Below are 56,554 nucleotides of genomic sequence, written 5' to 3' on the forward strand. Positions count from 1 at the left end.
CGCCCGCTCGGCCTGTTCCGCCGCGCCCTTGCCGTTGCCCGCCGCTGCCGTGACGGCCGCCGCCGCATGCAGTTCGGATTCCTTGGCCGCCTGCTGGGCCTCCGCGAGCGCCGCCTTGGCCTGGGTGGCCAAGCTCTCCGCCAGCAGAGCCGACGTCTCGGCGGCAGTCCCGTTGTCGGCGGTTTCCGCCGCGATGGCCGCCAGGCTTGCCGCCTTGGCCTGGGTGGCCAAGGATTCCGCGATAGTGGTCTTGGCCACCACGGCCGCCGCCGCCGCCTCGGTCAGGTTGGCCTCCTGGGCCGACACGGCGGTGGCCGATGCCTCCTGTGCCGCCTGGGCCGCCGCCTTGAGCACAGATTCCGCCTTCGCCGTGTCGGCGTCGGTCTTCTTGGCGTTGAAGGTGGCGTCGGCGTCGTCGGCCTGGGCTTGAGCGTCCGCCAGGGCCACCTGATATTCGGTGGGATCGACCGGTTCCGGATTGATGACGTCGGCCAAGTTGGATGCCGCGGTCGCCAGATCGGCCGCCGCCTCGGCCGCCGTCACCTGGGCCTGGGCGGAAGCGAGGGCGGCCTTGGCGGAATTGTAGGCCGCCAGCCGCGCCGCGACGGCGGCGCCATCCTGGCTCTGGAAGTCGAGATCATAGGCCACGTCGACGTCGGCCCAGGCGTCGGCCAGCCCGGTCTCGGCGGCCTGGACCTCGGCCAGGGCGGCCAGGGCCTTGGTCTCCGCGGCGTTGGCGTTGATCTTGTTGGCCGTGCCGATGATGGCCCAGGACTTGGCCTCCAGGGCGGCGGCGGCGACCTTGGCGGCCGCGGTCGCGATGGTGCTGGTCAGGTCGGTCAGGGTCTCCACCGCCACCTCGAAGGTGGCCTGAGCCTGGCCCTCGGCGGCGGCCCGGGCCAGGGCCAGCTCGCCATCCGCCTGGGCGGCGGCCACCTGGGCGTCGGAATCCGCCTGCACCGCCGTCAGGGCGGCCTGCAGGGCGGTGGAGGCCGCCGCTTCCAGGGTGACGATGGTGCCTTCGTCCGCCACCACCAGGGCATGGGCGGCGTCGTAGACATCCTCCGCCGTGGCGATCTTGCCTTCGATGGTGGTCTTGGCGCTGGCGTAGAGAGCCTGGATGCTTTCGGCCAGATCCACGGCGGCCTCGGCATTGGCCAGCAACTGGGCCTTCAGCAGGGTGGCAGTGGCCAGGGCAGCGGACTCGGGCGCGGCGTCGGACAGATCCTTGGCGTCGTCGTAGGCCGTCTGGGCCGCGTCGCGGGCGGTGGTCGCCGCCGTCACGTCGGCGGCGGCGTCGGTGACCGCGGCGGAGGCCTCTGTCAGAGAGCTGTTCAGGGCATCGAGTTTGGCCACGGCAACCGCTTCGGCGACCAGGTGGTCGATCAGGGTGGCGCGGGCCGCCTTGACCGCCTCGGCTGCGGCATCCGCCTGCGTGACCTTGACGGCGGCGGCGGCATCGGCGGCGACGGCCGCCGTGTGGGCTGCGGCAACCTTCGCCTGGATCGAGCCGTCGATGTAGGACTGGGCCGCCTCGAGATCGCCGACCGACCCGGTGATCGACAGGGTGGCTTGGCCGGCCTCGCTCTCGGCCTCCGCGTCGGCCTCGACTGCCTGCAGGAACAGGCTGGAAGCCGAGGCGTCCAGCAGCTTCGCCAACTCGGTGAGATCGACGGCCGCGTCGGCTTCCGCCCGCGCCGCCTCGGTCGCCGTGGCCGCGGTGATCGCCAGTTCGGCGAAGGCCAGCATGGCGGCGGGATCGGCCGCGCCAATTGTCGATTCCGCGTTGGTGGCAGTGGTTTCCGCTTGGGTCGCCGCCGTCAGCGCGCAGGACAAGGAGGTTCCGACGGTGTCCCCCAGGGTGCCGCCCTGGGCCGCCGTCGAAAGATCCGTCATCTGGGTCTTGACCGCCCCGGCGATGGTCCCCAGGTCGCCGAACTGGATCGGCGACGCCTCGCCCGGCTGAAGGGCGACGAGCGCCTCGTTCACCTTGTCGGCGAAATCGCCGGCGGCCTTGGCCTTGGCCGCCGCCAGCACGTCGCCGCCGGCCAGTTTCACAGCCTTGGCCTCGGTGATGGTGCTGGTAAGGACGGCGTCCGAGGCGGAGATCGCCGCCGTGACGATCTTGGCCATCTTGGCCGCCGCCTGGACGAGACTGTCCCCGGATGCTCCGGCCCCCAGTCCCAGCATGGCTTCCAGCTTGGCCAGCACCTCGGCCGGAATCGTTTTTCCGGATCCCGCCTCCGCGGCCAGGGCGAGCGCCGCCTTGGATAGCGAGGCGATGGTGGCCGACAGGGCACCCGCGGCCCCCAGGGCCTTGAGCGGCGCGGTGACCACCGAGGCCAGTTGCTGGGCCTCGGTGCTGTCCAATCCGACGCTGCCCGCCGTCGCCTTGATCAGGACCTGGGATCCCAGGCTGGTGACCTTGGCCGCCGCGGCATCTTCCGCGTCGCCCGCCACCTTGGCGGCGGCGGAAGCCGCTTCCACCACCGCCAGCAGCTTCGATACGTCGGCGCTGTAGTCGACCCGGTTTTCCGCGACGATCCGGTTGGCGATGGCGTTCTCGTCGACCGCCCGTTCGGCCAAAAGCCGGTCCACCCGCTCGACGGCCAATTCGACTTTCTGTTCGAACTGCTTGACCTGTTCCCGCGAAGCCTCGATCGCCGCCTTCAGGTCGGCGAGCGTCTTGGCCACGTCGGGGGCGTCGATCTGGCCCTGGGTGTCCTTGGGCGCCGGGGGCGTCGCGGGCTGCGGCGCCTGTGGGGTCTGTTGGGCGTCGGGCAGAAGCCGGTCGACCGCCTGGCCATAGCGGTTGTCGATCTCGTTCGGCGACAGAAGGACCGGCGGCGGCGGTGGCTGGGTGAAGCTGGAAACCGTCGTCGTCGCGCCCGCCTGGTTGAGGACCTGGACGCCGCCCGAGTTGGTGATGGTGATCTCGCCGACCAGGCCGCCCGCCTCGGTCAGCAGCGAGAAGCTGTTCTCCTGCCCTTCGCCCCGCACCTCGCCCGTCACCTTGGTGCCCCGGATGCCGACGGTGGCGACCGGGGTCTTGATGACCATGGCGTCGGGATTTTCCTTGGCGATGGCGCCGCTGACCACCGAGAACACGCCCTTGACCAGGGAAATGCCCAACTTGTTCTGGGCCGCGCCGGGGTCGTAGACCATGTCGTCCAGCACCATGCGGCCCTTCGGCCCCAGGGCGAAGGTGGTCTTGTCCGCGAACTCGATGCCGATGCCGCCGTCGCCGGCCGTCTCCACCACGTCGTCGGCGAAGACCGAATCGCCCCCCTTCAGAGGCGCCTTGACGCCGTCGGCGTGGGTCACGGTGACCGAGCCGTTCAGCTTGGTCACCTTGCCGATGGGCTGGGCAACGGGCATGGCGCCCGCCTGGGCGTACTGCCCGGGCGCCAGGGGCCCGGCCAAGCGCGCCGCCAGGGCGCCGTCGATGACCGTGCCGCCGCCGCTGGTCAGGTCGGGCGGATTCTCCTGGGAGAAATAGCCCTTGATCAGGACCTTGCCGCCGTCCTTGCCGACGATCACCAAGTCGGGACCGAGGCGATGATACTCGCCCTCGACAAGCAAACGCCCGTCGGCGACCGTCAGGACCGGGCCATCCGCCGCGAGAACCAAGCGAAACTCACCGCTCCCCTCCTCCCGGAGGAGAACACCCTTCTCGGGCAGTCTCAAAGACATCCGCCGCCCCTCCGAACCGGCCCCTCAACAGCGGTGATTTCCCGAGTGTTTTTTAGACCATAGCAGATAGAGCCTCGACCAGAAAGCGAAAGACTCCACTGGATATGATCCAGCGGTTCGATTGATCCGCCGACATGGATGGTTGCCTTTGGCGTACATCCGGCCGCGGACAGCCGGTCGAAAGCCCCCCCCTTCGGCCACGCACCGCATCCCAAAACACCGCCCCCCCCTGCCATTCATGTCCCTTCCCCTCCCCAGAAGAAGATCCATCCGTTCGGTGGGATATTGACGATCCCCCCCCCCTGTCCGCAGTGACCTCCGTCACACAGTCCGCGCACCCGACAATTCGGAAATCTAGCACGAGGAACCACATCTTGATACGATCATCCCGATGGCATCGAGATTTGGCGATTCCCCCGGGTTGCCAGCCGGCCTCGAATTGGCGATGATCCCGGCCATGATGGCGAATTCCGCGATCCCCGCTTGGCGCCCCGCCCTCGTCCTGGCGGTCCTGCCGGCCTGCTTCGCGGCGGCGGCGCTGATTCTGCGCGCACAGGGCGGTCCCTATTGGATCTGGCATATCGTCGACGCCTCTTATTTCTACCTGTTCGATGCCATCAACCTGGCCGATCTGTCCTGGCCCGGCCATCCCTACCATCCGGGCACGCCGGTGCAGGTGCTGGGGGCCCTGATTCTCAAGGCCCTGCATCCCGGCCAGGACTTGGCGGAGCGGGTGCTGGACGATCCGGAAGGACACCTGAACCTGATCGGCGATGCTCTCGTCGGGCTGGAGGCGCTGGCCCTGTTCGCGGCCGGCTTCGCGGCCTTTCGGGTCACCGGCAACCTGGCGCTCGCCCTGGTCATGGAGGCGGGGCCCTTCTTTTCCATGGTGATCCTGAAAAACGCCTACCACGCCAAGCCGGAAGCCATGCTTGTGGCGACGATGGCGCTCTTTTGCGCCGTCACCCTGGCGGCCTTGCGTCCGGACGCTCTGGAAGGGCGGGGGCGGACCCGGTTCGCCCTGGCCTGGGGCGCGCTGGCGGGCTTGGGCGTGGCGACCAAGCTGACCGCCGCGCCCGTCTTCCTGCTGCCGGTCTTCCTGCTGAAGGGCCGGGGCACGGCGGTCTACGTCCTGGCCGCCCTCTGCTTCTTCGCCCTGTTCATGCTGCCGGCGGCGGGCGCGCTCGGCAAGTTCGCCGCCCATGCCGCCCTGGTGATGAAGTCCAGCGGCGCCCACGGCGCCGGCGCCGCGACGGTGATCGACGTCGCCGCCTATCCCGGCGCCGTCCTCAAGATCCTCAAGCGGCCCGCCGCCAACCTGCCGGTCCTGCTGGCGCTCGCGGTCGTCGGCTGGGCGGCTTGGCGCAAACGGCGCGGCCTGACCTTTCCGTCCCCCGAGACCCGGGCCCTGACCGGTGTCGGACTGGCGGTCCTGGCCCAGGTGCTGGCGGTGGCAAAGCAGCCGACCGCCAACTATCTGATCCCTTCCTACATGCTGCTGCCGCTGGCGATCCTGCTGGCTTGGCGCATCGTCGCGGCCACGATGCCGGAACGGCCCCGCCTGGCAGCCCCGGCCAGGGCCGGGCTGGTGCTGCTGATCGCCCTGCAGGGCTTCGGCGTCGCCCGTCTGTCCGATGAACTGGACGGCCGGCGCCGGGACGCCCTGGGGCTGGACGAGACGGCGTTTTCCGCCTGCGCCCGCGTTTATTTCTTCCCCGCTTCCCATCCCGCCTTCGCGCTGCTGCTGGGGGATTGGTGGACGGGTTCGCGCCATGCCGGGGCGGTGGCCGCCCGCGTTCCGCCCGACGTCTTCTGGTTCGAACAGAACACCATGACCCTGCGCGATGCGCGGGGGCCCCGCGATCTGGGGGAAATCGCCGCCTCCTACCCTTGCCTGATGCTGCGAGGCGGCCATCGGGGCCCGATTTCCGCCTATCTGGCGGCCAAGCTTCCCGGCCGGGCTTTCGATACCGCCTGTTCGAGCGGCGAGGAAACGGTCCTCACCTCGGGGACGGATTGCCGGAAAAGCGCACCCTGAGCGGCCCGTCGCCAGCCGGCCATTCGCCCATGGCGATGGCCTTCGATCCTTCGAAAACCAGCCAGCCCCGTCGCCCGTAATGGGGCAAGGGACGGGCCAGCGCCGCCAGGGCTTGAGCGTCGTTCGCTTCCACCACCAGATGGCCGCGCCCCGCCCAGACCCGCGCCGTGCCCCGGCCGGCCACCTCGGGCGGCGGCGGGGGCAGGCCGGCTTCCGCAAGGAACCCTTCGATTTCGGCGGACGTGCCGATCAGCAGCGCCGGCCGGCCGGCTTCCGGCTTGCCGAAGCGGGGCGGGGTATCCATCAGGGCCTTGGCGAGCGCCGGCGCCGGGTCGGCCCCCGCCAGTACCGCCGCGACCCCGTTCAGGGTAATGTCACGCAGGATGGGCGGCAGTTCGGCGGCATCGAGGCGGCGAAACAGGTCGGCATCCGGATCGACCGCGAGTTCGCTCCCACCCGGCAGTTCGTAGTGCTGCTCCCGCCCGTCCAGTCGCACCGCTTCGCGCCGGCCGTCCACGACCACGGGCACCGACAAGGCATAGGGCGGATCGTCCTGGCGCAGGGTGAAGGCGACCTTGCCGCCTTCGGCCTTCGCGTCCGCCAGCGTCAGGCGGGGGGCGCCGGGCCGGGCCAGCCACTGGCCGAAAAAGGCCTTCAGGTCGCGACCGCTTTCCGCCTCGAAGACTTGGCGGAGGTCGTCCCAGTTCGCGGCCTTGAAGCGGAAATCCCGCCAGAAGCGCCGGATGGCGGCGTCGAAGGCGGCGCTTCCGATGTCGTCGCGCAGCATGTGGAAAAGGAAGGCCACCTTGTGGTAGCCGACCACCTGGGAGGCGTCGTGGGTCTTGGAGCGGAAGGCCAGCGCCGGGCGGTCGCGATCGGCGGGCAAGGCGGCGTAGTCGCGCAGCCACTGGCGGCGCATGGCCCGACCTTCCTCCGGGCTCCGGCGCAAGGCGTAGGTGTAGTCGGCCATGAAGGTGGTCAGGCCTTCCGACCAGTTGCCGCGTTCGTAATCGACATAGACCCCATTGCCCCACCAGTCGTGCAGGATCTCGTGGCCCAGCGAGGTCTGGCGGATGAAGGGCAGGCGCAGCACCCGCCCGCCGATGGCGGTCAGGCCGGGAAAGCCGAGGCCCACCGGCTGGGGCACGGCGGCCACCGAAAAGCCGGCGAAGGCGTGTTCGCCGATCCAGCCCCGGTAAAGATCCAGGTAGCCGGCCGCCAAGTCCAGGTAGTCATCGGCCAGGGGCGCGGTTTCGGCGTCGAACCAGGTGCGCAGGCGGATGCCGCCATGCATTCGTTCCCTGACCGACCAGGGGCCGGCCAGCAAGGGAATGGCGTCCTGGGGGGTCTCGCTTTCGTAGACGGCGCGGTAGCGGCCGCGTTCTTCCGTTTCCTCCACCAACCGGCCGGGCACCAGGGCCTTCCAGGGCAGGGGCGCCTCAAGGACGATCCGGTAGGTGAAGGGTTCTTCGGCCGCCAGCCAGGTGGGCAGGAAGAAGCCGTCGGGCCCCTGCATCGGCAATTGGCCACCGCCCACCGTGACCTTGCCGGCCGCCGGATCGAAGCGCACCTCGACCTCCTGGTGGGCAAAGGCCGTGGTCAGAGCCAGGGCGGCGAGAAGCAGCAGGGGCTTCATGGCTTGGGCGGGAAGCGGGCGACGATGTCCAGGCCTTCCCCGCCGCGCCGGATGCGCAGGGGTAGCCAGGTGCCCGGCGCCTGGCGGCGCACGGTGGCGATCAGGTCGTCGGTTCGGATCACGACTCGACCGGCGGCTTGCTGGATCAGGTCGCCTTCCCGCAGACCGGCCGCCTCGGCGACGCTGTCCTTCTGGACGCTGCCCACCCGAACCCCGCCTTCGACCGTTTCCACCAGGATGCCCAGGCGCGGACGCTCCTCCTCCTCCGTCTTGGGCGACGACGGCAGGCCGAACAGGGCGTCGGCGATGGGAACCCCGCCCTTGCCCATCAGGTCGGTGCAGTCGCGGTCGGCATCCCAGGGCAGCAGCACGGCGGCGCCGGGCAGTCCCAGGTCGGCCAACTGATGGGGAATGCCGTGGCCGTATTCCAGATGGCCCTGGCCGACGATGCCGACCACCAAGGGCTCGCCGCCACCCCGCCTGACCTTGGCGATAGCTTCCGCCATGGCCCGGTCCCAGACCTGCTGGGCCTCGACGAACCGCCCCAGGCCTTCGGCATCGGCTTCCCCGTGGCGCTGGAAGACCTCGCCCAAGCCTTCCCGGTAGGCGGTCGACGCCGGGGCGGCATCGCCCACTCCCTCACGACGTTCGGAGGGCACCCGGGCCCAGCCGATGCGGCGGGTTTCGCGCACCAGGGCGCTGTCCACGTTCATCGCCACCATGGGCAGGCGGTTCATGCGGGCGAAGTGGAACAGCGGCAGATAGAGGTTGGCGTCGAAGCGCCAGACCTCGTTCCACTCGACCCGTTCGAGGAAACGCCTTTCGTCCAGTTCGCCCCGCGTCCAGGCGTCCAGCGCCGGCTGCAGGCGGCGGGGAAACATCTCGAAAGCCAGCACAAGATTGGACCGCCGGGCATGAAGCGCCGCCAAGGTCTGGAACTGCCAGCGGTGGTGATCGGCGCTGGCATGGCTTTCGCCCAGCAGGACCACCGGCCGTTCCGCCATCCGGGCCAGCAAGGTCTCCGGGGCAAGAGGCTTTTCCTGGCCGGGAACCCGCCAGACGCCGGGCGGCACGCAGGCTTCCCCGGCCTGGGCCGGAGACGTCGAAAGAAGGGCCAAGGCCGCAAGGGCGAAGAAGGAGGGGCGGAGCATGGGCGCGGATTTCCTCTCGGGTCTTCCCCAGAGATGGGGCAGGCGCAACAGCCGGTCAAGCGTCGTCGGGGGGCTCCGGCTCGTCCGGCATGTAGAAGCGGAAGCCGTTCTTGCCGGCCCGTTTGACCGCATACATGGTCCGGTCGGCGTATTCGAGCAGGCTGTCGGCGTCCTCGCCGTCGCGGGGATAGACCGAAATGCCGATGCTGGCCCGCACCTTGGCCTCGCGGCCATCCAGAAGGAAGGGGTCGGTCAGGCTTTTCAGGATGTTGCGGGCGATGCGGGCGGCGTGTTCGTCGGCCTTGATGTCCATCAGGATGACGGTGAATTCGTCGCCGGCCAAGCGAGCCACGGTATCGGTGGAACGCACGCAGTCTTCCAGGCGCCGGGCCGTTTCCTGCAGGAGAAGATCGCCGGCGGCGTGGCCCAAGGTGTCGTTGACCGCCTTGAAGCCGTCCAGGTCGAGGAACATCAGGGCGAAAAGCTGGCGCTCGCGGTTGCCCTGCTTCACCGCCTGGTCGAGGCGGTCCATGAACAGGGACCGGTTGGGCAGGCCGGTCAGCACGTCGAAATTGGCCTGGCGCCAGATGCGTTCCTCGTCCTCCTTGCGGGTGGTGATGTCCTGGGAGACGCTGACCATGTGGGTCATGCGCCCTTCTTCGTCCTTGATGGCGGCCAGGGAGACCCAGGCGGCGATGAACTTGCCGTCCCGGTGGCGGTTCCACATCTCGCCCTGCCAGCGGCCCCGTTCCGCCAAGGTCTGGCGGATGCGGCGGTAGAATTCCTTGTCGTGGCGTCCCGACTTCAGGAAGCCCGGCTTGCTCCCCAGCACCTCGGCGGCAGTCCAGCCGGTGTAGCCGGCGAAGGCCGGGTTGGCGTATTCGATGACGTTGTCGGCGTTGAAGATCATGATGGCTTCGTTGGCCGTCTCCAGGACCAGGCTGGCCATGCGGAGCTGTTCTTCGGCCCGCTTGCGTTCGCTGATGTCGTAGACCCAGGCCAAGACCGCCGGCTCACCGCCGAAGCTGGTGAGCCGCAAGGTCAGCAGCGCCCAATAGGTGCCTCCGTCGGGCCGCTTGAGGCGCACCTCGGCATCCGAGACGATGCCTTCCGCCCACAGGCGGGTAACCAGTTCCTCGCGCTGTTCCGGCCGGGCGTAGAATTCCTTGACCGTCCTGCCCAACAGTTTGCTGGGATGCATGCCGTTCAATTCGGCGAAGCGGGCGTTGGCGAACAGGATGTTTCCGCTACGGGGCGCCGACACGGCGACGCCGATGGGACTGGCCTCCAGAATGGCTTGCAGGTGTTCCTCGCTCTTGCGTAGCGACTCCTCGGCCTGCTTGCGCCGGGTGATGTCGGCGAAGACCCGCACCACCCCACCGTCGGGCATGGGATGGGAGTGGAATTCCAGGATGGTGCCGTCGCTCCGCAGTCTTTCCCCGGTATAGGGTTCGGAACGGCGGATCAGGTCCACCTGCCGACGGACCAGGTCTTCCACCTCGCCCGGTCCCAGGTCGCCGCGTTCGGCGTTCAGGCGGGCCATGTCGACGAAGGCGATGTCGGAGCGCCCCATCCATCCCCGCGGGAAATCCAGCAGTTGGAACAGCCGCTCGTTGGCAGCCACCATGCGCAGGTTCTTGTCGAAGACGATGACGCCCAGGGGGATGTTGTCGAGGGTGGCGCGCAGCAGGGCCGACTGGCGGGCCATCTGGCGTTCCTGTTCGGCCAGGTCCTTCTGCTTGAGCGCGCTGACGTCGGTGACGAACAGGGCGGTGCCGCCGTCGCGGGTGCGGTGTTCGTCGATCTGCAGCCAGCGGCCGTCGGCCATTTCCTGTTCGCAGGAGGATGGCGGGTTGGCGTGGCGCCGCAGGCGATCCTGCAAGAAGGACTGGCGGTCGTCGGGGGTGCGGAAGACACCGGCCATGACGGCGGACTTCAAGATATCGGAAAACGGTGCGCCGGGGGCGGCCGTGTCGCAGGTCTCGGCGAAGCGGCGGTTGCAAACCACCAGACGATCATGGGCATCGAACAGGGCGAAGCCCTCGCCGCTGCTTTCGATGGCGTCCAGCAGGCGGTTGCGGGCTTCCTCCGCCTGGCGGGTGGCTTCGACCTCGGCGGTCACGTCGGTTCCGACGCCCACATAGCCGCGGAAGGAGCCGTCGGCCGCGAAGACCGGCTTGCCGGCCAGCCGTACATGGATGCGCCGTCCGGAACGGGCGGCCAGAGAATAAGTGAAATCGGTGAAGGGCAACCGCTTTTCCAGGTCTTCCAGGTGCTGGGACCACTTGGCGGGATCGGTGCTGACCTGTTCCTCGCCCGCCGCTTCGGTGCGGGTCTTGCCGATCACGGCGGCGGGTTCGATGCCGGTCAGGTCGCGGAAACGGTCGGACAGGTAGATGAACCGCAGGTCGGGGCCCATTTCCCAGACCCAGTCGGAGGCGATCTCGGTGACGTCCTTGAAACGGCGCCGGCTTTCGTTGAGATCGCGATCGCGACGGTGGAGAAGACGGTGCAGCGCCAGGGCCAAGCCGGCGGCCAACATCAAGGCGATCAGGGCGACGGGGGCTGCCCGCCCCTCGCCGCCCAGGAGGGCAAGCCCGATCCCGCCGACCAGCACCAGGAACATCAAGACCGCGGCCACGACGGGCCGCCGGATCAACCAGGGCATTTACGATATCCCCATGCCGGCTCCGTCCCCTGGCCGGTTGACGGGGATTATACATGAAAACGGCGTTCGGCCACGGCGAATCGTTGACAGGGAAAGCGGTGCCCGCTACCAGCGAGGATCGCGACCTTTCCTGGGGGCAGCCATGGCCGAGACGAGCGAGAAGACCGACCGCAGGAGCCAGCGCTTCATCCTCACCATCTCCTGCCCGGACACGGTAGGCATCGTGGCGGCGGTATCGGGGTTCCTGACCGACAACGACGCCTTCATCACCGAGTCTTCCCACTTCGGCGATCCGACATCGAAGCGCTTCTTCATGCGCACCGTCTTCGCCACCTCGGCGCTCACGCCGTCGGTGGAGGAATTGGCCAAGAAGTTTTCCCGCATCGCCGAGCGCTTCCAGATGGTCTGGGGCCTGCACGACGCCGACCGGCGCGAGCGGGTGATGATCCTGGTCTCCAAGTTCGACCACTGCCTGAACGATCTGCTGTACCGCTATCGCACGGGCGAGTTGAAGATCGATATCCCGGCCATCGTCGCCAACCATCCCGACCTGGAACATCTGGCGCGCTGGCACGAGGTGCCGTTCCACCACCTTCCGGTCACCCCGGAAACCAAGGACGACCAGGAAACCCGCATCTGGGAAATGATCCAGGACCTGGAGATCGATCTGGTGGTGCTGGCCCGCTACATGCAGATTCTCAGCCCGCGCATGTGCGAACGGCTGCGCGGCCGGGCGATCAACATCCATCATTCCTTCCTGCCGAGCTTCAAGGGCGCCAAGCCCTACCACCAGGCTCACGCCCGCGGCGTCAAGGTGATCGGCGCCACCGCCCATTACGTGACCACCGACCTGGACGAGGGCCCGATCATCGAACAGGGCGTGGAACGGGTGGACCATACCTTCACCCCCGAGACCCTGGTGGCGGTGGGCCGCGACATCGAGAACATGACGCTCTCGCGTGCCGTGCGCTACCACGTGGAACATCGGGTCCTGCTGAACGGCGCCAAGACGGTGGTGCTGAAGTAGCCATGGAGACCGGCTACCTGGCCCCCGAGGGCTTCCTTCCCGACCTGCTGGAGGAACTGGGCGGCGCCGGCGAGATCCATGACCGCCTGGTCCTGGTCCCCGGCCCGCCCCGGCCCGCCGCCTGGGCGCAGAACGTCTGGTACGAGGTCAAGCGCCTGCCCATCGCATCGGTGGGCGACGCGGCCCGCCAGTTGAAGGCCATCCAGCGCAACTGGGCCGCCTATTCCTGGATCTTGCATCGCCGCGCCCGCCTGATCCAGGACAAGCTGCCGCACGTGTCGGCCAAGCCGCTGGTCTTTCCCTGCGCGGCGCCCACGGCGCCTCTGGGCTCCTGGACCCTGCTGGACGAAGGCACCCTGCTGGCCGCCGCTCGCTGTTCCAGCCCCTTCGTCAACGGCGAGCCGGTCTTCGTCGAGGACCGGTCCGGCCCGCCCAACCGCGCCTACCTGAAGCTCTGGGAGGCCCTGACCCTGATGGGCGGCCGGCCGCCGGGGCCGGGCGATCTTTGCCTGGACCTGGGCAGCAGCCCCGGCGGCTGGACCTGGGTGCTGGCGAAGCTGGGGGCGCGGGTGGTCAGCCTGGACAAGGCGCCCCTCGATCCCGCCGTCGCCGCCCTGCCGGGGGTGGAATACCGCCGGGAAAGCGCCTTCGCCCTCGATCCCCTGGCCCTGGGGCCGGTGGACTGGCTCTGCTGCGACGTGGTCTGCTATCCGGAACGGCTGCTGGGGCTGGTGCGGCGCTGGCTGGCGGCGGGCACGGCGCGGCGTTTCGTCTGCACCCTCAAATTCCAGGGCGCCACCGACCACGCCGTCGCCCGCGAATTCGCCGCCCTGCCCAATTCCCGCCTCCTCCACCTCGCCCACAACAAGCACGAGTTGACCTGGATGATGGAAGAATAATCGTCACCACGGCATCCAGGGCGCCATGCGGCCCATGCGGCCCATGGTGGAATCGACGCCGTAGGCCATGATGCCCATCTTGCCGTTCATCATCTGCATTTCGGCGGCCATCGCGGGGACGGCGGACATCTTGGCGTTCATCTCGTGCATGTCCTTGGCCATGGCCGGCATGGCTTCCAGCGCGATCTGCATGTCGTGCAGGATCACCGCCACCATCTGGGCGGTGTCGCTCACGTCGCTCTTGGCTTCGGACAGACGTTGCTTGAGACCTTGCATCTTGGCCTGAAAGGCCTGCTTGGCCGTCCGTTCGTCCTGCTGCAGCTTGTCTTCCAGGCGCTGGACGAGGCCCTGCGCGGTGGCCGGGGCCCCCAGGCCGCCGCCCAGCAGGAAGCCGCCGACCAGGCCGGCGGCCAGCAGGGCCCAGGCGCGGCGGCGCCCGGCTTCCTGGGCCTTGGCGAGGGCCCGGACGGTCTCGGCCAAGTCGCGGATCTGCATTTCGGTGTCGGTCATGAATCGGTCCTTTCCCCCCGCAATAGTCGCGGATACGGCGTTTAATTCAGCCGACAGGATGGACGATGATCGTGGGCGCGCCAAGGGATTTTCCACGGACCCGCGCCATCACGGCTTGTGGTGGCGGGAAAAGAACTCCCAGATCGCGTCGTTGGCCGAGACGTCCATGGATGTCGCCCCCAGCAGGGCTTCGCGCCGCGCCCGGCCGGGCCAGGTATGGCCGCCGCCCTGGATCTCGTAGAGCACCACCTCGACCCCCGCCTTGCCGGCGGCATGTTCGTGGCGCACCACCCGGGTGCCGTCGTTCCGGTCGTGGTCGGCGAGCGCCACCGAGACCACGAAGGGTTCGGCGCCGTTGACCTTGACCCAGGTCGCGACGGTTTCCGCCACCGGGCGATGGGCATGGCCGAGTCCCGACCGCCCCCCCTTGCCGCCCTTGTAGGGCGCGTATTCGTCGGCGGTGCCGTGGAAATGCAGCACCGGCATGGGGACACGCACGGCGGCCGGGTCGATTTCCAGCCCGCCCGCCACGGCGGCCACGGCGGCGACGCGCTCGGGCAGTTCGGCCGCCACCCGGTAGGCCATCATGGCGCCGTTGGACATGCCGGTGACATAGACCCGCCGGGGATCGACCCGGACCTTGGCGATCAGTTCGTCGATCAGCGCCGCGGCGAAGGCGACGTCGTCCGCCTTCCTTTCCGCGGCATGGCCGCAGCAGGCCCCGGCGTTCCAGGTCAGCACCCGGTTGACCCGGCCGCTGCCTTCCGGATAGGCGACGACGAAGCCGGCGGCATCGGCCTTTTCCGACAGGCCGGAGAAATGTTCCATCACCGCGGCGCTGGTGCCGCCGCCGTGGAAGGCGACGACCAGCGGGCGGTTTTCCTTGGGCGCGCTGGCGGGCACGTGCAGCAGATAGGCCCGCGTCTCCTCGCCGACCTTGATCGTCGGCTCGCCCCGCTCGGCCGCCTGGGCGGCGCCGGACAGCAGCAGGATGAACATGACCAAGCGTTTCATGCCACCTCGATTTCCTTCAGGGCAGCCGCCAATTCCCGATCCAGCTCCGGAACGAAAACCGTTACCGTCTCGAAAACCCGATCTGCTCGGATACCCAGATAGTCATGGGCAAGAATATTCCTCATCGCCACGATCCGACGCCACGGAATCTTCGGATAACGGTCGCGCAGGTCCGCCGGAACCTTGCGGGCGGCCTCTCCGATGACATCAAGCGCCCGCGTCACGGCAAACTGCGTCTTGGAATCGTCCAGAAAATCTTGAAGTTTCATCCCCTCGACAAATTTTTCGGCCAGCCGCCCATATTCCAACATATCGCGCAGATAAGCCGAGAAGTCGCGGGTCATACGGTCACGACTTCGGACATCACATGGGCCGCGAGGCGGGGGCGCAACGCTTCCCGTTCCACCATCTCCACTTCGACGCCGAGGGCTTCGCTGAGTTCGATCTGCAGGCCCGCAAGGTCGATCAGGGTCATGCCGTCCCCAAGTTCGACCAGGAGATCGAGATCGCTATCTTCCGTTTGCTCTCCCCGGACGTAGGAGCCGAACACGCCCATGGCCCGAATGGGATAGCGTTCTCGCAAGCGGGGTTGCATCGCGCGCAGATCGGCAAGAATGGTTTCGAGAGTCCGCATGGTGCGATCCCTTTTGGGCCAATGCCCATCATACCTCCGGACAGGGCGGCTCAGAAGCGGTTTTCCGCAGGTCGATGGCCAATAAATAGGCAGGCGCCGTGCTTCCCTCCAATTCATAGGCATTCTATATTACCGCAAAGCATGACCCGAATCCGCAATCCGCGCGCCCTCATCGACCGCAAGGCCCTGGTCGCCAGACTCGAAGAGCTGGCGGGCTGGTCCGGCTGGTCGGCCAAGACCCGGCCACAGGTGCTGGACATCTTCAAGGAGGTGCTGGCGTCGGGCCGCGCCGAGGTCCGCCGCCGCTTCGAGGAAGACAAGGTCACCGGCCCCGAGGCCACCCGCGCCCAGGCCTACCTGATGGACCAGCTGATCCGCACCGTCTTGGATTTTTCCGTCCAACACGTCTATCCGGTGGCCAATCCCACCAAGGGCGAACAGTTGTCGGCCGCCGCCATCGGCGGCTACGGGCGGGGCGAGTTGGCCCCCTTTTCCGACATCGATCTGATGTTCATCCTGCCCTACAAGTCGACGCCCCATACCGAGCAGGTGGTGGAGTTCATTCTCTACATGCTCTGGGACCTTGGGCTGAAGGTGGGGCATTCGACGCGGTCGGTGGACGACGTCTTGCGCCTGGCCCGATCCGACCAGACGATCCGCACCAGTGTGCTGGAGGCCCGCTGGCTGTGGGGAGACGACGCCCTGTTCAAGGACTTCAAGAAGCGCTTCCAGGCGGAAATCGTCGCCACCACCGGCCGCGAGTTCGTGGAAAGCAAGCTGGGCGAGCGCGATTCGCGCCATTCCCGCATGGGCGACACCCGCTACGTCCTGGAACCCAACATCAAGGAAGGCAAGGGTGGCCTGCGCGATCTGCAGACCCTGTTCTGGATCGCCAAGTACCTCTACCAGGTGGAGGAAGTGGACCAGTTGGTCGCCAAGGGCGTGCTGACGCCGGAGGACGCCCGGCGCTTCGCCAAGGCGGAGACCTTCCTCTGGACCGTGCGCTGCCACCTGCATTACGTGGCCGGTCGGCCTGAGGAACGGCTCACCTTCAACGTCCAGGAGGAAATCGGCAGGCGCATGGGCTATCGCGACCGCGCCGGCTCGCGGGGCGTCGAACGCTTCATGAAGCACTACTTCCTGGTCGCCAAGGACGTGGGCGACTTGACCCGCATCCTCTGCGCCGTCCTGGAGGAGGACAACAAGAAGCGCCGCTTCAAGCTGCCGGGCCTGTCCTTTCTCAAGCGCAACCTGCCGGGGCTAAGGGTGGCCGGTGGACGGGTGTCCATCGACGACGAGGCGGCCCTGAAGAAGGACCCGCTGCTCATCCTGCGTCTGTTCCACGAAGCCCAGCGCCTGCAGATCGATATCCATCCCCACGCGCTGCGCATGGTGACCCAGAACCTCGGCTTGGTGGACGCCCGCCTGCGCGACGACGGGGAAGCCAACCGGCTGTTCCTGGAAATGCTCTGTGACCTGCCCGAGCCCGAGGAAGCCCTGAAGCGGCTGAACGAGGCCGACGTCTTCGGCCGCTTCATCCCCGACTTCGGCCGGGTCGTGGCCCAGATGCAGTACGACATGTACCACGTCTACACGGTGGACGAGCACACCATCCGCGCCATCGGGGTCCTGAGCCGTATCGCCTCGGGGGCCATGGAAGGCGATTGCGCCGTGGCCTGCGAAGCCATCAAGGAAATCGAATCCCTGCGCGCCCTTTCGGTCGCCGTTCTGCTGCACGACATCGCCAAGGGCCGGGGCGGCGACCATTCGGAACTGGGCGCCCAGGTGGCCCGCAAGCTGGGGCCCCGCCTGGGGTTGACCGACTGGGAGATCGAGACGGTGTCCTGGCTGGTGCTGCACCACCTGGTCATGAGCGCCACGGCCTTCAAGCGCGACATCAGCGACGCCAAGACCATCGCCGACTTCGTGGAGCGGGTGCAATCGCCGGAACGGCTGCGCATGCTGTTGGTCCTGACGGTCGCCGACATCATGGCGGTGGGGCCCAACGTCTGGAATTCCTGGAAGGGCAACCTGCTGAAGGACCTTTATTACGAATCCCTGGCGGCGATGACCGGCGGCCTGCCCACCGCCCACCGTTCGGCCCGGGTCGAACAGGCCAAGCTGGCGCTCAGGGCCCGATTGGAAAGCTGGGCCGAGGCCGACGTGGAGCGCCACCTGGCGCTCGGCAACCTGAACTACTGGCTGAGCTTCGACACCGCCACCCACGTCCAGCATGCCGGCCTGGTGCGCCGCGCCGCCGAGGAAGGCCGGGAACTGCTGATCGAAAGCCGCGCCGACGTGGCCCGCGACGCCACCGAGGTCATCATCTACGCCCCCGACCATCCGGGCCTTTTCGCCCAGATCGCCGGCGCCATGGCCCTGGGCGGCGCCAACATCGTCGAAGCGCGCATCACCACGCTCAACAACGGCATGGCCCTGGACACCTTCCTGGTCCAGGACGCCGGCGCCCACGCGGCCATCGACGACGAACCCCGGATGAAGCGCCTCTGCGCCTCCATCGAAAGCGCGCTCAGCGGCACCCGGCACCTGAGGAAGGAACTGGCCGAAGCCATCCACAAGATGCTGCCCAGCCGCACCCAGGTCTTCACCGTGCCGCCCCGGGTGCTGGTCGACAACGAGGCCAGCCGCCAGTTCACCGTCATCGAGGTCAACGGCCGCGACCGGCCGGGATTCCTCTACGACGTGACGCGGGCCTGCACCGACCTGGGCCTGCAGATCGCCTCGGCGCGGATTTCCACCTACGGCGAACGGGCGGTGGACGTCTTCTACGTCAAGGACGTCTACGGCCTGAAAGTGGACGGCGAGGAAAAGCTGGAACGCATACGCAAGCGTCTACTCCTGGCCGTCGCGCCGGAGGCGTGAGGAATCGGGCACCGTCTTCGCCGCCGGGTGACTTGAACTCCCCCGCCTGCCGGCCTTATAGTGCGCCCCATGACCGGGGGCGCGCACCAGATGAATCCCTTTCTGCATCGGCACCTGCTCGGCATCGAGGGGCTGACGCGGCCGGAAATCTCGTTCCTGCTGGACCGTTCGGAAGCCTACGTAGAGCAGAACCGCGGGGTCGACAAGAAGAAGGCCCTGCTTACGGGCCGCACGGTCATCAACCTGTTCTTCGAGGCTTCCACCCGGACCCGTACCTCCTTCGAACTGGCGGCCCAGCGCCTGGGCGCCGACGTCATCAACATGTCGGTGTCTTCCAGTTCGGTGAAGAAGGGCGAGACCCTGATCGACACCGCCATGACCCTGAACGCCATGCATCCCGACGCCCTGGTGGTGCGCCACGGCGATTCGGGGGCGGTGAAGCTGCTGTCCGAGAAGGTCAACTGCGCGGTCCTGAACGCCGGCGACGGGGCGCACGAGCATCCCACCCAGGCGTTGCTGGACGCGGTGACCATCCGCCGGCGCAAGGGAGAATTGGAGAATTTGCGGGTCGCCATCTGCGGCGACATCGCCCATTCGCGGGTGGCGCGCTCCAACATCCACCTGCTCACCACCATGGGCGCGCGGGTGCGCCTGATCGCGCCCAAGACCCTGATCCCTTCCAAGATCGAGAACCTGGGCGTCGAAGTCTTCCACGACATGCACAAGGGCCTGGCCGGCTGCGACATCGTGATGATGCTGCGCCTGCAGACGGAACGCATGCACAGCAACTACTTTCCCTCCATCCGCGAATATTTCCACTTCTTCGGCCTGGATTACGAGAAGCTGGCGGCGGCCAAGCCGGACGCGCTCATCATGCATCCCGGGCCCATGAACCGCGGCGTCGAGATCGATTCGGAAGTGGCCGACGACATCGGCCGGTCGGCGATTCGCGAGCAGGTGGAAATCGGCGTCGCGGTGCGCATGGCGGTGCTGGAAGCCCTGCTGGCGCCGCCAAGGGAGGGGGGCGCCTGATGGGTCATCGTTCCGACCATTCGCCGGGCCGCATCGCTTTCATCAACGCCCGCCTGCTCGATCCTGCCTCGGGCCTGGACGCCAAGGGCGCCCTGCTCGTCGAAGGCGAGGCGATCGCCGATTTCGGTCCCGCCCTGTTCAAGAGTGGCGTTCCGTCCGGGATCGAGACGGTCGATTGCCGGGGCCATTGCCTGGCGCCCGGCCTGGTCGACATGCGGGTGCAACTGCGCGAGCCGGGCGAGGAGCACAAGGGCACGCTGGCTTCCGCCGGCCAGGCTGCAACGGCGGGCGGCGTCACCACCATGGTCTGCCTGCCCAACACCTCGCCGGTGATCGACGACATGTCGGTGGTCGAGTTCGTCGCCCGCCGCGCCCGCAAGCTGGGACTCACCAAGGTCTACTGCTACGGCGCGGTGACCAAGGGTCTGGCCGGCCAGGAACTGGCGGAAATGGGCATGTTGGCCGAATCGGGTGCCGTGGCCTTCACCGACGGCACCCAGGCGGTGGGCGACGCCCAGGTCATGCGCCGGGCGCTGACCTACGCCGCCACCTTCGGCCTGCTGATCGTCCAGCATCCGGAAGAACCGAGCCTCGCCCGCGGGGGCGCCATGAACGCGGGCGAGACCGCGACCCGCCTGGGACTGCCCGGCATTCCCCGCGAAGCCGAAGTCATCATGGTGGAACGGGATATCCGCCTGGTCGAGATGACCGGCGGGCGGCTGCATTTCGCCCACGTCTCGACCGCCGGAGCCGTCGAGGCGGTGGCCGCCGCCAAGGCCCGCGGGCTCAAGGTCACCTGCGATACCGCGCCGCCCTACTTCGCCCTGAACGAAGGCGCGGTGGGCGATTACCGCACCTTCGCCAAGCTGTCGCCGCCCCTGCGTTCCGAGGCCGACCGCAAGGCCATCGTCGAGGGACTGAAGGCCGGCATCATCGACGCCATCGCCTCCGACCACGCGCCCGAGGACGAAGACGCCAAACGCCTGCCGTTCGCCCAGGCCGCTTTCGGCGGCGTCGGGCTGGAAACCCTGCTGGGCGTCTCGCTGGGGCTATATCACCACGGCGGAATGACGCTGCTGGACGTGCTGCGGCCACTGACCTGCGCGCCGGCCGACATCCTGGGGCTGCCTGCCGGGCGGCTGACGAAGGGCGCGGCGGCGGACCTGGTGCTGTTCGATCCGGAGCGGGGCTGGCGAGTGGATTCGGACGACCTGCTCTCCAAATCCAAGAATACGCCCTTCGACGGCTATCTGGTGCAGGGCCGCGCATTGCGCACCGTTATCGACGGCCGCACCGTGTTCGACGCCGCCCACGGGCCCGAGGACTGAGATGGATCTTCCCGTCCTTGCCGCCGCCCTGGCGGGCGGCTATCTGCTGGGCTCGGTGCCCTTCGGCCTGGTGTTGACACGGGTTGCCGGGCTGGGCGACATCCGCGGCATCGGCTCGGGAAACATCGGCGCCACCAACGTGCTGCGCACCGGCCGCAAGGGCTTGGCGGCCGCCACCCTGCTTCTCGACGGCGGCAAGGGGGCCGCCGCCGCGCTGATCGCCCAGGCCTTGGCCGGCACGGACCCGGGACTGCTGGCCGGGCTGGCGGCGGTGATCGGGCACAACTTCCCCATCTGGCTGAATTTCAAGGGGGGAAAGGGCGTCGCCACCACCCTGGGGGTACTGCTCGCCACCTCGGTGCCGGTCGGCCTGGCGGCCTGCCTGACCTGGTTGGGCACCGCCTTGCTGTTCAGATATTCCTCCTTGGCCGCCCTGGTGGCCCTGGCCGCCGCGCCGGTCTCCGCCTGGTTCCTGGCCGGTCCCGGCCATGCCGCCATGGCCGCCGCGCTCGCGGTGCTGGGCATCGCCCGCCACCATGCGAACATCGCCCGCCTGCTGAAGGGCGAGGAACCGAAAATCGGCCGAAAGAAAAATCATCACGCCGGATAAACGAGGAAGTGCGGCCCGCCGCCCTCGCGAAAGCGTTCCAGGCCCCATGCCACGCTGGAAAACGCCAGATCCGCCCACGGAATGTCGTTCCAGTCGAACAGGCCGACCTCGCGGCTTTCCGGGCCCGCGCCGCAGTCGGGAGCCAGAAGCCGAGCGCGATAGATCAGATAGACGTGGCCGACCTGGGGAATTTCGTAGACGCCCAACAGGTCCTCGATCTCGGCCCTGGCGCGGGCTTCTTCCTCTACCTCGCGCAAGGCGCCCTGGGCGGCGCTCTCGCCGCGTTCCATGAACCCGGCCGGAAACGTCCAGTAGCCGATTCGCGGCGCGATGGCGCGGCGGCAAAGGAGGATGCGGCCTTCCCAGGTGCAGATGGCCCCAACCACGATCTTGGGATTTCCGTATTCGATATAGCCGCAATCGGGGCAGACCAGCCGGGTCCGCGTATCCCCTTCGGGCACGGTCTCGACGGTCGGTCCACGCGGCGACGGTTCGATCATGCCACCACTTTGGCGGCGCGGCCCAGGGGGCGCAAGGCGAAAACGGAGGTTTCCCCTTGCGGCAAGGCTGCTATCATGGAGGCCGATTCGGTGCATGGAGGATTCGGACCCGCATGGCTGGCGGCCAACATCTGCAGCAGGTCTACGCGGACCCCACGCCTGCCGCCGATTACGGCGAGCAGACCTTTCTGGGTGGCATGAGCCTTTCCGGGCGGGTTCGGCTGTTCGTCTTCCTGGGCCTGGCGGCCATGGTCGGCCTTGGGGCAGGCGCCTGGCATCTGGACCAGCGCCTGGCGCTGGTGGTGGACGAGACCGCCCGCGCCCGCGACCTGCTGGAGATTGCGGGCAAGGTCGAGCGGGGCGTCTGGCAGGCACGCGACAGCGAACGCAGCCTGCTGGCCGACGGTGCCGCCATCCATGCCGAACGCTACGACATTCAGGTGGCCGGGGTGACCAGCGCCCTGGAGGCCCTCGCGGGCCGTCCCGACGCCCAACCGCTGGCCGATCGGCTCAAGGAAATCGGCGAGGCCCTGGCCCGCCACGGGGTGGAATTCCGCGATGGCGCGGCGACGGCCAAGGCCGCCCCGCGTCCTGACGCCGATACCCCCAACGCGCTGGTGGAAAAGGCAGCCGTCGAGGTCGAGGCCCGGGTGGCGCGCACCGAGTTCGCCGGGCTCAGGAATCTCTGGCAGCGAGTGCGCGAACAGGAACAGGGTTTGGCTCCCGGCGCCTCGGAGGAAACTGTCGTGCGGATCGCCAAGGCCATCGACACCTTCGGCCAAGCGCTGGTCGGTGCACCGCTGGCCGACAAGGATCGGCGAGGTGTCGCCGAGGCCCTGACCGCCTATCGCCTGGCGGTCGAGGCCGCTCTCAAGGCACGTGGCGGAACGCTGCGCGGCCGCGGGACCGCCCGGTTGGACAAGGCCTTCGGCGAGGTGGTGCAGCAGGTGGACGGCTTGGTTTCCTTCGCCGAGGAACGATCCCTGGTCGCGTCCCAGAAGGAACGCAGCCTGCGGGAACTGGTCCGTCTGGGCGTGGCGGGCGGCGTGGTGGGTGGACTCTTGTTGCTGATCCTGTTCGGGGCCTTGATGATGCGCAGCATCGCGAACCCCGTCCGGGCCCTGGCCAACGCGGCGCCGCGATTGTTGGGCGGCGACACGACGGCTCTCATTCCGGCGCTGGGCAACCACGACGAGATCGGCGAGGTAGCCCGTACGTTGGCCAAGATGCGGGCCGACCTGGGTGAAGCGCCGCGTGTCCGGCGCGAACTGGATGCGGTCAAGGCGGACTTGGCCCGCCAGATGGAAGAGGAAGGCCGACTGCGGCGCGAAGTCGAGGCCCTGCAGTCCCGCGAGATCCCACCGCCCGTGCCGGTGGCGGAGCCGCCGCCACCCCCGCCACCACCGCCACCGCCCGAAATCGAGGCGATCCCGGTAGCCGTCGAGCCGGTGGCGGTATCCGAGATTCCGGCCCGTCTGGGCAAGCTCTGGTCGGGCACCATTTCCACGGTCAGCCGCGACGTCGCCCTGGCCAGCCAGGACGTTTCCGACGCCGCCTTCGAGGCCGAGCGGATGGGAACCATGATCCGCGGCCTGACCTTCGCCACCGCCCGGCTGAAGGAGGCGGACGAGATGATTTCCACCATCGCCGAGCAGGCGAATCTGCTGGCCTTCAAGACCCGGCTGGGCGATGGCGCCCGCCCCCCCGAGGGCAACCGCAATCTGATCGTGCTGTCTTCCGATCCCCGCCTGATCGCTTCCGGTCGGGAGGGCAAGGACGAGGACGAGCCGCCGACCGTCCGGGTCGAGGCCATCCGCGCCGCCGCCGCGCAGGCCAAGGAAGCGTTGCGCGAGGTGGGCGAGGCCGTGGTGGACATCAAGGGCGCGGCGATGGATCTGGCTGCCTCGACGTCGGAGGAGGCGCTGGCGGTCACCACGCGCCTGATGGAGCAATCCCAGTTCCTGCGCAACATGCTTGATGAACTGGTGGGCAAGATCCACAACCGCGATGATGGTTCCTTGGCCTCCGACCAGCCGCCTCTCCTGACCCCGCGGCGAACCGACGAACGCTGAGAACGACGCCCCGATTACAGCGTGGACAGCACCCGCCGGATCTCCCCCTCCAGCACCAGGCAGGTCAGGCGGCCGCTGCGGTAGGCGCCGGTGTCGATGCCGATTCGGTTGCGGAGGATGGCGGGTTCGGGTTCCACGGTGTGGCCATGCACCACGACCCGCCCGAAATCCTGGGTCGACATCAGGAAAGGGCCACGTATCCAAAGCAGGTCGGCCGGCACCTGGTCGGCCAAGGTCGCGCCCGGCCGTATCCCGGCATGGACGAACAGGTAACCGCTCTCCTCATGATACAGCTTCAAGGCGTCCAGAAAGGCGCGGTGGCTGGCCGGCAGGGCGTCCCGAAGGCTTTCGCGAAGATCCGCCAGACTGGTCCGGCCGAAGAGCACCGCTGTGGCGTCGAGGCCGTAACTCTCGATCGTCGCTCGCCCCCCGTTGGCCAACCACGTTTCGCCGGCCACTCCCAGGTCGAGGAAGTCGACCAGGAATTGTTCGTGGTTTCCTCTCAGGTAGACGATGTCGAATCCCGACGGCGGGCCTTCGAGAAGAAGATCGATCACCTTCGCCGATTCCGGCCCCCGGTCCACATAATCCCCCAGAAACACCAGAACGTGCCTGAGATCGGGGGAATCGCCCGCATCGGCGGCGATTCGGTCCAGCAACCGGCGCAACAGGTCGGCTCGTCCATGAATGTCGCCGACCGCGTAGACGCGCCGTCCCGGCGAAATCCGGGGCGGCAGGGGAGGGGCGAGTTGAGTCCCGACCATGACTGTGAATATGATGGGGGCGGGCAAAGGCGACAACCCAAATCGGAAAGTTCGAATGGCCATAGCGGTTCCCGGCAGCCTGCTCGGCACGGACCCCCAGGGGGGCGAGGAGAATCTTCTGCTCGAACACCTGCGCCGCCAAGGCGACCTGCGGGCCGGCCTGTTCGCCGTGCAGATCCATCTTTCCGACCTGAAGTCGAGCAACCGCAAACCCCATTTCATCCGGGTGGCCCGTCGCGCCTTCGAGCCCCTGGAGCACTCCTACGACGCCACGCTGTTCCGCCTGTCCAACCAGGACTTGGTGTTGTCCTGCCGCGACGTTCCCGTCGATGAGGTCGATCAGGTGATGGTCAAGGTCCGCAGCCTGTTCAGCGAAGACCCGCTGGCCGGCTGCGAGGAAGGGTCGTTGGAAGACCATTTCTCCACTTGGTACGATTTGGCGCAGGAAGAGGATTTCGCCAACTTCAAGGAAGCCATCGCCGACATCGCCGCCAAAGCCGAGGCGCTGCGCAAGGAACAAGAGCGCGCCGAAAAGGCCGCCGACAACAACCGCGGCATGACCGGGGAGCCGCTGACGCCCAAGAATCTGGCCGCCATCAACCAGGAACTCCTGGCCACCCGGCTATCGGACCTGATCCGCCAGCAGCCGGCCATGCGCATCCTGCCGCCCAACCAGGGCGAGATCCTCTTCCGCGAATACTTCGTTTCCATGGCCGACCTGCAGGGGCGGGTGGCGCAGAACGTCAACCTGTTCAGTTCGACCTGGCTGTTCCACTACCTGACCGAGACGGTGGACAAACGTATGCTGGTCATCATCGGGCGGCGGGATTTCTCGAAGGCCCGGGACTCGGTCAGCATCAACCTGAACATCGCCACCGTGCTGTCCCAGGAATTCAACCATTTCCACAAGACGGTTGCCGATCATGCCACCAAGGTGGTGATCGAAATCCAATTGACCGACATCTTCGCCGATCTCGGCTTGTTCCACTTCGCCCGCGAATCCCTGCAAGCGCGGGGCTACCGCGTGCTGATCGACGGCATCACGCCGCTCACCTTGCAGTTCTTCGATCCCAGCCTGCTCAAGGCCGACTACGTCAAGATCGCCTGGGGACCCGAGTTCGCCGGCGAGGCCGGCGGCGACCGCGCCGACGAAATGCGCGACTTGGTGAATCGCATCGGGCGGGATCGTATGGTGCTGGGCCGCGTCGATTCCGAGATTGCGGTGCGCTGGGGCCTGGGGCTCGGTATCCAGCGCTTCCAGGGCTATTACGTGGATACCCTGGTGGAACGCATGGTCGCCAAGGGCATCCTGGCGGGAGGAGGCTGAGCCATGGCATTGCCGCCCAATGTCCAGAGCCATCTGCCCAGCCAGGAAAATCTCCTGCTCGACTACCTGCGCCGCCTGGAGAAGCAGAAGGACGGCCGCAAGGCGGTGTTGATCCTGATTTCCGGACTCAAGCCCTTCAATCGCCGCGAACAGCATGTGCGTGCCGCCACCTCCAGCTTCGAGCCCCTGGCGCAGGAAATGGAGGGCCAGCTCTTCTCGCTGAAGACCGCCGACCTGATTTTCATTTACAAGGAATCGGCGCACCCGCGTGTCGAGACGGTGGTGCAGAAGATTCGGTTCCTGTTCAGCGACGATCCGTTGCTGGAAGACGACAGCTCCGAGCGGCGTTTCGTCACTTGGTACGACGTGGCGACCCAGTTCGAGGACATTCTGCGCCTGGTCCAGTCCCTGGTCGATGTCGAGGACAAGAAGCTCGGGGACATGCGCGACCGCCGCTCCGACACCCGGGCTTCCCTGAAGGCCCGCCAGGAACGGGGCGAGCCCCTCACCCCGGCCGTGCTGGCCCGCGTCGAGCAGTCGCTGGGCAGCGCCGACCTGTCCAACCTGGTGCGCCGCCAGTTCGTTTGTGCCTTCGATGCCAAGCTGCGGCCGCAGCCCTTCTTCAGCGAGCTGTTCATTTCCATCGCCGATCTGCGGGAAACCGTGGTGCCCGGCGTCAACATGACCGCCAACCGGTGGCTGTTCCAGCACCTGACCGAGACGCTCGACCGCCGCATGCTGTCCATGCTGGGCAAAACCGACCGCATCGCGATTACCGGCGATATCAGCTTCAATTTGAATATCGCGACCCTGCTGTCCAACGAGTTCCTGGCCTTTGACGACAACATCACGGCCGGCCGGCGCGGCGCCATGATCATCGAACTGCAACTGGTGGACATCTTCGCCGATCTCAACGCCTTCATGTTCGTGCGCGAATTCGTGCAGGACAAGGGCTATCGCATCTGCGTCGACAGCCTGAACCACCAGACCATGGAACTGGTGGACCGGGACAAGCTGGGCGTCGATCTGGTCAAGATCGTCTGGAGCCCCGAACTGGTCGACCGGGGCGAGGAGATGCACGACCGGGTGCGGGCTTTCGTCAAGAGGATCGGCGAGAACCGGGTCATCATGTGCCGGGTCGACAGCCGCGAGGCCATCGACTTCGGCCGCCGGGTCGGCATCGCCCTTTTCCAAGGCCGCCAAGTGGAAAACCTGATCGCCGAGGACAATCGGCGCAAGGAACTGCTGAAGCTCAAGCGCCGCATCGAACGCAGCGCCCCGGCCGGCCATCCCCCGCTGAAGAGCAAGTCGTAGTGACCGTCGGTTCCGCTTCCCCCGTGGTGGTCGTCGAGGCCCTGGTCAAGCGTTTCGGGCCGGTGGCGGCGGTGGACGGGATTTCCTTTTCCGTCGCCCGCGGTTCGGTCACCGCCCTGCTGGGCGGCAACGGGGCGGGCAAGACCACGACCCTGGCCATCCTGCTGGGGCTCCTGCTGCCTTCCTCCGGGACTATCGAAGTGCTGGGCCAGGATATGCTGCGCCACCGCCATCGCGTCCTCGGGCGGATGAATTTCTCCTCGCCCTACGTGGACCTGCCGCAGCGCCTGACGGTGCGGGAAAACTTGACGGTCTATGCCCATCTCTACGAAATATCCGGCGTCCGCCGGCGCATCGAAGCCCTGGCCGCCGACCTGGATATCGAAGCCTTCCTGGACCGTCCGGTGGGCAGCCTGTCGGCCGGGCAGAAGACCCGCATCGCCCTCGCCAAGGCCCTGCTCAACGAACCGGAATTGCTGTTGCTGGACGAACCCACCGCATCCTTGGACCCCGATACCGGCGACTGGGTGCGCGGCTATCTGGAGAACTGGCGGGCCCGGTCCGGCGCCACCATCCTGCTCGCCTCCCACAACATGGGCGAGGTGGAACGGCTCTGCGACCGGGTGCTGATGATGAAGGCCGGGCGCATCGTCGACGAAGGAACGTCGGCCGGCCTGGCGGCCCGCTACGGCCGCTCCAGCCTGGAAGAGGTCTTTCTCGACATCGCGAGAGGCCGGGGCGAGGGGGCAAGGCCATGACCTTTTCCTGGCGGCGGGTCTGGGCGGTGATGCTGCGGCATCTTTACGTGCTGCGGTCCTCGTGGCCGCGGCTGCTGGAACTGGCCTACTGGCCGGTGGTGCAGATGGTTCTCTGGGGCTTCATCACCACCTTCTTCGTCCAGCATTCCTCGTGGGTGGCGCAGGCGACCGGCGTGCTGATAAGCGCCGTGCTGCTGTGGGACGTGCTGTTCCGCGCCAACCTCGGGGTGTCGCTCACCTTCATGGAGGAGATGTGGGCCCGCAACCTGGCCCAGCTCTTCGTCAGCCCCCTCAGGCCTTCCGAGATGGTGGCGGCCCTGGCGGCCATGAGCCTTTTGCGCACGATAATCAGCATCCTGCCCGCCTCGCTGCTGGCCTTGCCGCTGTTCGACGTCTGGGTCTTCGCCCTGGGGCCGCCCTTGCTTGCCTTCTTCGCCCACCTGATGGTCATGGGCTGGGCCATCGGGCTGATGGTGTCCGCCCTGGTGCTGCGCTTCGGTCTGGGGGCGGAAAGTCTGGCCTGGGTGGCGATCTTCGCCATCGCGCCCCTGAGCGGCATCTACTATCCGGTCGCCAGCCTGCCCCAATGGCTGCAACCCTACGCCTGGGCGCTGCCGTCCACCTACGTCTTCGAGGGCATGCGCGCCGTGCTGTTCGACCAGGTCTTCCGCTGGGACCTGTTCTGGGGCGCGACGGGTTTGAATCTGGTCTACCTGGCCGCCACCGGAGCCGGCTTCCTTTACATCGTGCACGTCGCCAGGCGCCGCGGGCTATTGCTGCACCAGGGGGAATAGAGCTACCAAACCGGATAGATATCGCCCGGATTGGACGGCCGCTTGCGGGCGGCCCGACGGCGACGGTAGGCGATCCAGGCGCCGATGCCGAGCGCTGCCAAGGCGGCCAGTCCCAGAATCCAGTCAGTGGGCATTCTCTCCTCCGTCGATCAGGCGTCCGGCAAGGTCCTCCAGCTTCGGCCGCAGGGCTTCAAACATGATATCGTTGCCGCGCCGATTGAAATGACAGGCCGCATCGATGGACAGGGTCTCGGCGATGCCGTCGAAACAGCCGGTGAGATCGAAGAAGTCGACTCCGTTCGTCGCCAGTTCATCCGCGCGGCCCAGCATCAGGGGATAGGTCTGGGCGATGGCCCAGTATTCGGCGCAGCCGGGAATATAATAGCGTTCCATCTCCTCCTCGCTGCGCGGCTTGCCGCCGAAGTAGGGGTTGGGCTGCAGACAGTGGAGATATCGGACGCCGTCGGCGGCGCAACCGCGTCCCAGCAGAATGGAGGCGCGGGCCCAAAGGTCGACGACTTCATCCGCCAGGGCGCGCGCCGCGCGGGGACAGGTGGAGAAGACCTGATCGTCGACAGGATCGGTGCGCGGCAAGAGGAACGGTTCGAGGGTTCCATTCCCGGCCATGACCGGGGTGGAGCCGCGCAGACGCTCCAATTCCCTTCGCGCCCGCTTCAGCCGCCAGCGATCGACAATCCCCCGGCGCTCCGCCAGGGCGGCCACCCTTGCCTGGGCCACCAGCAGCCGGCCCATGAAGGCGAGCACCTCGGGATCATCGCTGGGGGCCTGGAACTGGAGCATGAGGTTATTCATCATCCAGGATAGGGGCAACGAGACATGATGGCCGTTGCGCTGGTTGGCGCGCTTGCCCATGGCTTCGTTGAAGCCGTCGATATTGACGGCCAGGTCGAAGCGCTGCCCGAGCGCGCGGAAATAGAAATAGCTGAGCATCGCCTGAGGCTGTCCATAGCCGCCCTGGGAGAAGTTGAGAACGGTGACCGGTCGTCCCAAGGGGGACAGGATGGAAGCGACCAGGGCCCGGATTTTTTCTCGTTCGTGGGCGAAGAACTGATCGGCGACCGATCCACCGAACAGGGCGACGACGATGTCGTCGCCGGACTCGCCGTTGTAGGGGTAGTCGAACCAGGGCTTTTCCATCGCAAAGCCGTGGTTGTTCCTATAGGTCGTCCCGCGCCAGCCGGGCCTTGCGGCATAACCCAGGTAGGGATGGAAGGCGAATTCGACCTTGGCCGGCCGGGGGGGCGATCCGAAGGCATCGGAGTCCGGTGGCGCCAATCCGGATCGTCGGCGGTTCACCGCGGCGACGATCCGATCTTCGACGACCTCGCGCGGTTCGGCGCCATTCCAGACGCTTTTCGACATCCGGGTCCGAAAGGCTTCCATCCTCAGGCGGCCGGTTTCGGCTTGACGCGCCCGAACCAGGGAATCCAGAAATTCCCGGCACCGGGCCGTCAAATCCGTGGGCAGGGGATGGCTCAGAGCTTCCTCCACCCTTCGGCAGGCCTCTCCGGCATTGGATTCCCTCAAGCTCTCGGCCCAGCCCAGAAGGAATTCGCCGCTGGCGGCGACGACGCGCGGATCGCCCTTCGTCACGACGATGGCTTGGCGGAAGACGTTCCGCAGCCTGGTCCGGTCGGCGCCGCCGGAGTTGCGGGCAAGACCCTGCAACGTCTCTCCGTATTCTTTGAGAAGATCGGCATCGCCAGGCGACAGCAAGATGGCTTTACCCAGGTGCTTCTCCGCGTCCTCCCAGGCCTCTCGCGACCTCTCCGCCTTTCCCAAGGCGACAAGAACCCGCGGATCATTAGCCGCAAAAGCCAACGCGGCCCGCAGGTCGGCGATGGCGTCTTCGATCCGTCCCCCCGATGCCAGAAGGACCTCGGCACGGACGAGCCGGTAATCGGCGAGGCGAGGTGCAAGATCGATGGCCCGGCCCAGATCGTCCAGACATTCCGACCCCTGCCCCAGGTCCAGGTGGGCCAGGGCGCGAAGAAACCAGGCATCCGGATTTTCCGGATTTACGAGAAGGGCTTCACCGTAGGCGGCGACGGAAGCCGCGGCATCCCCCGCGCGGTGAAGCGCCATCGCACGGGTCAGGTGGTCCTGGAAGTCCGCCGCCATTCCCCTCTCCGCGCCGCCGCGCCTTTCAGCGCTTTTCCAGTACCATTGGGGCATCGGCGGCGATCGTGCCGTCGTTGACGAACCAAACCTTGATCGGCGCCCCCAGGTTGGCCATCGCCGCCTTCAGGGAGGGCGCCAAACCCATGCTCGGCTTCGCGGTTTCGGCCAGCAGGGTCGCGGTGCCGTCCGTATCGACCACCAACTGGGCGCGCGCCACTTGCGGATAGCCGGCCAGCAGATCCCGGATCTGGTTCTCGGAGATGGCGACGTCGCCCACTTTGACTTCCGCGGTCATGGCTTTTCCTCCTCAAGTCGAGCCGTGTCAGGGGAGCCATGGGTAGCCGACCGGAGCCGCGCGGTCAACGGCCGCTCCATTCCCCTTGCGTTTTCGTGGAGAACCCACAAGATGTCCCCCTGGGGACTGGACATCCGCCGGGAAGTGTGGTGCTGTTCGGCCCCGTGAGGGTCCCACCCCAAACCTACCCATTCGAGGAGGAAGCCCGTGTCCCTGTTCGGCCAAGACACCCTGAAGACCCGCCGGTCCCTGAACGTGGGCGGCAAGACCTACGAATACTTCAGCCTCGAGGCGGCCGCCAAGGGGGGGCTCGAGGGGATCGACAGGCTGCCGTTCTCGCTGAAGGTGCTGCTGGAAAACATGCTGCGCTTCGAGGACGGGCGCACGGTCGGCGTGGACGACGTCAGGGCGGTGGCCGGCTGGATCGACAACAAGGGCAAGGCCGAACGGGAAATCGCCTATCGCCCGGCCCGTGTGCTGATGCAGGATTTCACCGGCGTGCCGGCGGTGGTCGATCTGGCGGCCATGCGCGACGCCATGGTGGCGGCCAAGGGCGATCCCAGGAAGATCAACCCTCTGTCGCCGGTGGACTTGGTCATCGACCACTCGGTGATGATCGACCATTTCGGCAGCCCCGAGGCGCAAGGCCTGAACGAGAAGATGGAATTCGAGCGCAACCGGGAGCGCTATGAATTCCTCCGCTGGGGCCAGAAGGCTTTCGACAATTTCCGGGTCGTGCCGCCGGGCACCGGCATCTGCCATCAGGTCAACGTGGAATACCTGGCGCAGGTGGTCTGGACCAACGGCGACCTGGCCTATCCCGATACCCTGGTCGGCACCGACAGCCATACCACCATGGTCAACGGCCTGGCGGTGCTGGGCTGGGGCGTGGGCGGCATCGAGGCGGAAGCCGCCATGCTGGGCCAGCCGCTGTCCATGCTGATCCCCGAAGTGGTCGGCATGAAGCTGGTGGGCAAGCCCAGGGAAGGCATCACCGCCACCGATATCGTGCTGACCGTGACCCAAATGCTGCGGGCCAGGAAGGTGGTCGGCAAGTTCGTCGAATTCTTCGGTCCGGCGCTCGATGCGTTGTCGCTCACCGACCGCGCCACCATCGCCAACATGGCGCCCGAATACGGCGCCACCTGCGGCTTCTTCCCCATCGACGCGGAAACCGTCCGCTACTTGCGGCTCACGGGGCGCGACGAGGCCCGCGTCGCCCTGGTCGAGGCTTACGCCAAGGCGCAGGGGATGTGGCGCGACGCCTCCACTCCCGATCCGGTCTTCACCGATACCATCGAGTTGGACCTGGCCACCGTCGAACCCAGCCTGGCCGGGCCCAAGCGTCCCCAGGACCGCATCGCGCTGTCCAAGGTGGCGGGCGAATTCCCGGCGGCGCTCAAGTCCATCGCCGACGCCGACGCGCCCCGCGCCGCCAAGGTGGAAGGCGCCGACTACTCCTTGCGCGACGGCGACGTGGTGATCGCCGCCATCACGTCTTGCACCAACACCTCCAATCCCAGCGTGCTGATCGCCGCCGGCCTTCTGGCCCGCAACGCCGCCGCCAAAGGCTTGCGCCGCAAGCCCTGGGTGAAGTCGTCCCTGGCGCCGGGGTCCCAGGTGGTCGCCGACTACCTGAAGGCCGCCGGCCTGCAGGAACACCTGGACAGCCTGGGCTTCAACATCGCCGGCTTCGGCTGCACCACCTGCATCGGCAACTCGGGCCCCATCGCCGAGCCCCTGGTCAAGGCCATCGAGGGCGGCAAGCTGGTGGCTGCCGCCGTGCTGTCGGGCAACCGCAACTTCGAAGGCCGCATCCACGCCAACGTGAAGGCCAACTACCTGGCCTCGCCGCCGTTGGTGGTGGCCTACGCCCTGGCCGGCACCGTGACCCGCGACCTGACGACCGAGCCGCTGGGCATGGGCAAGGACGGCCAGCCGGTCTACCTGAAGGACGTCTGGCCCACCGACCGGGAAATCCGCGACACCATGGCCCGCGTGGTGACCCGCGAGATGTTCCTCGCCCGCTATGCCGACGTGTTCAAGGGCCCGGCGGCCTGGCAGGCGGTGAAGACCGTCGAGGGCATGACCTACGCCTGGGACGGCAAGTCCACCTACATCCAGAATCCGCCCTACTTCGCGGGCGGCATGGCGGCCCAGAAGGGCGACATCGTCGGTGCCCGGCCCTTGGCCATCCTGGGGGATTCGGTGACCACGGACCACATCTCGCCGGCCGGTTCCATCAAGGCCAAGAGCCCGGGCGGCGCGTACCTGACCGCCAACGGCGTGGCGGCGGCGGACTTCAATTCCTATGGCGCCAGGCGCGGCAACCACGAAGTCATGATGCGCGGCACCTTCGCCAACATCCGCATCAGGAACGAGATGGCGCCCGGCACCGAAGGGGGCGTGACCCGCTTCCAGCCTTCCGGCGAGGAGATGTTCATCTACGACGCCGCCATGAAGTACATCGCCGCCGGCACGCCGCTGGTGGTGGTGGCGGGCAAGGAGTACGGCACCGGCTCGTCGCGCGACTGGGCGGCCAAGGGCACCCGGCTGCTGGGGGTGAAGGCGGTGATCGTCGAGACCTACGAACGCATCCACCGCTCCAACCTGGTCGGCATGGGCGTGCTGCCGCTCCAGTTCAAGGACGGCATGGACCGCAAGACGTTGAAGCTGGACGGCACGGAAACCTTCGACATCCTGGGCGTCGATTCCCTGAAGCCCCGCCAGGACGTCGCGGTGCGCATCCGCCGGGCCGATGGCTCGGCGCAGGAAATCCAGGTGCTCTGCCGCATCGATACCCTGGACGAGATCGAATACTACCGCACCGGCGGCATCCTGCAGTACGTGCTGGGCAACCTGGCGGCGTCCTGACCCTTCCGGTTCGCCCGCCCGCACAGGCCTGTTTGTCTCCGGCGGGCGGCTGGAGTAGAATGGGATCGGCCATCCAGGAGAAGCCGCCATGGCACAAGTAACCATCGAGATTCCTGCCGAGGAACTGCCCGCCAGGGTGCTGCGGCGCCTGGGTGTATCGTCCCGGGGTGTCGTGCGCCTATCGGCCGATGTCAATCCGGCGGAGGACCCGCCCCTCAGCGACGATATGGACCTTCGCGATTTCGCCCGCGTGATGGCGGCGAGGATGGAGGCGCGGGGGCTCGCTGCCGACAAGTTGGCAGGTATCCTCGACATGACCGGGGAAGAGCGCAAGAACATCCTCGAAGCTTGACGACGGCATGCAGCACCGGCCGCGCCTTGTCATCGATACTAACGTCTGGATAGGCCTGATCGTCTGGCCATCGCCGCGGCTGGCGGCGGTTCTGGACTTGGCAGTTCGAGAGTTCGAAATGATCGCCTCCGAAGCGACCTTCAGGGAACTTTCCGAAACCCTGACCGGGACCAGGTTTGGGGAATTCCTCTCCTTGCGCGAACGCCAACTCTCCTTGGAGATGATAGCCAAGCATCTGACCTTTCTGTCGGTGACCGCGACCGTGACCGACTGCCGCGACCCGCGCGACAACAAGTTCCTCGACCTCGCAGTGGATAGAAGGGCCCAGGCGATCGTCACCGGAGACGGGGATCTTCTCGCCTTGCATCCTTGGCGAGGCATCGCCATCCTGCCCCCCCGGCAGTTTGTCGATGCCTGCAGCCAGGGGCAACCGGAAGCGCCGCCATGACCACATCCGATCAGGCTCTGACGGCGGCCGGGATCGAATACCACCGCGCCGGTCGCCTGCGCGAGGCCGAGGCCGTCTATCGCCGGGTCCTCGGGGCCTCCCCCCGCCATCCCGACGCCCAGCATCTGCTGGGCGTCGCCCTGTTGCAGCAGGGCCGGACCGAGGAGGCCCTGCAGCACCTGCGAACCGCCGTCCTCCTGGACGGCGGCAACGCCCTTTATCATGCCAACCTGGCGGAAGGTCTGCGGCGGGCCGGGAAACCCGGGGAAGCCGAGGCCAGTGCCCGCCGGGCCCTGGCCCTGGACGGGCGCAACGTCGGCGCCCTCAACTGCCTGGGTGCCGCCTGTCAGGCGCAAGGCAAGTTGGACGAGGCCGCCGGCCATTACCGCAAGGCCCTGAAGCTTGACCCGAACGGGGTGGAAATCCTCAACAACCTGGGCGGCCTTTTGCGTCAGACCGGCCGGGCGGGGGAGGCGGAAAAGGTCCTGGGCAAGGCGCTCAAGCTGGCCCCCGGCCAGCCGGACATCCGCTTCAACCTGGCCCTGGCCCAACTCATCCTGGGCAAGGGGCGGGAATCCGAGGAGCACCTCAGGGCCGTGCTCGCCGTCCGGCCCGACCATGCCGAAGCCTGGAATGCCTTAGGGAACGCCCTTTTGCGCCGTAGCGTCTGGGCGGAGGCCATTCCCGCCCTCGTCAGGGCGGCCGAACTGGCGCCCGGCAACGCCGCCTTCCATCAGGCCCTGGGCGTCGCCTATCAGGAGGCCGGCAAGACGGACGAAGCCGCCGCCGCCTATGAAAAGGCCCTGGCCGCCAAGGATGGCGACCTCACGGTCCTGCCCGCCGTCACCCTGGCCTTGGGCCGCATTGCCAAGACCCAGGGCGACGTGGACCGGGCTTGCCGGCTCTTTGCCGCCCTGGCCGGTACGGACCGGAACGATGCGGCTCGCCTGCACCGGGCCACCGCCCTGCCTGCCATCCTGCAATCGGAAACGGAAATCGATGCGGTCCGCGCCCGGCTGGATGCCGACCTCGATGCCCTGCTGGACACCCGGCTGAAGATCGACGATCCCTTCGCCGATGCCCTGGGGCCGCTGTTCTACCTGGCCTACCACGGCCGCGACGACCGGCCCTTCCAGGAAAAGCTGGCCCGTCTCTACCGCCAGGCCTGCCCGTCCTTGTCCTACACTGCCCGCAAAATGGGGGGCGGCGGGGGCAAGCGCCTGAAAGTGGGCTTCGTTTCCCGCCATTTCCATAGCCATACCATCGGCAAGCTTTATCGCGGCTTCGTCGCCGAGTTGCCGCGCGACCGTTTCGAAGTGACGACCTTCCTGTTCGCCCGCCCGGACGATCCGGTACGGGCCTTCATCCGCGAGCGGTCCGACCGGACGGTGGCGCTGCCCGAGACCCTGGCGGACGCCCGCCGGGTCCTTGAAGCGGAACGCCTGGACGTGCTGTTCTATACCGACATCGGCATGGACCCCTTCACCTACTTCCTGGCCTTTGCCCGGCTGGCGCCGGTGCAGTGCACCACATGGGGGCACCCGGTGACGACGGGACTGGACACCATGGATTACTTCCTTTCCAGTCCGGCCATCGACCCTGCCGGTAATGAGGCTCATTTCACGGAAACCTTGGTGAGGCTGCGCGATTTCACCACCTATTATTACCGACCGGAGCCGGAGACATGGCCCGACCGTGCCGCCTTGGGCCTTCCGGAAGACGAACGCCTCTATGCCTGCCTGCAGACATTGTTCAAATTTCATCCGTCCTTCGACAGCGTCATGGGGGACATCCTGCGGGCGGACTCCAAAGGCCGAATATTGCTGATCGAATCCTCGCCCGTCTGGCGAGCGATGCTGGAAGGCCGGTTCGCGCGGACCTTGCCCGATGTCCGGGATCGCATCGTCTTCCTGCGCCGGATGCCAATCCGCGACTTCATGGGGGTGGCGGCCTCGGCCGACGTTTTATTGGACACGCCTCATTTCTGCGGCGGCAATTCGACCCTGGAAACGGTTTGGGCCGGCGCGCCCGCGGTTACTCTCCCCAGTGCCTTCACCCGAGGGCGCCTGTCGTCCGCCATTTACGAGCAGATGAGGGTTGGCGACCTCGTCGCCCGAGACGAAGCGGATTATGTGGCGAAGGTGGTGGGACTCGGTGTCGATCCCGACCGCAACCGGGCGATGCGCGCCCGAATCCTCGAACGACGCGACGCCCTGTTCGAGAACCGCCGCATCGTCGAAGACCTGGCCGCCTTCATGGAAGGGGCGGCGGGGAAGGCCTGATTTCCCTATCGCGTTCCGAGGCAAGGCGTTGGAAAAGTTCCTCCGCAACCAGGGCATGGACCGCTTCGTTGGGGTGCTGGTCGGTTGGATGGACCCAGAGATCGGAAGGGGCCCGGCCGGACATCAAGGGAAGAAGGTCGATTACGGGTATTCCGGCACCGGACAGGATGCCGCCAACCCGTGCGTGGATGTGACCAAACGGATAACGTTCGTCAAGATCGGTCAGCAAGGGAAAGATCACGGCGAGGCACGTGAACCTGCCGTCCCGGCAAAGTTCGCCGAATTCCGCAAGGCTGGTCTGGGTATCCTTCCAGCCCTCCGCATCCTCGCGATAGAGCGATGCGTAATACTCCAGGGTCCTGGCCTGGGTACGCCGGATGCTGGCGATCCTCCACAGAACCTGGGCAACCCGCAGATTGTAGGGAAAAGCGTCCGGCGGCCTTGGCTCGTCGCGATTGCTGACGGGGGCGTCTTTCCGGCGGGTCATTTTCCGCTTGGCAACGTCGAACTCGAAGATCGGCGGCTCGGCATCGTTGACGTTATAGCCCAGAATCACCGCATCGGGAGCCAAGGGGAGCCCGACGTTGCGTAGCAATGCGATTTCCTGGCGGGTGTTGTAACCGCCTACCCCGAGGTTGACGACCTCCCACGAGGGATCTCCCTTTCCTTCGTTTAGTCGGCGTTCCAGGCGAACGGCGAATACGTCGTTGTCCTTGACGCCTTGTCCGAAGGTGAAGGAGTCTCCAACGATAACGACGCGACGGACACCTTCTCTTTTGGTCTGGGCAAACGATGGACCACGGAAACCGGACCCGTTGGTGTGATGTCGGACGGTCATATCGGGTCCGAAGTACCCACGGGGGTCGCCGTCATAGGTAAGGGGGATGTCGCTGTTCAGGCTGTTCACATAGGTCAAGGTACCGTCAGCCAGGGTAACGGCCCGGAATTGGGGCGGCAGGGTGTGGCCCTTGCGGAACTTCGGGAGGTCGAAGGCGCGCAAGAAGACTTCGACGGCCGCCAAACCGACAGATAGGCCGATAGCGATTGCGACTGTCGAGAACACGATCCTCATGCCTAGCGAAGTTTCGACGGCCTTTATTTGAATCATGAGGCTCCTTCATGTTCGGTAAGCTGCGTCCATCCGTATAATCTCTATCCCATAATACCCTGCCAAGCCATAGAGACCCTAAGGAACCCAAGAGAAGCGAACGCGTTCATCACGCCCGCAGAGGCATCCTGGGAGCGCGGGCCTCCGGCCCGCAGCCTGCCGGATGAGACATCCGCGCCCCCAGGTTCTGGCGAAACCTCCGCCTTCACCCGATAACCCTGGGGGGCCCGCTGAGCGGACCTTCCCGTCCCGGCATCAGGTCTTGATGATGTAATTCAGGGCCATGCTGGGTTGCATGTTGTTGTGGGGCTGATCGCCGCCGCTATAACCAGTGTTGGCTTCCTGTTCGTCGGGATCACCCCCACCCGCAGCGCCGGAAGGTGCAGGGCCACAGCCTCCACTATGTCTATGATTCGGCATTTCGTTTACGGTCAGGGTATGCGTCTCGGCACCCACCTGCTGGGCCAGCGTGCGATTGGACAAGCCGCTACCCTGCCCTACGCCGATGACGGTCCGGCCGCGCAGGTCGGGCAGGTTGAAGGTGGTGGAGCCGTCGCCCGCGCCGTAGGTCGTCCCGACCACTGCGTAGAGAGAGGCGTAGGTGCTGCGCGAAACCGCCGTGCCGTCGCAGGCCAGCCAGCCGCCGGGGGCGGAGGCGCCGGCGAAGGGCATTACCGCCCCGGCCGGCAGGCCGGCGTTCGGCAGGTTGGTCAGATTGGCCCCCGACACGGCGGGCAGCGCGCCGCTGCCGTCCAGTTGCACCAGATTGCCCGCCGCCGTGCCCGCGTTCAGCGTGGATGCCGTGCCCAGTTCCAAGGTGGCACGGGCCGCCGCCGCGTCGGCGTCGTCCAGCAGCATCCGGGCGAAGGCCGTGATATCGGCCAGGGAAGCCGTTCCGGAACCGGTGAAGTACGGCAGCTTGTCGGCGGCGCTGGCCAAGGCGGCCAGCGCCGCCAGTTGCGGGTTGGCAGTGTAGTTGCCGGGAACGTTGGTGAGGTTGGCGGCGGAGACTCCGGGCAAGGCTCCGCTGCCGTCCAGTTGCACCAGGTTGCCGGGGGCCGCGCCGGCGTTCAGGGTGGCCGCCGTCCCCAGGCCCAGCGTCGCCCGCGCCGCCGCCGCGTCGATGTCGTCCAGCAGGGTTCGGGCGAAGGCGGTGATTTCGGCCAGCGCCGCCGTACCGCTGCCGGTGAAATAGGGCAGCAGGTTCGCCGCGCTGACCAGGCCGGCGATGGCCGCGAGTTGCGGATTGGTCATGTAGGACGGCGGCAGGTTGGTGAGATTGGCCGCCGATACCGCGGGCAGGGCGCCGCTGCCGTCCAGTTGCACCAGGTTGCCGGGCGCCGTGCCGGCGTTCAGGGTCGCGGCCGTCCCCAGGCCCAGGGTGGCGCGGGCCGCCGTCGCGTCGGCGTCGTCCAGCAGGCCGCGGGCGAAGGCGGTGAAGTCGGCCAAGGCCGCTGTTCCCGGTCCGGTGAAGTAGGGCAGGGTGTTGGCGGCGCTCGCCAGGGCGGCCAAGGCCGCCAGTTGCGGATTGCCGGCATAGCCGGTGGGCGGACCGTTCATCTTTTCCCGCCAAGCCGTCCCGTCGCGCACCAGCCACAGCCACTTGGCGGGCGAATCGAGAACCAGGTCGGCGCCGCTTGCAAGCAGGATCTGCCCGGTGCCGCCCGCCGCGTTCTTCACGGTGACGACGCGCCCGGCATCCGCCGGAGACAGGAACAGGAAGGAGCCGTCCGGCAGGTTGGCGGGATCGACATGGGTGAGTTCGTCCGCCGGCAGATGGCATTCGGTGTCGACGACCTGGGAAGCCCGGTCGGGCGTAATGCTCCCGGCCAGGATGTCGACGGCCGAAGCCGGCGCCGCGCCGGCCAGTTGGCGGACGAAGGCGGAAAACTGGAGAAGCTGGGCATCCGTAGGAAATTCGGTCATGGCAGGCCCTCAAAAAAGAATTGTTTCATGGATGAATGGGCCGGAATGGACGGTCCGGCATTTCAGGTGACGTACCGATAGATATCTGCGGCTGCATCGCCATGGCTATGACGAGTGTCATTGCGCATATATGGTTACCTATGCGTGCCTCTATCGCAGGCCGGCGCCGAGAATGGGCGGCGGGCGGGGCCGTCGCCGCTCGCGATCAGCGATTCCAGAAGGTCTCAGGCCAGGGGCGGTCGTCGGCGCCGGAGGGCATGGGGCCCGGGGGGCCAGCATCCAGGCCAGGATGTCGGTCCAGAAGATTTCCGCCGCCAGATCGCGCAACAACATGTGATGGCTCTCCCAATAGAGGGCGATGCGATGCGAATAGCCACCATGATCCCGACCCCGGACGACCCAACGCAACGTCGCCTCGTCGGCCGTGGCCGGAACCCGCACCCTCCCCAGGGCTGTTACCCTTGCCGTTCTAATCCGGGAGATCGGTTTCTGACTTCCGCTTTCCCTCGCCATGGGGAGATCTGCTATAGTCCGGTCCGTGAGGCATGGTTCCGAGAGGCGTCGGCATGGCACAAGCGGTACTGAAGCAGCCACTACATATGACGGTGGAAGAGTTCCTGGCCTGGGACGACGGCACCGATACCCGCCACGAACTGGTGGGCGGCGAGGTCTTCGCCATGGCTCCGTCTTCCGCCATCCACACGAGGCTTGTAGCCAACCTTGCTCGTGATCTGGGGGGACGCCTCAGGCCCCCTTTCGGAGTCAATGTCGAGGCCGGTATCATGCCTTCCGCGAAATCGGATGCATATTATCAGGCTGACTTGGCGGTGAGTTGCATCCCCCTGGGGCCATCCGACAAACACGTTCCAGACCCGAAAGTGATCGTCGAGGTCCTTTCGCCAAGCACAGCGAACTACGATCGCGGCACCAAGCTCCCCGACTACCGCACGATCCCCTCAGTTCAGGAAATTGTTCTGATTTCCTCGACGGCGATGAAAGCGGAGCTTTGGCACCGAGCCGACGATGGTTGGACGGTAAACGACATCGAGGGCATGGATGCCGTACTGCGGCTCTCCTCTATCGAAGTCGAGCTACCACTGGCGGCGATTTATGAAAGCATCGCATTCGAAGCCGAATGATCTGGGGGAGCAGTGAAGACGGCGGAGCAAAACCAGTCCACGGAGGCGGCTGAATGGCCCTTCTTCTCCAGAGAAGGGGGCGGAGGGTGTATTCCGTGGAGCTTTATCGGAAGATCAGGCCTGCCTGCCGTCACGACGGCATGAGCCAGCGGGTGGCGGGGAGTCGCAAATATACCCCGGCATATCGGAATATATTCTATATATCAGAACAAACTGACATCTCTCAACCGTAGCAGGTCAAATTTGACGATGATGTGTACATTCCACATGTTGCGAAATTCCTGAGGAGGGATTAGATGAAAGGAGTATGGGGAGCGGTGGAGCCAGCCGTCGCCCGTGGTGAGTGTAGGTCATTCGATGTGAAAGGGTGGGAAGCAGATGCCCGCTATGAAACGCAAGAAGCGCCGTATGACGGTGGCCGAGGACGGCCCGCGTCCGATTGACGTCTACGTCGGCAACCGTGTCCGTCTCCGCCGTACGCTCCTTGGCCTCAGCCAGGAGGCGCTGGGCAAGGCGGTCGGCCTGACCTTCCAGCAGATCCAGAAGTACGAACGCGGCGCAAACCGCATCGGCGCTTCGCGCCTCTACGAATTCGCCCGTATCCTGGATGTGCCCATCTCCTACTTCTTCGAGGAGATGCCCGACGAAATCCGCAAGGCCGACCCGGATATCCGCGGCATCAAGGTCGAAACCGAGGACGACAGCCTGTCGGAGCGCGAGACCCTGGAACTGGTGCGGGCCTACTACCGCATCCATTCCGCGGAAAAGCGCCAGGCGTTGTTCGAGGTCATCAAGACCCTGGCCGAAGTCCAGTAGACGCCCGGATTTCGCCGCGGGATCAGACGAGACCGTCCTTGCGGGCGGTCTCGTTTGCGTTTCAGCAACACCCGCCGCTGGTAGGCGCCGGCTGGGCGTCGAAGGGCATGGCGGTCCCGCAGCCGGGAAAGATGCCGTAGTGGGTGGAGAAATCGCCGAAGAACTCGAAATGCGGCCGGAAGCGCGTGTCGTGCAGCATGCGCCAGGTGTTGCCGCAGACGGGGAATATGCGTCCCGTCTCGATGCAATGGTGGGTATCGAGCACGAATCGGTGCGGATGATCGGGCAGGCTGCCCTTGTAGACCACCGCCTGCCCGTAGTCCTCGCAGGCCGCTTCCAGGCCCGCCAGCTTGAACAGCCGGTAGGTGGCGGAAAAGAACCGTAGCGGCCCGGTCTTTTCCAGCACTTCGGCTTCGGTGATGGCGAGCGGCCGGTGCTCGACCAGCCGGGCGTCGGCAAAGCCGGCTTGGCGCGCCAGCGCCAGGAAATCGTTCCAATAAAGCGCCCCGCCCAGGCATTCGCCGTGCAGGACGGGGTCGCGGGTCACCGCTTCCGGCACCCGCCGGTCCGCGTAGACGTCGGAAAAGTACAGTTCCCCGCCTTCCTTCAGCATCGACCAGGCGCCCTTCAGTACCGCCGCCTTGTCGGGCGACAGGTTGATGACGCAGTTGGACACGATGACGTCGAAGCTGGCCGGCGGCATCCCCAGTTCATCCAGCTTCTCGATATAGCCGAAGCGGAAATCCACGTTGGCCGCGGCATAGCCGAAGCGTTCCCGGTGCCAGTCGACGTGGCGGCGGGCGACTTCCAGTTGTTCCTCGGTCATGTCGACGCCGACCACCCTCCCGTTCGGCCCCACCAGACGGGCCAGGGCGTAACAGTCCCGCCCCGCCCCGCAGCCCAGATCGAGAATGCTCGCCCCCTCCAGCGAGGGCGGCATCACCAAGCCGCAGCCGTAATACCGGGCCTGGACCTCGGGATGGATGTCGGCCATCACGGGCCTGAGGTGAGCGGGCAGCGCCGTTGGGGTGCAGCAGGCGTCGGTCTTCAGATCCTTCGTACCCTGCAGCACCTTGCCGTAGTAGACTTTTACCTGTTCGAGCATGAAGGCACCTCCGATGTTCGACTTTAGCGCCAAACCCGCCCCGGAAACAGCCACAGACGAACGGGAGGAGCGCCTTTACTGTGCCGCCTGTGGCCGGGAAGTCACGCGTGGGCGCTGGCGCGTCACGGTCCAGGAGGACCACGAGCACACCTTCTTCAACCCGGCCGGGATGGTGTTCCGCATCGGCTGCTTTCGCGAGGCGCCGGGCGCCTCTCCCCAGGGCGAGCCGAGCACCCGGTTCACTTGGTTTCGCGGCTATCGTTGGCGCATCGCGGTCTGCGGCGGCTGCCGTGAGCACCTGGGCTGGCTGTTCACCGGTGTCGGCGAGCCGCCAGCCTTTTTCGCTCTGATCCTGGGGAAGCTGACCGCCACTCCGGGGCGCCCCTGACTTTCAATCCAGGTCGCCGGCCAGTTCCGCCCGCACGGATTCCGGCATCACCGCCATATGGGCGTAGTTGGGATGGCCGATGGCTACCACCACCCGCGTCCCCGCCGCCTTGAAGGTCGCCCGCTGCTCGGGCGTGAAGCGGAAGTGCAGGAAGTGGATGGACGACGTCTTGCCGTCCTCGGTGGTCCGTTCCACCTCCTTTTCCCAGTCGGCGGCGACCCGGCTACCGGCGAATTCGAGGGCGACGGTCTCCTCGATGCCGCCCAGGGTCATCAGGATCTGGGCACGGCGCACCGGGTCCTCGTATTCCAACATGAAAGTAGCGACCAGTTCGTCGCCCTTGGGGACGAGGGGATTGTAGGCCGCCAGTTCGTCCTTCAACTGCTCGTCGCCGCCCTTTTCCGTCCACAGCATCTCGTGGACTTGATAGAGCATGGTGTCGAAGCACTCGAAGTGGAAGGTGGCGTTGGGGCCCACCGCCATGCGGCGGTTCTTCTTGCGGGCGATCATTTCCGCCCTGCGGTCCTTGCGGACGCGGCCGTAGTCGTCGATGGGCATGATGTCGGCGCCGGTGATTTCGCGCTTGCGGTGCATGGACATGGTCTCCTCCTCACAAACCGTAGGCTTCGGCCAATACCTGGATGGGGTGCTTCAGCGACTTGAGACGGCTGGTGTCGCCGCCCTGGGCTTCGATGCCCTGCACGATATGCGATCGCGCCAAGGGACATTCGGAAACCAGGTAGGCATCGCCTTTCTCGGCGGCCTGCTTGGCGACCGGCTTGCCAATCTTCAGGGCCGTGTCGAAGTTCCCCTTCATGATGCCCCAGGCGCCGCCGTGGCCGGAACAGCGCTCGATCACCGCCACCTCGACCTCGGGGATCAGCTTGAGGACTTCTTCCGCCTTGCGGCCCAGGTTCTGGGCGCGGGCATGGCAGGCGATATGAACCGTCACCGCGCCGTCCAGGGGCTTCAGGCCCGGCGCCAGCCCTTCCTTGCGGGCAATGGCCATCACGTATTCGGGAATGTCGAAGGTGGCCTGGGCCAGCTTCTTCACCGCCGCGTCGTCAGGCACGATCAGGGGCCATTCGAACTTGAGCATCAGGGCGCAGGACGGCACCAGGGCGATGACGTCCCAGCCTTCGTCGATCCACTTGCCCAATTCGGCTGCGATATGGCGCGCCTTGGCGGCGACACGGCCGATATCGCCCGTTTCCAACTGCGGCATGCCGCAGCATTCGGGGTAGACCACCTTGGTCTCGACGCCATTCTTGGCCAGGACGGCGCGGGCCGCCATGCCGATGCCCGGCTCGTTGTAGTTGGCGAAGCAGGTGGCGTAGATCACCGCCTTGCGCCCGAAAGCCGGGGCCTCGCGGTTGACTTCCGCCGGTTCCGCCGCCGCGCGGTCGACGAATGTGCGCGATGCGAAGGCCGGCAGATCGGCCTTGCGGTCCACCCCCGCCACCGCCTCCATCAAGGGCCGGGTCAGCGCGTTGCCGCGCGCCGAGGCCCAGTTCACCACCCCCGACAGGGCGCCGCAGTTGAGGCGGCCGTTGCGGTCGGTCTCGGTGAGCTGGCGGTGCGCTAGGCCGACCTCGCCCCGCTTCGCCTGGGCGGCGCGGTAGCGCAGCATCAGGTGCGGGAAGTCCAGATCGAACTGGTGTGGCGGCACGTAGGGGCACTTGGTCATGAAGCACAGGTCGCAAAGGGTGCAGGCATCGACGACCGGCTTGAAATCCTTGCTATCGACGCTATCCAATTCGCCGGTCGGCGCACCATCGACCAAGTCGAACAGGCGCGGAAAGCTGTCGCAGAGGTTGAAGCAGCGACGGCAGCCGTGGCAGATGTCGAACGCCCGCCGGATCTCGGCGTCCAACTTGACGGGATCGGTGAAGTCCGGGTCCTGCCAGTTGATCCAGTGGCGGACGGGCGCCTCAAGGCTACCTTCGCGCATGGTTTCTCTCCCCCTTGTCGCGGAATCGAGTGGAATGGAAGGGTGGGAGGCGGCGGGAAGCGCGGCTCCCCGCCCGCCCTCCGTCCCGGAATCAGCCGAGTTCGCCCAGCGCCCGCTGGAAGCGGCCGGCATGGGACTTCTCGGCCTTCGCGAGAGTCTCGAACCAGTCGGCGATCTCGTCAAAGCCTTCGTCGCGGGCGGTCTTGGCCATACCCGGGTACATGTCGGTGTACTCGTGGGTTTCGCCGGCGATCGAGGCCTTGAGGTTGTTCGAGGTGTTGCCGATCGGCAGCCCCGTGGCCGGATCGCCTACCACCTCGAGGAATTCGAGGTGGCCATGGGCATGGCCGGTCTCGCCTTCGGCGGTCGAACGGAACACCGCGGCGGCGTCGTTGTAGCCTTCCACGTCCGCCTTCTGGGCGAAATAGAGGTAGCGACGGTTGGCCTGGGACTCGCCGGCGAAGGCGGCCTTGAGGTTCTCCTCGGTCTTGGATCCCTTGAGCTGTGCCATGGTTCTCTCCCTTAGACTTGGTATGGAGGGAGCGCGCCCTGCGGGGGCCGCCCCGATGAAGATTAGGCTATCCTCTTGACGAAAATCGTTCAAACGAGTTATTTGATAATTATAAATCGAGGCGATCGATGATTAATCTGCCCACCCTGCGCCAGCTCCGCTATCTGGTGGAATTGCTGGAAGCCCGTCACTTCGGCCGCGCCGCCGAAGCTTGCCTGGTGACCCAGTCGACCCTGTCGGCCGGACTTCAGGAACTGGAGGGGTTGCTGGGCGTCCGTCTGGTGGAACGCACCAAGCGCCGCGTGGTCCCGACTCCCATCGGCCTGGAGGTGGCGGAACGGGCCCGCCGCACCTTGCAAGAAGCGGAAGGTTTGGTCGAGGCGGCGCGGGCGGGTGCGGAACCCCTGACCGGCGGCCTGCGCCTCGGGGTCATTCCCACCATCGGGCCCTACCTGCTGCCCCGCGTGCTTCCGGAACTCAGGCGCCGCTTTCCCGCCCTGCGGCCCTATCTGCGCGAGGACCAGACGGCGCGCCTGCTCGACCAGTTGGCGGCCGGCGACCTGGACCTGCTGATCCTGGCCTTCCCCTACGATACGCCGCAGGCGGAAACCATGATGGTGGCCGACGATCCTTTCTGGCTGGCCTGTCCCCAAGGCCACCCCCTTGCCCGGCGCAAGAACATTTCTCCGGACGAGATTCCGCCCGCCGAGCTGTTGCTGCTGGAGGACGGCCACTGCCTCCGCGACCACGCCCTTTCGGCCTGTGGCCTGGAACGCGGCGCCGCGCGCGGGCGGTTCCAGGGTACCAGCCTGCATACGCTGCTGGAGATGGTGGCAGGCGGCATGGGCATCACCCTGGTGCCCGGCATGGCGACACGGTCCCATCTGGTCGAGGCCAGTTCGGTGGAGGTCCGGCCGCTGGCCGAGACCGCCGCGCCGCGCAAGATCGGCCTGGCTTGGCGCCGGACGTCGGGGCGGCGCAAGGAGTTCCAGATGCTCGGCGGGGCCCTGAAGGAAATCCTCCAGGACCTCTGACCGTGGCAACGCCCGCCTCCGCCATGGGGCAGGGCGACTGAAAATGTTTCGGCAGGGTCCCCTATTCCTCGCCGGGATGGCCCGGCGCGGGCGGCAGGCCTCGGAAGCGCTCGACCAGCGGACCAAAGGATTCCGGCGGTCCGCCGGCCACCAACGGGCGCGGGTGGAATCGTCCCATGACGGTCAGGCGGTCGTACATGACGACGGCCCCGGCCAGGCCCAGGTTGATGCAGAAGCGGGTGGGGATCTTCACCACGTGGCTGCAGCGGGCCAGCATGCCGGGCGTCAGCGAGCCCCGTTCCCGGCCCAGCACGTAGGCGGCGGCGCGCGGATGGGTGAAGCTGGGCAGTTCGACGGCGTCGGGCGTCAATTCGATGCCCACCAGTTCGCAGCCCTGGGGCAGCACCATCGCCTCCAAACTGGGAAAGGCGTAGAAGGGCACCTGTCCGGCCACCTTGGAGGTATCGGCCAGATTCCCGGCTGCCTTTTCATAGGCCGCCGCCACCGTGAAGACGAAGCTGGCGCCGAAGGCGTTGGCGGTCCGGAACAGGGCGCCCGCGTTCTGCGACTTGCTGATGCCTTCGATGCCGATTCCGAAATAGCCGCGCATTCCGTCTTCTTCCTGTGCCCAAGGAAGCATGGTATTCGGGAAACCGCCCGACAGGAAGCGGTGGAACAAGGAAACGATCCGCCTTATCGATGTCCTGAACTTCCGGTGCAGCAGGACAGTGGGACCGAGGGCGGGATCGCCGGCCCTCGGCTTACCCGAAGAGACTTTTGCCTCGATGTTCACGCCACCCGGAACTGGATGCCCTTGAGGTCGGTGACGTGGCGGGAGGCGTCTAGGATTTCAAGGCCCATCAGGCTGCCGTCGGCGTCGTAGTCGAGGATGACGCCCGGCTTGTCCTCGTCGGACTCGGCGACCGGGCCCTCCTTGAAGACGACGCTTAAGGTATCGGTCCGGGGGTCGTAGGTCACATTCATGGCAGCCTCGAATATTTGGCGATCCTGCTGGTCCGGTAAACGGTCACCACCTCGGGCGGCGATCGGTCGATGTCGACAAACACCCGCAAGAGATATCCGTCCGCGAGGACCGATTGTACCACTACCCGGCCGGGGCGCACGCGCGAACTTTCCTGCGGATGCTTCAGGATTTCGCGAACCGCCGCCTCGGTAACCTGGCGACGGGCCATTTCGGTCCTGGCGTGGTCGGTCAGGATGGCGTTCGCGAGATCGTCGTTCATGGCGACACCAAAAGCCTAGGCAGGGCCTCACCCGACCTCGAACACGCCGTCGATTCCCACCCCCGATTCCGAGAATAGCCGCGCACCTGCGTGGTTTCCCTTGCCTTGTGGCCCCCGGGCCGTAACCTTGGGGGATCATGAGCGACGATCCCGTCCGCGTCCAGTACGAGGCCTATCCCTATCCCGCCCGCGATCCCAGGGACGAGGCCAAGCGGCTCGTCACCGGCTCGCCCAGCTACCTGGCCGAGGCGAACCATTACCTGTTCGGTGGCCGGCGCGACACCGCCAAGCCCTTCCGCGCCCTGGTCGCAGGGGGAGGGACCGGGGATGGGACGATCATGCTCGCCCAGCAGTTGGCCGACGCGGGCGGCCCCGCCCAGGTGGTCTACACCGACCTGTCGTCCGCGTCCCGCGCCATTGCCGAGGCCCGCGCCAAGGCGCGCGGCCTGACCGACATCCGCTTCGAATCGCTGTCCATCCTCGATCTGCCGGGCTCGGGGCTCGGGCCCTTCGACTACATCGACTGCTGCGGCGTGCTGCACCACCTGGAAGACCCGGCGGCCGGCCTGAAGGCCTTGGAAGCGGTTCTGGCCCCCGAGGGCGGTATCGGCATGATGCTTTACGGCGAGTTGGGCCGCATCGGGGTCTACCATGTCCAAGGTATGCTGGGCCTTATCGACGACGGCGCCGCGCCGGGGCCTGATCGCCTTGCGCTGGCAAGGAAGCTGCTGGCCCAGTTGCCGCCCACCCACTGGCTGAAGCGCAATCCCTTCGTCGGCGACCATCTGGACGGCACCGACGCCGGGCTCTACGACCTGCTGTTGCATCGGCGCGACCGCGCCTACCGGGTGCCGGAGATCGCCGCGCTCGCCCGATCGGCCGGCCTGGAGGTGGCGGCCTTCGTCGAACCCGCCCGCTACGATCCCGCCGCCTACCTGAGCGACGCCCGCCTGTTGGAGCGCACCGCGGCCCTGCCGTATCTGGAACGGGCCGCCTTCGCCGAACTGCTGGCCGGCAACCTGCGCAAGCACGTCTTCTATCTGGCCCGGCCGGGCCGTACCGCCGTGGCTGATCCTTACGACCTGGCGGCGGTGCCGGTGCTACGCGACCTGGACGGGGCCGCCTGGGCCAGGGCCTTCCGGCCGGGCGGCAGCCTGACGGCCAACGTCGACGGCATAGGCTTCCGCTTTCCCCTGCCCAACTTGGCTGGGGCCATGGTGGCACGCATGGAAGGGCGGCGCCTTGCCGACATCCAAACCGACCTGGGCCTGGACGAGGCCACCTTCATCCAAGCCTGGACACCGCTCTACCGGGCCTTCAACGGCCTGTCGAAGCTCTACCTGAGCTTCCGACCATGACGCTACGCCGCAAGTTCCTGCTGGTGCTGCTGCCCATCGCTCTGCTGCCCCTGGGACTGGTGGTGCTGCACGACCTGTGGGCGCTACGCGACCTGGGGCGGGACTTGGCGGAACGTTCCGGCCGCACCCTGGAGGCGAATCTCACCGCCCAGGTCCGCCATGCCATCGATTCAGGGGCCGCCATCCTGCGCCATCAGAAGGAACTGGTGGAATTCGCCCTGCTGCTGCAAGCCCGCGAAGCGGCTGCCCGCCTGGATCGCCCGCCGCCACCCGTCGAATTCCGCGGTGAAATCCTCTACCCGACCGCCTTCGAGAACCGCGAGGGCCGGCGCCCGTCCGGCATCAAGCCCTCCCCCCTGCACCGCATCCTGGGGCCGGACGGCAAGCTGGTTGCCCAGGAAGTCAGCTACGAGGTGCCCGTCTTCCTCCTGGCCCCTGGTATCGAACCCGAGGCGGTGTCCGAGGACCTCGCCCGTCTGTCCACTCTGCAGCCCGCCTTCCGTGGCCTGGCTCACGGACGCGAGGGGTTATTCTACCGCCAATTCGTCACCCTCGATTCGGGTGTGCATGTGGGTTATCCGGGCCACGGCGATTACCCAGTCGGCTACGATCCTCGCGAAAGGCCCTGGTTCCGAGGGGCCCGCGAGAGTGGCAGCCTGACCTGGAACCGGCCGGTCTTCGACGCTTCCAGCCGACGCCTCGCGGTCACCGTCTCGGTCCCCGTGATGCGGCGTGACGGGACCATTGCCGGCGTGACCGGCATCGGCCTCGATGCCTTGGGCCTGCTGGACGGCATCAAGGACCGAACCGGCCTGCCCGACGGGGCCGAGTTCCTGTTGGTCGATCTGGCGGAGCGCGACAAGGGCGGCGAGGGCATCCGGATCATGGTGCGGCGGTCCGACATCGACCGGGACTGGCAAAGCCTGCCGGCCACCGAATGGCTGGAAAGCCCGGACGGCAAGACGCTGGCCGGGGTGCGCGCCGATCTGGCGGCCGGCAGGGCCGGGGTGCGCCAGTTACCCTTGGCGGGTGCCGACACTCTTTGGGCCTATGCGCCGGTGGACGATTTCGATACGGCGCTGCTGATCCTGCTGCCGGTCCGGGAAATCGCCCAGCAGGCGGCCGTGGCCGAGGCCGCCGTTTGGGAGACGGCACGTCGCCAAGCCATCGTGACCACGCTTTTCGCGCTGGTCATGACGGGTATCGCCTTGGTGCTCGCCGTCGCCGGAGCGCGGGCCGTGACCCTGCCGGTGCGTCGCCTCGACGAGGCCGCCCGCCGCTTGGCTGCCGGGGACCTGGATGTCCATGCCGATGTCGGGTCGCGCGACGAACTGGGCCGGCTGGCGGAAACCTTCAACGCCATGGTGCCGCGGCTCAAGGATCAGGTCCGGCTCAGCCAGTCCCTGGCCCTGGCCAGCGAAGTGCAGAACAACCTGCTGCCCGCCGCACCGCCAGACTTCGCCGGATTCGACTTGGCGGGCGCCAGCTTGTCCTGCGACGAAACCGGAGGCGATTACTTCGACTTCATCCATCTGCCCGGTAACCGCCTGGGGGTGGCGGTAGGCGACGTCACCGGGCACGGCGTCCCCGCCGCGCTCTTGATGGCAACGGCGCGTGGCCTGATCCGCGCCCGCGCCGACCGGGCCACGGGGCTTGCCGACCTGCTGGACGGGGTCAATCTGCAGTTGGCCCAGGACGCCCTGGCCGGCCGCTTCATGACCCTCGCCATCCTGCTGCTGGAAGCCGGCTCGCGCCGCCTCGCCTGGGCCAACGCCGGCCATGAGCCCATCCTTGTCTTCAACCCCGACGGGGGCGAGTTTTCCGAGTTGGCGGGCGAGGATCTGCCGCTCGGAATCGACGGCGGCTGGCGCTTCGCCGACAGCGTGACCGACGACTTGGCCACGGGTTCGATCCTGGTCATGGCCACCGATGGCGTGACCGAGTTGCGCAACGGTGAAGGTGCCATGTTCGGCCGCACCCGCCTGCAGGACACCGTCAAGGGCCACGCCCAAGGCAGCGCCTCCGATATCCTCACCGCGGTCAAGCGCAAGGCCATCGCCTTCGCCACCGGCACCCCCATCCGCGACGACGCCACCCTGGTGGTGGTGAAGATCCGGTAGGGCCGGGAGAGGCCCCAAGTTCATCGTGAGGGCCGTCCCGGGCCGACATCCCGGAGATGAGGGCAACCGGTTCCCGTTCAGGATTTCTTAATGCGTTTCCGGCTAGGCTGCGGCTCGTTCCAGAAGGAATGGGAGGACCAAATGGGTTCCATCGGGAAAGAATGTCGCCTTGCCGCTCCGGCCGTCTCGCGGCCAGGCGACCCGACACAAGAGGATTGGCTCGCCATCCCCATCATGGAACGGGAGATGCTCCTCGACATGCTGGCCCTGGCCATCCTGGTCAACATCCAGCCCGACGCCAGCGCGACGCACTACATCCAGTATTGATCGGAAGTGCGGAAAAGAAAAAAGGACCGCTTGCGCGGCCCTTTTCCTTTGTCCGTATGGTTCCGGGTTCCTAGAACCGCAGCGCCTTGACCCGTACCACGTGCGGCAGGGAGCGGATCTTTTCCACCACGCCCCCGGTCGGGGCTTGGTCCACGGAGACCAGGGCGATGGCATTGCCGCCGGCCTGGTTGCGGCCCAGGTGGAAGGTGGCGATGTTGATGCCGGCGTCGCCCAGGATGGTACCCAGGGCCCCGATGAAGCCCGGCTTGTCCAGGTTGTGGATGAACAGCACGTTGCTGCCCAGTTCGGCGTCCATGGCGATGCCATCCATTTCGACCAGGCGCGGACGCCCGGCCGCCCCGAACAGGGTCCCGGCGACCGTGGTGGTCCCCTTGGCGGTCTCCACCTTCAAGGTGATGAGCGACTGGTAGGCCTCGCAGCTCTCGCGCTTGGAGGCGGTCACCTTGATGTTGCGCTCCTTGGCGAAGGCCGGCGCGCTCACCATGTTGACCGATTCGAGCTGCGGCGCCAGCAGGCCGGTCAGCACCAGGGAGGTCAGAGGGTTGGTGTTCAATTCCGCCACGTGGCCTTCGTATTCGACGGTCAGGCCGGTGATCGGGTCTTCCGCCAATTGGCCGGCAAACGAGCCCATCTGCTCGCAGAGCTTCATGTAGGGCTTGAGCAGCGGGGCATCCTTGGCACTGACGGACGGCATGTTGACCGCGTTGGTCACCGCGCCGGTCAGAAGGTAGTCGGCCATCTGCTCGGCGACCTGCAAGGCCACCTTTTCCTGCGCTTCCGTGGTGGAGGCGCCCAGGTGCGGGGTGCAGACCACCTTGTCCATGCCGAACAGGTTGTTCTGCTTGGCCGGCTCGACCTCGAACACGTCCAGCGCCGCGCCCGCCACATGGCCGGACTCGATGGCCGCCTTGAGATCGGCTTCGACCACCAGGCCGCCGCGGGCGCAGTTGATGATGCGCACGCCCTTCTTCATCTTCGCCATGGATTCGGCGTTGATGATGTTGCGGGTGGAATCGGTCAGCGGCGTGTGCAAGGTGATGAAGTCGGCCCGCTTGAACAGGTCTTCCAGTTCCACCTTCTCGATGCCCAGCGCCTCGGCCCGCTCCGGCGACAGGAACGGGTCGTAGCCCAGCACGCGCATCTTCAGGCCCTGGGCCCGCTCGGCCACCGCGGCGCCGATGTTGCCGCAGCCGATGACGCCCAGGGTCTTGTCCATCAGTTCCACGCCCATGAAGCGGGATTTCTCCCACTTACCGGCATGAGTCGAGGCGTTGGCCGCGTGGATGTCGCGGGCCGTCGCCATCATCATGGCGATGGTATGTTCGGCGGTGGTGATGGAATTGCCGAACGGCGTGTTCATCACCACGATGCCCTTGGCGGTGGCGGCCGGAATATCGACGTTGTCGACACCTATGCCGGCACGGCCGACCACTTTCAAGCGGGGAGCGGCGGCGATGATGTCCGCTTTCACCTTGGTCTCGGAGCGGATGGCCAGGCCGTCGTATTGGCCGATGCAGGCCTTCAACTCATCCGGGGTCATGCCCGGCTTCACGTCCACTTCGATGCCGCGCGACCGGAAGATATCGGCGGCCTGGGGGCTCATCTTGTCGGAAATCAGAACCTTCGGCATGGTGTCAACCCTTCGCTTCGGTCTTCATGGTCGCATAGGCCCAGTCGAGCCAGGGGAACAGGGCTTCCAGGTCGGCGGTTTCCACCGTGGCGCCGGCCCAGAGGCGCAGCCCCGCCGGAGCATCGCGGTAGGCACCGACGTCGTAGCCCGCCTTCTCGCCGTCCAGCAGGGCGACGATGCGCTTGAAACCCTTGGCCTGGGCCTCGGCATCCAGGGTGGCGAACCAGGGGTCCTTGACCTTAAGGCAGACCGAAGTGTTGGACCGGATGGCCTTGTCGGCGGCCAGGAAGGCGGCCCAGTCGGACTTGGCCTCCCAGGCCTCGATGGCCGCCAGGTTCTTCTCGCTGCGGGCGATCAGGGCCTTGAGGCCCCCGATCTCCTCGCCCCACTTCAGGCCGTCGAGAGCGTCCTCGACCGCGATCATGGACGGTGTGTTGATGGTCTCGCCCTGGAAGATGCCCTCGATCAGCTTGCCGCCCTTGGTCATGCGGAAGATCTTCGGCATCGGCCAAGCGGGCGTGTGGCTTTCCAGGCGGGCGACGGCGCGGGGGCTTAGTACCAGCATCCCATGCGCGGCCTCGCCGCCCATGACCTTCTGCCAGGACCAGGTGACCACATCCAGCTTGTCCCAGGCCATATCCATGGCGAAGACGGCGGAAGTCGCGTCGCAGATGGTCAGACCTTCGCGGTTCGCGGCGATCCAGTCGCCGTTGGGAACCTTGACGCCCGAAGTCGTGCCGTTCCAGGTGAAGACCACGTCGTGGGCGAAATCCGCCAGGGTCAGATCGGGCAGTTGACCGTAGGCGGCCTTGAGAACCCGGGTGTCTTTCAGCTTGAGCTGCTTGACGATGTCGGTCGCCCAGCCTTCGCCGAAGCTTTCCCAGGCCAACACGTCCACCGGACGAGGCCCCAGCAGGGACCAGAGCGCCATTTCCACGGCGCCGGTGTCGGAGGCCGGGACGATGCCGATCTTGTAGTCGGCGGGAATGCCGAGCAGGCTGCGCGATTTTTCGATCACCGCCTGGAGCCGGGCCTTGCCGGGCTTGGCGCGATGGGAACGCCCGACGAGGGCGTCCTTGAGGGCTTCCAGCGTCCAGCCGGGACGCTTCGAGCAGGGGCCGGAGGAGAAATTGGGATTTGCCGGCTTCGCCGCCGGCCGAGCGATATTCGTCATGATGTACTCCCATCCTTACAGATGGGTCGCGGTCCGTTGGGGGACCGTGGCCCGCCGACGCTTATAGGGAACCGATTTCACGTCGTCAACGAGGATTTTTTGCGGTGCGAAAAAACGGGAGACTCACGCTTTCCAAGTCTGTATTCCGCCCCGCATCGGGCTACCGCCCCAGCCCCAGAAGCTGGCCGGCCGCCTCGCGGGCGAAGGGCAGGTTATGGGTAAGCAATAGACCAAGCGAAACGAAGGTCACCGTGGTGGCGACGGACAAGGCCCGGAAGGCGGAACTCGCGGACAGACGGTCGGACAGTTCCGGCGGCACCGCCCGCCGCCCCACCACCAGCGCCGACATGCCGGCACCGTGGTAGAGCCCATAGAGCAGCCAGTTGAGCCCGTCGCCGTGCCAAGCCCCCATGAAGAAGAAGGTGACGAAGATGGCCGCCAAGTTGGCTCCCACGTCCGACAGCCAGCGAGCCTTCAGCCGGAACCAGCGCAGCAGGACGAAGTAGATGTAGTCCCGGCACCATTGGGCGAAGGTGATGTGCCAACGGTTCCAGAAGTCCTGCAGATTGCGCGACAGGAAGGGAAAGTTGAAGTTCTCCGGCAGACGAATGCCGAACAGGCGGGCCACGGCGATGGCCACGTCCGAATAGCCCGAGAAGTCGAAATAGATGTAGGCGAACTGGCAATAGAGCCCGGCCAGGATCGCCGCCGGTCCCATGCCCTCGGTCGATCCCACCCCGATCAGGGAATTGGCGCGGAAGACCTCGGCCAGCAGCAGCACCTTGACGACGCCCCCGGCCAGGCGCAACGCGATGTCCCGGTAATCGTCGGCTCCGAGGACGGGAAGCGGGCCGCCCAAGTCGCGGACGAAGTCCTGGAACCGGTTGATCGGCCCCGCCAGGTAGGCGGGGAAGAACAGCAGGAAGGCGGCCGCCGCGAGCGGGCTCGGCGCCTCCCGTCCTCGTTTAGCCTGCACCGTCAGGTCGATGGCGCGAAAGGTCATGTAAGACAGGCCCAGCCATTCGAAGCCCGATAGGCCCGGCAGGGCAGCCATCCCGCCCAGCAGCAGCGAGGAATAATAGCGGTACTTGACCAGCAGGAGCACGAACACCGCCAACAGGATCGCACCGGAGACGGCGAGGGCGTCCGCCTTGAGACGGGGAACGCGCCCGATGGCCGCGGCGGCCCCGGCGGCCACGGCCGCATAGGCGGCGGTGGCCAGCAGGAAGGCCGGGTGGGCCTCCAACTGGCCGAGGAACAGAAGGCTCGAACCGATCAGCAACGCGGGCCGGACGGCCGCCGGCAGGCGTGGCACGGCGAGGCGGAAGAGTGTCGCCGCCGCCAGAACCTCGGCGAAGAAGACCAGGCTGGTGGCGAAGTTGGTCATTCCTGCTCGATCCGGTCGCGCAGTTTGCGGCGGTCCACCTTGCCGTTGTCGTTGCGCGGGAAGTCGGCCAGGAAGCCGAAGCGGGCCGGAATCATGTAGGCCGGCAGCTGGTGGCCCAGAAAGGCCTGCAACGCCTCGGCCGCCACGCCCTCGTGACCATGTTCGGGCACCACGCCGGCCAGCAGTTCCGTGCCCGACGACCCCAGGACCACGACGGCGTCGTGGACCTCGGGGGCGGAACGCAGCACCGCCTCGATCTCGCCCAGTTCC

Annotated in this window: 49 protein-coding genes (1 of these 49 cut by a window edge); 23 read left to right on the forward strand and 26 right to left on the reverse strand. The window is 66.8% G+C overall.

Translation table 11 applies throughout. The features are described from left to right. A partial coding sequence (locus H7841_03720) for a FecR domain-containing protein (GenBank protein ID MEO5335993.1) occupies positions 1–3,693 on the reverse strand: 3,693 nt, incomplete at its 3' end. 457 nt (positions 3,694–4,150) lie between these two features. Between H7841_03720 and H7841_03725 the strand changes: the two genes are divergently transcribed. After that, on the forward strand, positions 4,151–5,731 hold the full coding sequence (locus H7841_03725) for a hypothetical protein (GenBank protein ID MEO5335994.1): 1,581 nt from the start codon (positions 4,151–4,153) through the stop codon (positions 5,729–5,731). On the opposite strand, the gene H7841_03730 is transcribed toward H7841_03725, so the two are convergent. The 3 genes from H7841_03730 to H7841_03740 are packed head-to-tail and all read right to left on the reverse strand — an operon-like array spanning position 5,694 to position 11,186. Then, a complete protein-coding gene (locus H7841_03730) occupies positions 5,694–7,367 on the reverse strand; it encodes a M1 family peptidase (protein ID MEO5335995.1) in 1,674 nt (557 codons plus the stop codon). The two genes, H7841_03725 and H7841_03730, sit on opposite strands and share 38 nt — an antisense overlap. Continuing rightward, positions 7,364–8,518 (reverse strand): ChaN family lipoprotein, encoded by a 1,155-nt coding sequence (locus H7841_03735; protein MEO5335996.1) that lies wholly within the window; start codon positions 8,516–8,518, stop codon positions 7,364–7,366. The genes H7841_03730 and H7841_03735 overlap by 4 nt, the downstream gene beginning before the upstream one ends. Before the next feature lie 55 nt (positions 8,519–8,573). Then, positions 8,574–11,186: a PAS domain S-box protein gene (locus H7841_03740; protein ID MEO5335997.1), complete on the reverse strand. Its 2,613-nt coding sequence runs from the start codon at positions 11,184–11,186 to the stop codon at positions 8,574–8,576. 142 nt (positions 11,187–11,328) lie between these two features. On the opposite strand from H7841_03740, the gene purU reads away from it, so the two are divergent. Both purU and H7841_03750 read left to right on the forward strand, forming a co-directional pair. Then, positions 11,329–12,213, forward strand: coding sequence for a formyltetrahydrofolate deformylase (gene purU / locus H7841_03745; protein ID MEO5335998.1), 885 nt, complete (start codon positions 11,329–11,331; stop codon positions 12,211–12,213). A gap of 2 nt (positions 12,214–12,215) precedes the next feature. Continuing rightward, complete coding sequence (locus H7841_03750; protein ID MEO5335999.1) at positions 12,216–13,112, forward strand: hypothetical protein; 897 nt, start codon at positions 12,216–12,218, stop codon at positions 13,110–13,112. A 3-nt stretch (positions 13,113–13,115) separates the two neighbouring features. Here the strand turns inward: H7841_03750 and H7841_03755 are convergent, their stop codons facing one another. The 4 genes from H7841_03755 to H7841_03770 all read right to left on the reverse strand — a co-directional run bounded on the left by H7841_03755 (position 13,116) and on the right by H7841_03770 (position 15,270). Beyond that, positions 13,116–13,622 (reverse strand): hypothetical protein, encoded by a 507-nt coding sequence (locus H7841_03755; GenBank protein ID MEO5336000.1) that lies wholly within the window; start codon positions 13,620–13,622, stop codon positions 13,116–13,118. Positions 13,623–13,730: 108 nt separating this feature from the next. Then, entirely contained in the window at positions 13,731–14,636 is a 906-nt protein-coding gene (locus tag H7841_03760; GenBank protein ID MEO5336001.1) for a prolyl oligopeptidase family serine peptidase, read from the reverse strand. Beyond that, positions 14,633–14,980, reverse strand: coding sequence for a DUF86 domain-containing protein (locus H7841_03765; GenBank protein ID MEO5336002.1), 348 nt, complete (start codon positions 14,978–14,980; stop codon positions 14,633–14,635). Before H7841_03765 ends, H7841_03760 begins: the two co-directional genes overlap by 4 nt. Further along, positions 14,977–15,270, reverse strand: a complete 294-nt coding sequence (locus tag H7841_03770) for a nucleotidyltransferase family protein (GenBank protein ID MEO5336003.1) — start codon at positions 15,268–15,270, stop codon at positions 14,977–14,979. Before H7841_03770 ends, H7841_03765 begins: the two co-directional genes overlap by 4 nt. Positions 15,271–15,411: 141 nt before the next feature. Between H7841_03770 and H7841_03775 the strand changes: the two genes are divergently transcribed. The 4 genes from H7841_03775 to plsY all read left to right on the forward strand — a co-directional run bounded on the left by H7841_03775 (position 15,412) and on the right by plsY (position 21,123). Then, positions 15,412–18,153 carry a [protein-PII] uridylyltransferase gene (locus H7841_03775; GenBank protein MEO5336004.1) on the forward strand — a complete coding sequence of 914 codons (2,742 nt, stop codon included), beginning with the start codon at positions 15,412–15,414 and terminating at the stop codon, positions 18,151–18,153. A 90-nt stretch (positions 18,154–18,243) separates the two neighbouring features. Beyond that, complete coding sequence (locus H7841_03780; GenBank protein MEO5336005.1) at positions 18,244–19,185, forward strand: aspartate carbamoyltransferase catalytic subunit; 942 nt, start codon at positions 18,244–18,246, stop codon at positions 19,183–19,185. Beyond that, positions 19,185–20,513, forward strand: a complete 1,329-nt coding sequence (gene pyrC, locus H7841_03785) for a dihydroorotase (protein ID MEO5336006.1) — start codon at positions 19,185–19,187, stop codon at positions 20,511–20,513. Before H7841_03780 ends, pyrC begins: the two co-directional genes overlap by 1 nt. Position 20,514: 1 nt before the next feature. Next, positions 20,515–21,123 (forward strand): glycerol-3-phosphate 1-O-acyltransferase PlsY, encoded by a 609-nt coding sequence (gene plsY / locus H7841_03790; GenBank protein MEO5336007.1) that lies wholly within the window; start codon positions 20,515–20,517, stop codon positions 21,121–21,123. Here plsY and H7841_03795 read toward each other — a convergent pair. Beyond that, positions 21,111–21,623: an NUDIX hydrolase gene (locus H7841_03795; GenBank protein ID MEO5336008.1), complete on the reverse strand. Its 513-nt coding sequence runs from the start codon at positions 21,621–21,623 to the stop codon at positions 21,111–21,113. The two genes, plsY and H7841_03795, sit on opposite strands and share 13 nt — an antisense overlap. Positions 21,624–21,736: 113 nt before the next feature. Between H7841_03795 and H7841_03800 the strand changes: the two genes are divergently transcribed. Next, complete coding sequence (locus H7841_03800) at positions 21,737–23,695, forward strand: HAMP domain-containing protein (GenBank protein ID MEO5336009.1); 1,959 nt, start codon at positions 21,737–21,739, stop codon at positions 23,693–23,695. 14 nt (positions 23,696–23,709) lie between these two features. Here H7841_03800 and H7841_03805 read toward each other — a convergent pair whose 3' ends face one another. After that, positions 23,710–24,459, reverse strand: a complete 750-nt coding sequence (locus tag H7841_03805) for a serine/threonine protein phosphatase (protein ID MEO5336010.1) — start codon at positions 24,457–24,459, stop codon at positions 23,710–23,712. 55 nt (positions 24,460–24,514) lie between these two features. Here H7841_03805 and H7841_03810 point away from each other — a divergent pair, with 55 nt between their 5' ends. Genes H7841_03810 through H7841_03825 form a run of 4 tightly spaced genes read left to right on the forward strand, consistent with a single transcriptional unit; the run spans position 24,515 to position 28,652 of the window. Further along, the gene (locus H7841_03810) at positions 24,515–25,786 is read left to right on the forward strand and encodes a hypothetical protein (GenBank protein MEO5336011.1); all 1,272 of its coding nucleotides are present in this window, start codon (positions 24,515–24,517) and stop codon (positions 25,784–25,786) included. Between the two features lie 3 nt (positions 25,787–25,789). Next, the gene (locus H7841_03815) at positions 25,790–27,100 is read left to right on the forward strand and encodes a hypothetical protein (GenBank protein MEO5336012.1); all 1,311 of its coding nucleotides are present in this window, start codon (positions 25,790–25,792) and stop codon (positions 27,098–27,100) included. Further along, entirely contained in the window at positions 27,100–27,858 is a 759-nt protein-coding gene (locus H7841_03820; protein MEO5336013.1) for an ABC transporter ATP-binding protein, read from the forward strand. Before H7841_03815 ends, H7841_03820 begins: the two co-directional genes overlap by 1 nt. Then, positions 27,855–28,652, forward strand: a complete 798-nt coding sequence (locus tag H7841_03825) for an ABC transporter permease (GenBank protein ID MEO5336014.1) — start codon at positions 27,855–27,857, stop codon at positions 28,650–28,652. The genes H7841_03820 and H7841_03825 overlap by 4 nt, the downstream gene beginning before the upstream one ends. A 2-nt stretch (positions 28,653–28,654) precedes the next feature. On the opposite strand, the gene H7841_03830 is transcribed toward H7841_03825, so the two are convergent. The 3 genes from H7841_03830 to H7841_03840 are packed head-to-tail and all read right to left on the reverse strand — an operon-like array spanning position 28,655 to position 31,089. After that, positions 28,655–28,786, reverse strand: a complete 132-nt coding sequence (locus H7841_03830; GenBank protein ID MEO5336015.1) for an LPXTG cell wall anchor domain-containing protein — start codon at positions 28,784–28,786, stop codon at positions 28,655–28,657. Beyond that, entirely contained in the window at positions 28,776–30,794 is a 2,019-nt protein-coding gene (locus H7841_03835) for a hypothetical protein (protein ID MEO5336016.1), read from the reverse strand. Before H7841_03835 ends, H7841_03830 begins: the two co-directional genes overlap by 11 nt. A 25-nt stretch (positions 30,795–30,819) precedes the next feature. Then, positions 30,820–31,089, reverse strand: a complete 270-nt coding sequence (locus tag H7841_03840) for a hypothetical protein (protein ID MEO5336017.1) — start codon at positions 31,087–31,089, stop codon at positions 30,820–30,822. 207 nt (positions 31,090–31,296) lie between these two features. Here H7841_03840 and acnA point away from each other — a divergent pair, with 207 nt between their 5' ends. The 4 genes from acnA (at position 31,297) to H7841_03860 (ending at position 37,045) form a co-directional block, all read left to right on the forward strand. Continuing rightward, positions 31,297–33,963, forward strand: coding sequence for an aconitate hydratase AcnA (gene acnA / locus H7841_03845; protein ID MEO5336018.1), 2,667 nt, complete (start codon positions 31,297–31,299; stop codon positions 33,961–33,963). 88 nt (positions 33,964–34,051) lie between these two features. Next, positions 34,052–34,315: a hypothetical protein gene (locus H7841_03850; protein ID MEO5336019.1), complete on the forward strand. Its 264-nt coding sequence runs from the start codon at positions 34,052–34,054 to the stop codon at positions 34,313–34,315. A gap of 7 nt (positions 34,316–34,322) precedes the next feature. Then, positions 34,323–34,763 (forward strand): putative toxin-antitoxin system toxin component, PIN family, encoded by a 441-nt coding sequence (locus tag H7841_03855; GenBank protein MEO5336020.1) that lies wholly within the window; start codon positions 34,323–34,325, stop codon positions 34,761–34,763. Continuing rightward, positions 34,760–37,045 (forward strand): tetratricopeptide repeat protein, encoded by a 2,286-nt coding sequence (locus H7841_03860; GenBank protein ID MEO5336021.1) that lies wholly within the window; start codon positions 34,760–34,762, stop codon positions 37,043–37,045. The genes H7841_03855 and H7841_03860 overlap by 4 nt, the downstream gene beginning before the upstream one ends. On the opposite strand, the gene H7841_03865 is transcribed toward H7841_03860, so the two are convergent. Both H7841_03865 and H7841_03870 read right to left on the reverse strand, forming a co-directional pair. Next, entirely contained in the window at positions 37,017–38,045 is a 1,029-nt protein-coding gene (locus H7841_03865; protein ID MEO5336022.1) for an SGNH/GDSL hydrolase family protein, read from the reverse strand. The two genes, H7841_03860 and H7841_03865, sit on opposite strands and share 29 nt — an antisense overlap. Before the next feature lie 363 nt (positions 38,046–38,408). After that, positions 38,409–40,079, reverse strand: coding sequence for a tail fiber protein (locus H7841_03870; GenBank protein MEO5336023.1), 1,671 nt, complete (start codon positions 40,077–40,079; stop codon positions 38,409–38,411). Between the two features lie 566 nt (positions 40,080–40,645). Between H7841_03870 and H7841_03875 the strand changes: the two genes are divergently transcribed. Next, positions 40,646–41,218 carry a Uma2 family endonuclease gene (locus tag H7841_03875; GenBank protein MEO5336024.1) on the forward strand — a complete coding sequence of 191 codons (573 nt, stop codon included), beginning with the start codon at positions 40,646–40,648 and terminating at the stop codon, positions 41,216–41,218. Positions 41,219–41,605: 387 nt separating this feature from the next. Beyond that, complete coding sequence (locus H7841_03880; GenBank protein MEO5336025.1) at positions 41,606–42,034, forward strand: helix-turn-helix domain-containing protein; 429 nt, start codon at positions 41,606–41,608, stop codon at positions 42,032–42,034. Positions 42,035–42,095: 61 nt separating this feature from the next. Here H7841_03880 and H7841_03885 read toward each other — a convergent pair whose 3' ends face one another. Then, positions 42,096–43,139: a methyltransferase domain-containing protein gene (locus H7841_03885; protein ID MEO5336026.1), complete on the reverse strand. Its 1,044-nt coding sequence runs from the start codon at positions 43,137–43,139 to the stop codon at positions 42,096–42,098. A 13-nt stretch (positions 43,140–43,152) separates the two neighbouring features. On the opposite strand from H7841_03885, the gene H7841_03890 reads away from it, so the two are divergent. Continuing rightward, complete coding sequence (locus H7841_03890) at positions 43,153–43,527, forward strand: cereblon family protein (GenBank protein ID MEO5336027.1); 375 nt, start codon at positions 43,153–43,155, stop codon at positions 43,525–43,527. 3 nt (positions 43,528–43,530) lie between these two features. Here H7841_03890 and H7841_03895 read toward each other — a convergent pair whose 3' ends face one another. The 3 genes from H7841_03895 to H7841_03905 form a co-directional block, all read right to left on the reverse strand. After that, positions 43,531–44,121 carry a DUF3501 family protein gene (locus H7841_03895; protein ID MEO5336028.1) on the reverse strand — a complete coding sequence of 197 codons (591 nt, stop codon included), beginning with the start codon at positions 44,119–44,121 and terminating at the stop codon, positions 43,531–43,533. A 16-nt stretch (positions 44,122–44,137) separates the two neighbouring features. Continuing rightward, the gene (locus H7841_03900) at positions 44,138–45,478 is read right to left on the reverse strand and encodes a heterodisulfide reductase-related iron-sulfur binding cluster (protein MEO5336029.1); all 1,341 of its coding nucleotides are present in this window, start codon (positions 45,476–45,478) and stop codon (positions 44,138–44,140) included. Positions 45,479–45,569: 91 nt separating this feature from the next. Next, on the reverse strand, positions 45,570–45,989 hold the full coding sequence (locus H7841_03905; protein ID MEO5336030.1) for a rubrerythrin family protein: 420 nt from the start codon (positions 45,987–45,989) through the stop codon (positions 45,570–45,572). 128 nt (positions 45,990–46,117) lie between these two features. Between H7841_03905 and H7841_03910 the strand changes: the two genes are divergently transcribed. Further along, positions 46,118–47,023, forward strand: coding sequence for a hydrogen peroxide-inducible genes activator (locus H7841_03910; protein MEO5336031.1), 906 nt, complete (start codon positions 46,118–46,120; stop codon positions 47,021–47,023). Positions 47,024–47,084: 61 nt separating this feature from the next. Here the strand turns inward: H7841_03910 and H7841_03915 are convergent, their stop codons facing one another. The 3 genes from H7841_03915 to H7841_03925 form a co-directional block, all read right to left on the reverse strand. Then, a complete protein-coding gene (locus H7841_03915) occupies positions 47,085–47,633 on the reverse strand; it encodes an RNA methyltransferase (GenBank protein ID MEO5336032.1) in 549 nt (182 codons plus the stop codon). Positions 47,634–47,812: 179 nt separating this feature from the next. Further along, positions 47,813–48,007, reverse strand: a complete 195-nt coding sequence (locus H7841_03920) for a DUF2283 domain-containing protein (protein ID MEO5336033.1) — start codon at positions 48,005–48,007, stop codon at positions 47,813–47,815. Next, entirely contained in the window at positions 48,004–48,267 is a 264-nt protein-coding gene (locus H7841_03925) for a DUF4258 domain-containing protein (protein ID MEO5336034.1), read from the reverse strand. Before H7841_03925 ends, H7841_03920 begins: the two co-directional genes overlap by 4 nt. 137 nt (positions 48,268–48,404) lie before the next feature. Between H7841_03925 and H7841_03930 the strand changes: the two genes are divergently transcribed. The 3 genes from H7841_03930 to H7841_03940 all read left to right on the forward strand — a co-directional run bounded on the left by H7841_03930 (position 48,405) and on the right by H7841_03940 (position 52,072). After that, the gene (locus tag H7841_03930; protein MEO5336035.1) at positions 48,405–49,625 is read left to right on the forward strand and encodes a class I SAM-dependent methyltransferase; all 1,221 of its coding nucleotides are present in this window, start codon (positions 48,405–48,407) and stop codon (positions 49,623–49,625) included. Next, positions 49,622–51,745 carry a SpoIIE family protein phosphatase gene (locus H7841_03935; protein MEO5336036.1) on the forward strand — a complete coding sequence of 708 codons (2,124 nt, stop codon included), beginning with the start codon at positions 49,622–49,624 and terminating at the stop codon, positions 51,743–51,745. The genes H7841_03930 and H7841_03935 overlap by 4 nt, the downstream gene beginning before the upstream one ends. A gap of 141 nt (positions 51,746–51,886) precedes the next feature. Beyond that, a complete protein-coding gene (locus H7841_03940) occupies positions 51,887–52,072 on the forward strand; it encodes a hypothetical protein (protein ID MEO5336037.1) in 186 nt (61 codons plus the stop codon). 70 nt (positions 52,073–52,142) lie between these two features. On the opposite strand, the gene serA is transcribed toward H7841_03940, so the two are convergent. The 4 genes from serA to H7841_03960 form a co-directional block, all read right to left on the reverse strand. Then, positions 52,143–53,723, reverse strand: coding sequence for a phosphoglycerate dehydrogenase (gene serA, locus H7841_03945; protein ID MEO5336038.1), 1,581 nt, complete (start codon positions 53,721–53,723; stop codon positions 52,143–52,145). Positions 53,724–53,727: 4 nt separating this feature from the next. After that, positions 53,728–54,897 carry a phosphoserine transaminase gene (locus H7841_03950; protein ID MEO5336039.1) on the reverse strand — a complete coding sequence of 390 codons (1,170 nt, stop codon included), beginning with the start codon at positions 54,895–54,897 and terminating at the stop codon, positions 53,728–53,730. Positions 54,898–55,057: 160 nt separating this feature from the next. Further along, positions 55,058–56,284 carry a hypothetical protein gene (locus H7841_03955; GenBank protein MEO5336040.1) on the reverse strand — a complete coding sequence of 409 codons (1,227 nt, stop codon included), beginning with the start codon at positions 56,282–56,284 and terminating at the stop codon, positions 55,058–55,060. Beyond that, positions 56,281–56,554 carry the 3' end of an amino acid adenylation domain-containing protein gene (locus H7841_03960; protein ID MEO5336041.1) on the reverse strand. 1,328 nt of this gene lie beyond the right edge of the window, so 274 of the gene's 1,602 nt are visible here — the last part of the coding sequence; the start codon falls outside the window, past its right edge — the gene reads right to left on this strand; the stop codon is at positions 56,281–56,283. Before H7841_03960 ends, H7841_03955 begins: the two co-directional genes overlap by 4 nt.

It is taken from the genome of Magnetospirillum sp. WYHS-4 (assembly GCA_039908345.1).
Taxonomy (GTDB): Bacteria; Pseudomonadota; Alphaproteobacteria; order Rhodospirillales; family GLO-3; genus JAMOBD01.

What these genes read in the sequence shown, in the direction of transcription:
- H7841_03755 (MEO5336000.1), bottom strand. Translation starts at nt 13,622, where the DNA reads ATGACCGACACCGAAATGCAGATCCGCGACTTGGCCGAGACCGTCCGG.
- H7841_03825 (MEO5336014.1), top strand. Translation starts at nt 27,855, where the DNA reads ATGACCTTTTCCTGGCGGCGGGTCTGGGCGGTGATGCTGCGGCATCTT.
- H7841_03920 (MEO5336033.1), bottom strand. Translation starts at nt 48,007, where the DNA reads ATGAATGTGACCTACGACCCCCGGACCGATACCTTAAGCGTCGTCTTC.
- H7841_03730 (MEO5335995.1), bottom strand. Translation starts at nt 7,367, where the DNA reads ATGAAGCCCCTGCTGCTTCTCGCCGCCCTGGCTCTGACCACGGCCTTT.
- H7841_03915 (MEO5336032.1), bottom strand. Translation starts at nt 47,633, where the DNA reads ATGCGCGGCTATTTCGGAATCGGCATCGAAGGCATCAGCAAGTCGCAG.
- H7841_03805 (MEO5336010.1), bottom strand. Translation starts at nt 24,459, where the DNA reads ATGGTCGGGACTCAACTCGCCCCTCCCCTGCCGCCCCGGATTTCGCCG.
- plsY (MEO5336007.1), top strand. Translation starts at nt 20,515, where the DNA reads ATGGATCTTCCCGTCCTTGCCGCCGCCCTGGCGGGCGGCTATCTGCTG.
- H7841_03870 (MEO5336023.1), bottom strand. Translation starts at nt 40,079, where the DNA reads ATGACCGAATTTCCTACGGATGCCCAGCTTCTCCAGTTTTCCGCCTTC.
- H7841_03890 (MEO5336027.1), top strand. Translation starts at nt 43,153, where the DNA reads ATGTTCGACTTTAGCGCCAAACCCGCCCCGGAAACAGCCACAGACGAA.
- H7841_03760 (MEO5336001.1), bottom strand. Translation starts at nt 14,636, where the DNA reads ATGAAACGCTTGGTCATGTTCATCCTGCTGCTGTCCGGCGCCGCCCAG.
- H7841_03885 (MEO5336026.1), bottom strand. Translation starts at nt 43,139, where the DNA reads ATGCTCGAACAGGTAAAAGTCTACTACGGCAAGGTGCTGCAGGGTACG.
- H7841_03925 (MEO5336034.1), bottom strand. Translation starts at nt 48,267, where the DNA reads ATGAACGACGATCTCGCGAACGCCATCCTGACCGACCACGCCAGGACC.
- H7841_03770 (MEO5336003.1), bottom strand. Translation starts at nt 15,270, where the DNA reads ATGCGGACTCTCGAAACCATTCTTGCCGATCTGCGCGCGATGCAACCC.
- H7841_03740 (MEO5335997.1), bottom strand. Translation starts at nt 11,186, where the DNA reads ATGCCCTGGTTGATCCGGCGGCCCGTCGTGGCCGCGGTCTTGATGTTC.
- pyrC (MEO5336006.1), top strand. Translation starts at nt 19,185, where the DNA reads ATGGGTCATCGTTCCGACCATTCGCCGGGCCGCATCGCTTTCATCAAC.
- H7841_03850 (MEO5336019.1), top strand. Translation starts at nt 34,052, where the DNA reads ATGGCACAAGTAACCATCGAGATTCCTGCCGAGGAACTGCCCGCCAGG.
- serA (MEO5336038.1), bottom strand. Translation starts at nt 53,723, where the DNA reads ATGCCGAAGGTTCTGATTTCCGACAAGATGAGCCCCCAGGCCGCCGAT.
- H7841_03860 (MEO5336021.1), top strand. Translation starts at nt 34,760, where the DNA reads ATGACCACATCCGATCAGGCTCTGACGGCGGCCGGGATCGAATACCAC.
- H7841_03735 (MEO5335996.1), bottom strand. Translation starts at nt 8,518, where the DNA reads ATGCTCCGCCCCTCCTTCTTCGCCCTTGCGGCCTTGGCCCTTCTTTCG.
- H7841_03830 (MEO5336015.1), bottom strand. Translation starts at nt 28,786, where the DNA reads ATGCCCACTGACTGGATTCTGGGACTGGCCGCCTTGGCAGCGCTCGGC.
- H7841_03765 (MEO5336002.1), bottom strand. Translation starts at nt 14,980, where the DNA reads ATGACCCGCGACTTCTCGGCTTATCTGCGCGATATGTTGGAATATGGG.
- H7841_03840 (MEO5336017.1), bottom strand. Translation starts at nt 31,089, where the DNA reads ATGACCGCGGAAGTCAAAGTGGGCGACGTCGCCATCTCCGAGAACCAG.
- H7841_03800 (MEO5336009.1), top strand. Translation starts at nt 21,737, where the DNA reads ATGGCTGGCGGCCAACATCTGCAGCAGGTCTACGCGGACCCCACGCCT.
- H7841_03775 (MEO5336004.1), top strand. Translation starts at nt 15,412, where the DNA reads ATGACCCGAATCCGCAATCCGCGCGCCCTCATCGACCGCAAGGCCCTG.
- H7841_03835 (MEO5336016.1), bottom strand. Translation starts at nt 30,794, where the DNA reads ATGGCGGCGGACTTCCAGGACCACCTGACCCGTGCGATGGCGCTTCAC.
- H7841_03815 (MEO5336012.1), top strand. Translation starts at nt 25,790, where the DNA reads ATGGCATTGCCGCCCAATGTCCAGAGCCATCTGCCCAGCCAGGAAAAT.
- H7841_03750 (MEO5335999.1), top strand. Translation starts at nt 12,216, where the DNA reads ATGGAGACCGGCTACCTGGCCCCCGAGGGCTTCCTTCCCGACCTGCTG.
- H7841_03880 (MEO5336025.1), top strand. Translation starts at nt 41,606, where the DNA reads ATGAAACGCAAGAAGCGCCGTATGACGGTGGCCGAGGACGGCCCGCGT.
- H7841_03810 (MEO5336011.1), top strand. Translation starts at nt 24,515, where the DNA reads ATGGCCATAGCGGTTCCCGGCAGCCTGCTCGGCACGGACCCCCAGGGG.
- H7841_03905 (MEO5336030.1), bottom strand. Translation starts at nt 45,989, where the DNA reads ATGGCACAGCTCAAGGGATCCAAGACCGAGGAGAACCTCAAGGCCGCC.
- H7841_03725 (MEO5335994.1), top strand. Translation starts at nt 4,151, where the DNA reads ATGATGGCGAATTCCGCGATCCCCGCTTGGCGCCCCGCCCTCGTCCTG.
- H7841_03795 (MEO5336008.1), bottom strand. Translation starts at nt 21,623, where the DNA reads ATGATCGAACCGTCGCCGCGTGGACCGACCGTCGAGACCGTGCCCGAA.
- H7841_03895 (MEO5336028.1), bottom strand. Translation starts at nt 44,121, where the DNA reads ATGCACCGCAAGCGCGAAATCACCGGCGCCGACATCATGCCCATCGAC.
- H7841_03780 (MEO5336005.1), top strand. Translation starts at nt 18,244, where the DNA reads ATGAATCCCTTTCTGCATCGGCACCTGCTCGGCATCGAGGGGCTGACG.
- H7841_03930 (MEO5336035.1), top strand. Translation starts at nt 48,405, where the DNA reads ATGAGCGACGATCCCGTCCGCGTCCAGTACGAGGCCTATCCCTATCCC.
- purU (MEO5335998.1), top strand. Translation starts at nt 11,329, where the DNA reads ATGGCCGAGACGAGCGAGAAGACCGACCGCAGGAGCCAGCGCTTCATC.
- H7841_03940 (MEO5336037.1), top strand. Translation starts at nt 51,887, where the DNA reads ATGGGTTCCATCGGGAAAGAATGTCGCCTTGCCGCTCCGGCCGTCTCG.
- H7841_03875 (MEO5336024.1), top strand. Translation starts at nt 40,646, where the DNA reads ATGGCACAAGCGGTACTGAAGCAGCCACTACATATGACGGTGGAAGAG.
- H7841_03900 (MEO5336029.1), bottom strand. Translation starts at nt 45,478, where the DNA reads ATGCGCGAAGGTAGCCTTGAGGCGCCCGTCCGCCACTGGATCAACTGG.
- H7841_03935 (MEO5336036.1), top strand. Translation starts at nt 49,622, where the DNA reads ATGACGCTACGCCGCAAGTTCCTGCTGGTGCTGCTGCCCATCGCTCTG.
- H7841_03855 (MEO5336020.1), top strand. Translation starts at nt 34,323, where the DNA reads ATGCAGCACCGGCCGCGCCTTGTCATCGATACTAACGTCTGGATAGGC.
- H7841_03910 (MEO5336031.1), top strand. Translation starts at nt 46,118, where the DNA reads ATGATTAATCTGCCCACCCTGCGCCAGCTCCGCTATCTGGTGGAATTG.
- H7841_03955 (MEO5336040.1), bottom strand. Translation starts at nt 56,284, where the DNA reads ATGACCAACTTCGCCACCAGCCTGGTCTTCTTCGCCGAGGTTCTGGCG.
- H7841_03950 (MEO5336039.1), bottom strand. Translation starts at nt 54,897, where the DNA reads ATGACGAATATCGCTCGGCCGGCGGCGAAGCCGGCAAATCCCAATTTC.